Origin of the sequence: Erysipelatoclostridium sp. MSK.23.31 (assembly GCF_019125875.1) — a bacterium.
In the GTDB taxonomy this organism is placed as follows: domain Bacteria; phylum Bacillota_I; class Bacilli_A; order Erysipelotrichales; family Coprobacillaceae; genus Thomasclavelia; species Thomasclavelia ramosa.
Genome location: NZ_JAHOCB010000001.1, coordinates 57,672 through 115,342, shown reverse-complemented (window position 1 = coordinate 115,342; position 57,671 = coordinate 57,672). Strand labels below are relative to the sequence as shown.

General features: G+C 31.2%; 57 protein-coding genes (1 of these 57 only partly in view). 42 read left to right on the top strand and 15 right to left on the bottom strand.

What is annotated here, in order from left to right; translation table 11 throughout:
• The 6 genes from KSU54_RS00565 to KSU54_RS00540 all read left to right on the top strand — a co-directional run.
• A protein-coding gene (locus KSU54_RS00565; protein ID WP_009300698.1) for a carbamoyl phosphate synthase small subunit crosses the window boundary here: on the top strand, positions 1 to 810 show its 3' portion. It extends 261 nt beyond the left edge of the window; the window shows 810 of its 1,071 coding nt (coding positions 262–1,071); its start codon lies beyond the left edge, outside the window; the stop codon is at positions 808 to 810.
• 1 nt (position 811) lies between these two features.
• A complete protein-coding gene (carB, locus tag KSU54_RS00560; RefSeq protein ID WP_003537061.1) occupies positions 812 to 4,009 on the top strand; it encodes a carbamoyl-phosphate synthase large subunit in 3,198 nt (1,065 codons plus the stop codon).
• A 233-nt stretch (positions 4,010 to 4,242) separates the two neighbouring features.
• Positions 4,243 to 4,629 (top strand): hypothetical protein, encoded by a 387-nt coding sequence (locus KSU54_RS00555; protein WP_226814466.1) that lies wholly within the window; start codon positions 4,243 to 4,245, stop codon positions 4,627 to 4,629.
• Between the two features lie 97 nt (positions 4,630 to 4,726).
• The gene (locus KSU54_RS00550; protein ID WP_008793043.1) at positions 4,727 to 4,996 is read left to right on the top strand and encodes a DUF1905 domain-containing protein; all 270 of its coding nucleotides are present in this window, start codon (positions 4,727 to 4,729) and stop codon (positions 4,994 to 4,996) included.
• 27 nt (positions 4,997 to 5,023) lie between these two features.
• On the top strand, positions 5,024 to 6,457 hold the full coding sequence (locus KSU54_RS00545) for a sensor domain-containing diguanylate cyclase (RefSeq protein WP_003537064.1): 1,434 nt from the start codon (positions 5,024 to 5,026) through the stop codon (positions 6,455 to 6,457).
• A gap of 10 nt (positions 6,458 to 6,467) precedes the next feature.
• The gene (locus KSU54_RS00540; RefSeq protein ID WP_003537065.1) at positions 6,468 to 6,932 is read left to right on the top strand and encodes a glyoxalase; all 465 of its coding nucleotides are present in this window, start codon (positions 6,468 to 6,470) and stop codon (positions 6,930 to 6,932) included.
• Positions 6,933 to 6,968: 36 nt separating this feature from the next.
• Here the strand turns inward: KSU54_RS00540 and KSU54_RS00535 are convergent, their stop codons facing one another.
• Positions 6,969 to 7,451, bottom strand: coding sequence for a QueT transporter family protein (locus KSU54_RS00535; protein ID WP_003537067.1), 483 nt, complete (start codon positions 7,449 to 7,451; stop codon positions 6,969 to 6,971).
• Positions 7,452 to 7,696: 245 nt separating this feature from the next.
• Here KSU54_RS00535 and KSU54_RS00530 point away from each other — a divergent pair, with 245 nt between their 5' ends.
• Positions 7,697 to 8,527, top strand: a complete 831-nt coding sequence (locus KSU54_RS00530) for an AraC family transcriptional regulator (RefSeq protein WP_008793040.1) — start codon at positions 7,697 to 7,699, stop codon at positions 8,525 to 8,527.
• A gap of 82 nt (positions 8,528 to 8,609) precedes the next feature.
• Positions 8,610 to 10,193 (top strand): hypothetical protein, encoded by a 1,584-nt coding sequence (locus KSU54_RS00525; RefSeq protein ID WP_003537070.1) that lies wholly within the window; start codon positions 8,610 to 8,612, stop codon positions 10,191 to 10,193.
• A 36-nt stretch (positions 10,194 to 10,229) separates the two neighbouring features.
• Here KSU54_RS00525 and KSU54_RS00520 read toward each other — a convergent pair whose 3' ends face one another.
• The 3 genes from KSU54_RS00520 to KSU54_RS00510 form a co-directional block, all read right to left on the bottom strand.
• Positions 10,230 to 11,000 carry a Cof-type HAD-IIB family hydrolase gene (locus KSU54_RS00520; RefSeq protein WP_040434249.1) on the bottom strand — a complete coding sequence of 257 codons (771 nt, stop codon included), beginning with the start codon at positions 10,998 to 11,000 and terminating at the stop codon, positions 10,230 to 10,232.
• A gap of 90 nt (positions 11,001 to 11,090) precedes the next feature.
• Positions 11,091 to 11,765, bottom strand: a complete 675-nt coding sequence (locus tag KSU54_RS00515; RefSeq protein WP_003537074.1) for a TIGR00266 family protein — start codon at positions 11,763 to 11,765, stop codon at positions 11,091 to 11,093.
• 1 nt (position 11,766) lies between these two features.
• Complete coding sequence (locus KSU54_RS00510; protein ID WP_003537076.1) at positions 11,767 to 12,807, bottom strand: lactonase family protein; 1,041 nt, start codon at positions 12,805 to 12,807, stop codon at positions 11,767 to 11,769.
• 332 nt (positions 12,808 to 13,139) lie between these two features.
• Here KSU54_RS00510 and KSU54_RS00505 point away from each other — a divergent pair, with 332 nt between their 5' ends.
• The 18 genes from KSU54_RS00505 to KSU54_RS00420 all read left to right on the top strand — a co-directional run bounded on the left by KSU54_RS00505 (position 13,140) and on the right by KSU54_RS00420 (position 30,545).
• Entirely contained in the window at positions 13,140 to 13,601 is a 462-nt protein-coding gene (locus KSU54_RS00505) for a TetR-like C-terminal domain-containing protein (protein ID WP_003537078.1), read from the top strand.
• A 409-nt stretch (positions 13,602 to 14,010) separates the two neighbouring features.
• On the top strand, positions 14,011 to 14,502 hold the full coding sequence (locus tag KSU54_RS00500; protein WP_003537080.1) for an Lrp/AsnC family transcriptional regulator: 492 nt from the start codon (positions 14,011 to 14,013) through the stop codon (positions 14,500 to 14,502).
• Positions 14,502 to 15,671, top strand: coding sequence for an aminotransferase class I/II-fold pyridoxal phosphate-dependent enzyme (locus KSU54_RS00495; RefSeq protein WP_003537082.1), 1,170 nt, complete (start codon positions 14,502 to 14,504; stop codon positions 15,669 to 15,671). Before KSU54_RS00500 ends, KSU54_RS00495 begins: the two co-directional genes overlap by 1 nt.
• A gap of 70 nt (positions 15,672 to 15,741) precedes the next feature.
• Positions 15,742 to 16,662, top strand: a complete 921-nt coding sequence (locus KSU54_RS00490) for a LysR family transcriptional regulator (protein WP_003537083.1) — start codon at positions 15,742 to 15,744, stop codon at positions 16,660 to 16,662.
• Positions 16,663 to 16,802: 140 nt separating this feature from the next.
• A complete protein-coding gene (locus tag KSU54_RS00485; protein WP_003537084.1) occupies positions 16,803 to 17,315 on the top strand; it encodes a hypothetical protein in 513 nt (170 codons plus the stop codon).
• A 53-nt stretch (positions 17,316 to 17,368) separates the two neighbouring features.
• Complete coding sequence (locus KSU54_RS00480; protein WP_003537085.1) at positions 17,369 to 17,938, top strand: signal peptidase I; 570 nt, start codon at positions 17,369 to 17,371, stop codon at positions 17,936 to 17,938.
• A gap of 109 nt (positions 17,939 to 18,047) precedes the next feature.
• A complete protein-coding gene (locus KSU54_RS00475; protein ID WP_003537086.1) occupies positions 18,048 to 20,366 on the top strand; it encodes a cation-translocating P-type ATPase in 2,319 nt (772 codons plus the stop codon).
• A gap of 215 nt (positions 20,367 to 20,581) precedes the next feature.
• Positions 20,582 to 21,214, top strand: a complete 633-nt coding sequence (locus KSU54_RS00470; RefSeq protein ID WP_003537087.1) for a hypothetical protein — start codon at positions 20,582 to 20,584, stop codon at positions 21,212 to 21,214.
• Between the two features lie 13 nt (positions 21,215 to 21,227).
• Positions 21,228 to 22,214, top strand: a complete 987-nt coding sequence (locus KSU54_RS00465; protein WP_003537088.1) for a helix-turn-helix transcriptional regulator — start codon at positions 21,228 to 21,230, stop codon at positions 22,212 to 22,214.
• Between the two features lie 131 nt (positions 22,215 to 22,345).
• Positions 22,346 to 23,188 (top strand): phosphate ABC transporter substrate-binding protein, encoded by an 843-nt coding sequence (locus KSU54_RS00460; RefSeq protein ID WP_003537090.1) that lies wholly within the window; start codon positions 22,346 to 22,348, stop codon positions 23,186 to 23,188.
• 9 nt (positions 23,189 to 23,197) lie between these two features.
• The gene (gene pstC / locus KSU54_RS00455; protein WP_117791860.1) at positions 23,198 to 24,130 is read left to right on the top strand and encodes a phosphate ABC transporter permease subunit PstC; all 933 of its coding nucleotides are present in this window, start codon (positions 23,198 to 23,200) and stop codon (positions 24,128 to 24,130) included.
• Positions 24,123 to 24,983 carry a phosphate ABC transporter permease PstA gene (gene pstA, locus KSU54_RS00450; protein ID WP_003537094.1) on the top strand — a complete coding sequence of 287 codons (861 nt, stop codon included), beginning with the start codon at positions 24,123 to 24,125 and terminating at the stop codon, positions 24,981 to 24,983. The genes pstC and pstA overlap by 8 nt, the downstream gene beginning before the upstream one ends.
• Before the next feature lies 1 nt (position 24,984).
• Complete coding sequence (gene pstB / locus KSU54_RS00445) at positions 24,985 to 25,740, top strand: phosphate ABC transporter ATP-binding protein PstB (protein ID WP_003537096.1); 756 nt, start codon at positions 24,985 to 24,987, stop codon at positions 25,738 to 25,740.
• Positions 25,741 to 25,749: 9 nt separating this feature from the next.
• On the top strand, positions 25,750 to 26,409 hold the full coding sequence (gene phoU, locus KSU54_RS00440; protein ID WP_003537098.1) for a phosphate signaling complex protein PhoU: 660 nt from the start codon (positions 25,750 to 25,752) through the stop codon (positions 26,407 to 26,409).
• A gap of 12 nt (positions 26,410 to 26,421) precedes the next feature.
• Positions 26,422 to 27,105 (top strand): response regulator transcription factor, encoded by a 684-nt coding sequence (locus tag KSU54_RS00435; RefSeq protein ID WP_003537100.1) that lies wholly within the window; start codon positions 26,422 to 26,424, stop codon positions 27,103 to 27,105.
• Positions 27,092 to 28,789, top strand: coding sequence for a sensor histidine kinase (locus KSU54_RS00430; protein ID WP_003537102.1), 1,698 nt, complete (start codon positions 27,092 to 27,094; stop codon positions 28,787 to 28,789). The genes KSU54_RS00435 and KSU54_RS00430 overlap by 14 nt, the downstream gene beginning before the upstream one ends.
• Before the next feature lie 87 nt (positions 28,790 to 28,876).
• Positions 28,877 to 29,596 carry a hypothetical protein gene (locus tag KSU54_RS00425; RefSeq protein ID WP_003537103.1) on the top strand — a complete coding sequence of 240 codons (720 nt, stop codon included), beginning with the start codon at positions 28,877 to 28,879 and terminating at the stop codon, positions 29,594 to 29,596.
• Positions 29,597 to 29,648: 52 nt separating this feature from the next.
• Positions 29,649 to 30,545 carry a DegV family protein gene (locus KSU54_RS00420; RefSeq protein WP_003537104.1) on the top strand — a complete coding sequence of 299 codons (897 nt, stop codon included), beginning with the start codon at positions 29,649 to 29,651 and terminating at the stop codon, positions 30,543 to 30,545.
• Positions 30,546 to 30,616: 71 nt separating this feature from the next.
• Here the strand turns inward: KSU54_RS00420 and KSU54_RS00415 are convergent, their stop codons facing one another.
• The 3 genes from KSU54_RS00415 to KSU54_RS00405 form a co-directional block, all read right to left on the bottom strand.
• A complete protein-coding gene (locus KSU54_RS00415) occupies positions 30,617 to 32,704 on the bottom strand; it encodes a sensor histidine kinase (protein ID WP_003537105.1) in 2,088 nt (695 codons plus the stop codon).
• Positions 32,705 to 32,712: 8 nt separating this feature from the next.
• Complete coding sequence (locus KSU54_RS00410; RefSeq protein WP_008790938.1) at positions 32,713 to 33,423, bottom strand: response regulator transcription factor; 711 nt, start codon at positions 33,421 to 33,423, stop codon at positions 32,713 to 32,715.
• A 75-nt stretch (positions 33,424 to 33,498) separates the two neighbouring features.
• Positions 33,499 to 34,176 (bottom strand): TVP38/TMEM64 family protein, encoded by a 678-nt coding sequence (locus tag KSU54_RS00405; protein ID WP_003537109.1) that lies wholly within the window; start codon positions 34,174 to 34,176, stop codon positions 33,499 to 33,501.
• Between the two features lie 183 nt (positions 34,177 to 34,359).
• Here KSU54_RS00405 and KSU54_RS00400 point away from each other — a divergent pair, with 183 nt between their 5' ends.
• From KSU54_RS00400 to KSU54_RS00370, 7 genes are all read left to right on the top strand, one after another.
• A complete protein-coding gene (locus KSU54_RS00400; protein WP_003537111.1) occupies positions 34,360 to 34,719 on the top strand; it encodes an ArsR/SmtB family transcription factor in 360 nt (119 codons plus the stop codon).
• Positions 34,719 to 35,384, top strand: a complete 666-nt coding sequence (locus tag KSU54_RS00395; RefSeq protein ID WP_003537113.1) for a nitroreductase family protein — start codon at positions 34,719 to 34,721, stop codon at positions 35,382 to 35,384. The genes KSU54_RS00400 and KSU54_RS00395 overlap by 1 nt, the downstream gene beginning before the upstream one ends.
• Before the next feature lie 110 nt (positions 35,385 to 35,494).
• Positions 35,495 to 36,814: an FAD-dependent oxidoreductase gene (locus KSU54_RS00390; protein WP_003537115.1), complete on the top strand. Its 1,320-nt coding sequence runs from the start codon at positions 35,495 to 35,497 to the stop codon at positions 36,812 to 36,814.
• Positions 36,815 to 36,838: 24 nt separating this feature from the next.
• Complete coding sequence (gene trxA, locus KSU54_RS00385; protein WP_003537117.1) at positions 36,839 to 37,147, top strand: thioredoxin; 309 nt, start codon at positions 36,839 to 36,841, stop codon at positions 37,145 to 37,147.
• 1 nt (position 37,148) lies between these two features.
• Positions 37,149 to 38,309, top strand: a complete 1,161-nt coding sequence (locus KSU54_RS00380) for a cytochrome c biogenesis protein/redoxin (RefSeq protein ID WP_003537119.1) — start codon at positions 37,149 to 37,151, stop codon at positions 38,307 to 38,309.
• Positions 38,310 to 38,335: 26 nt separating this feature from the next.
• On the top strand, positions 38,336 to 38,767 hold the full coding sequence (locus KSU54_RS00375) for a winged helix-turn-helix transcriptional regulator (RefSeq protein ID WP_003537121.1): 432 nt from the start codon (positions 38,336 to 38,338) through the stop codon (positions 38,765 to 38,767).
• Between the two features lie 109 nt (positions 38,768 to 38,876).
• Entirely contained in the window at positions 38,877 to 41,066 is a 2,190-nt protein-coding gene (locus KSU54_RS00370) for a bifunctional diguanylate cyclase/phosphodiesterase (RefSeq protein WP_029481154.1), read from the top strand.
• A gap of 113 nt (positions 41,067 to 41,179) precedes the next feature.
• Here KSU54_RS00370 and KSU54_RS00365 read toward each other — a convergent pair whose 3' ends face one another.
• The 3 genes from KSU54_RS00365 to KSU54_RS00355 are packed head-to-tail and all read right to left on the bottom strand — an operon-like array spanning position 41,180 to position 44,615.
• Positions 41,180 to 42,214: an aspartate-semialdehyde dehydrogenase gene (locus tag KSU54_RS00365; protein WP_003537130.1), complete on the bottom strand. Its 1,035-nt coding sequence runs from the start codon at positions 42,212 to 42,214 to the stop codon at positions 41,180 to 41,182.
• Between the two features lie 3 nt (positions 42,215 to 42,217).
• Positions 42,218 to 43,459, bottom strand: coding sequence for an aspartate kinase (locus tag KSU54_RS00360; RefSeq protein WP_003537136.1), 1,242 nt, complete (start codon positions 43,457 to 43,459; stop codon positions 42,218 to 42,220).
• A 1-nt stretch (position 43,460) separates the two neighbouring features.
• Positions 43,461 to 44,615, bottom strand: coding sequence for a homoserine dehydrogenase (locus tag KSU54_RS00355; protein WP_003537138.1), 1,155 nt, complete (start codon positions 44,613 to 44,615; stop codon positions 43,461 to 43,463).
• Between the two features lie 329 nt (positions 44,616 to 44,944).
• On the opposite strand from KSU54_RS00355, the gene thrC reads away from it, so the two are divergent.
• Both thrC and thrB read left to right on the top strand, forming a co-directional pair.
• Positions 44,945 to 46,429, top strand: a complete 1,485-nt coding sequence (gene thrC, locus KSU54_RS00350) for a threonine synthase (RefSeq protein ID WP_003537139.1) — start codon at positions 44,945 to 44,947, stop codon at positions 46,427 to 46,429.
• 9 nt (positions 46,430 to 46,438) lie between these two features.
• On the top strand, positions 46,439 to 47,332 hold the full coding sequence (gene thrB / locus KSU54_RS00345) for a homoserine kinase (RefSeq protein ID WP_003537141.1): 894 nt from the start codon (positions 46,439 to 46,441) through the stop codon (positions 47,330 to 47,332).
• A 29-nt stretch (positions 47,333 to 47,361) separates the two neighbouring features.
• Here the strand turns inward: thrB and KSU54_RS00340 are convergent, their stop codons facing one another.
• Together KSU54_RS00340 and KSU54_RS00335 are read right to left on the bottom strand one after the other, a co-directional pair.
• Positions 47,362 to 47,580: a helix-turn-helix domain-containing protein gene (locus KSU54_RS00340; protein WP_008790949.1), complete on the bottom strand. Its 219-nt coding sequence runs from the start codon at positions 47,578 to 47,580 to the stop codon at positions 47,362 to 47,364.
• 91 nt (positions 47,581 to 47,671) lie between these two features.
• Positions 47,672 to 47,902, bottom strand: a complete 231-nt coding sequence (locus KSU54_RS00335) for a helix-turn-helix domain-containing protein (RefSeq protein WP_003537145.1) — start codon at positions 47,900 to 47,902, stop codon at positions 47,672 to 47,674.
• A 137-nt stretch (positions 47,903 to 48,039) separates the two neighbouring features.
• On the opposite strand from KSU54_RS00335, the gene KSU54_RS00330 reads away from it, so the two are divergent.
• The 7 genes from KSU54_RS00330 to KSU54_RS00300 all read left to right on the top strand — a co-directional run bounded on the left by KSU54_RS00330 (position 48,040) and on the right by KSU54_RS00300 (position 54,835).
• The gene (locus KSU54_RS00330) at positions 48,040 to 48,726 is read left to right on the top strand and encodes a tRNA threonylcarbamoyladenosine dehydratase (protein ID WP_117791859.1); all 687 of its coding nucleotides are present in this window, start codon (positions 48,040 to 48,042) and stop codon (positions 48,724 to 48,726) included.
• On the top strand, positions 48,726 to 48,968 hold the full coding sequence (locus KSU54_RS00325) for a hypothetical protein (protein WP_117791858.1): 243 nt from the start codon (positions 48,726 to 48,728) through the stop codon (positions 48,966 to 48,968). The genes KSU54_RS00330 and KSU54_RS00325 overlap by 1 nt, the downstream gene beginning before the upstream one ends.
• Positions 48,968 to 49,708, top strand: coding sequence for an alpha/beta hydrolase (locus KSU54_RS00320; protein ID WP_003537150.1), 741 nt, complete (start codon positions 48,968 to 48,970; stop codon positions 49,706 to 49,708). The genes KSU54_RS00325 and KSU54_RS00320 overlap by 1 nt, the downstream gene beginning before the upstream one ends.
• 311 nt (positions 49,709 to 50,019) lie before the next feature.
• A complete protein-coding gene (locus KSU54_RS00315) occupies positions 50,020 to 52,563 on the top strand; it encodes a family 16 glycosylhydrolase (RefSeq protein ID WP_003537151.1) in 2,544 nt (847 codons plus the stop codon).
• A gap of 266 nt (positions 52,564 to 52,829) precedes the next feature.
• On the top strand, positions 52,830 to 53,267 hold the full coding sequence (rplM, locus tag KSU54_RS00310; protein ID WP_003537152.1) for a 50S ribosomal protein L13: 438 nt from the start codon (positions 52,830 to 52,832) through the stop codon (positions 53,265 to 53,267).
• 17 nt (positions 53,268 to 53,284) lie between these two features.
• The gene (gene rpsI, locus KSU54_RS00305; protein ID WP_003537153.1) at positions 53,285 to 53,677 is read left to right on the top strand and encodes a 30S ribosomal protein S9; all 393 of its coding nucleotides are present in this window, start codon (positions 53,285 to 53,287) and stop codon (positions 53,675 to 53,677) included.
• Positions 53,678 to 53,905: 228 nt separating this feature from the next.
• The gene (locus KSU54_RS00300) at positions 53,906 to 54,835 is read left to right on the top strand and encodes an HNH endonuclease (protein ID WP_040434251.1); all 930 of its coding nucleotides are present in this window, start codon (positions 53,906 to 53,908) and stop codon (positions 54,833 to 54,835) included.
• A gap of 77 nt (positions 54,836 to 54,912) precedes the next feature.
• On the opposite strand, the gene KSU54_RS00295 is transcribed toward KSU54_RS00300, so the two are convergent.
• The 3 genes from KSU54_RS00295 to KSU54_RS00285 all read right to left on the bottom strand — a co-directional run bounded on the left by KSU54_RS00295 (position 54,913) and on the right by KSU54_RS00285 (position 57,528).
• Positions 54,913 to 56,004, bottom strand: coding sequence for a tyrosine-type recombinase/integrase (locus KSU54_RS00295; RefSeq protein WP_003537157.1), 1,092 nt, complete (start codon positions 56,002 to 56,004; stop codon positions 54,913 to 54,915).
• A gap of 110 nt (positions 56,005 to 56,114) precedes the next feature.
• Positions 56,115 to 56,357: a hypothetical protein gene (locus tag KSU54_RS00290; protein ID WP_003537159.1), complete on the bottom strand. Its 243-nt coding sequence runs from the start codon at positions 56,355 to 56,357 to the stop codon at positions 56,115 to 56,117.
• Positions 56,338 to 57,528 (bottom strand): plasmid recombination protein, encoded by a 1,191-nt coding sequence (locus tag KSU54_RS00285; protein ID WP_117791857.1) that lies wholly within the window; start codon positions 57,526 to 57,528, stop codon positions 56,338 to 56,340. The genes KSU54_RS00290 and KSU54_RS00285 overlap by 20 nt, the downstream gene beginning before the upstream one ends.
• Between the last annotated feature and the right edge of the window lie 143 nt (positions 57,529 to 57,671).

The following is a 57,671-nucleotide window of genomic DNA, read 5'->3' as shown; positions in this document are numbered from 1 at the left end:
AGTAATTTTAGAAAAAATATTGATTTAGAGGAATACCTAATCCAACATGATATTCCTGGGATTCAAGGAATTGATACTCGAAATCTAACGAAAATTATTCGTAATATTGGATGTATGAATGGAATGATAACAACAACTAAATATGAAAATCTTGATGAAGTAATGAAACGGATTCATGCTTTCAAAGTAACTGGAGTTGTGGAACAAACTACATGTAAAGAGTCTTATACAATTGGTACTGGAGATAAAAGAGTTGCTTTATTAGATTATGGAGCAAAAGCTAACATTGCTAAAAGTTTAGTGAAACGTGGATGTCAAGTTACAGTCTATCCTGCCAGTACGCCAGCGTCAGTTATTCTAAAAGAAAAGTATGATGGAATCATGCTTTCAAATGGTCCTGGAGATCCTGAGGAAAATGTTCAAATTATTGAAGAAATCAAGCTGCTTGCAAGTAGTCAAACACCGATTTTTGCGATTTGTTTAGGACATCAGTTAATGGCTTTAGCCCATGGTTTCAAAACTGAAAAGATGAAGTATGGCCATCATGGTGCTAATCATCCGGTTAAAGATTTAGAAACTGGTCGAGTATATATTTCTACTCAGAATCATAATTTTGTGATTAAAGAAGATTCAATTGATTCAGCAGTAGCAAAACCATGGTTTATCAATGTAAATGATAAGACAATCGAAGGTGTTACTTATCTTAAAGAAAATATTAAAACAGTACAATTTCACCCTGAAGCATGTGCTGGTCCATTGGATACTGATGCTTTATTTGAAGAATTTATAAAGATGATGGAGGGAAAATAGAATGCCAAAAGATAGTAGAATAAAAAAAGTATTAGTAATTGGTTCGGGACCAATTATTATTGGTCAAGCAGCAGAATTTGATTATGCTGGAACTCAAGCTTGTCGGGCATTAAAAGAAGAAGGGATTGAAGTAGTTTTAATCAACTCTAACCCTGCAACAATCATGACTGATAAGGATATTGCTGATAAGGTTTATATTGAGCCCTTAACCGTACCGGTTGTTAAAAGTTTAATAATTAAAGAACAACCAGACAGTATTTTGCCAACCCTGGGTGGTCAAAATGCTTTGAATATTGCGATGGCATTAGCTGATGAAGGTTTTTTAGAAGAACATAATGTTCAAACGATTGGGACTTCAACTAATACGATTAAATTAGCCGAAGATCGCTTAGAGTTTAAAACCCTAATGGAAAATATTAATGAACCATGTGCAGCCTCATTAGTTGTTAATCATGTTGATGATGCTTTAGAGTTTGCTAAAAAGATTGGTTATCCAGTTGTAGTACGTCCTGCTTATACTTTAGGTGGAACGGGAGGCGGAATCGCTTATGATGAAACAGAATTACATGATATCTGTTCAAATGGATTAAGGTTATCACGAGTTAGTCAATGTTTAATTGAAAGGTGTATTGCCGGATGGAAAGAAATTGAGTATGAAGTAATGCGTGATGGTGCTGGAAACTGCATCACTGTATGCAACATGGAAAATTTAGATCCTGTAGGAGTTCATACTGGTGACAGTATTGTTGTAGCGCCAAGCCAAACTTTATCAGATAAAGAATATCAAATGTTAAGAACCTCTGCTTTAAATATTATTACAGCATTAGATATTCAAGGTGGGTGTAATGTTCAATATGCGCTAAATCCCGATAGTTTTGAATACTGTGTAATTGAAGTAAATCCACGAGTTAGTCGTTCTTCAGCTTTAGCTAGTAAAGCTACTGGTTATCCAATTGCAAAACTAGCAGCAAAGATTGCTTTAGGGTACACATTAGATGAAATCATCAATGCAGTAACAGGGAAAACTTATGCTTCATATGAACCAACATTAGATTATGTCGTATGTAAAATTCCTAAATGGCCATTTGATAAATTTGTTGATGCTTCAAGGGAATTAGGGACTCAAATGAAAGCAACTGGAGAAGTTATGAGCATTTGCAATAATTTTGAAGGTGCGCTAATGAAAGCATTACGTTCACTGGAGCAAAATCTTTACTATTTGCATCTAGATGAACTTGATGGAAAAGATGTTGAATTTCTCCAAAAGAAATTAAAAGATGTTGACGATCAAAGAATTTTTGCGGTAGCAGAAGCATTACGCCAAGGAATTAGTGAAAAAGAAATTCATGATATCACAAAAATTGATTTATGGTTTATCGATAAAATCAAACATTTAGTAGAAGTAGAAAAGGAATTACAAAATAAAGAATTAAGTGGAGAGTTATTGAAAAAAGCTAAACGTTTAGAATTCCCAAATCAAGTAATTGCTAAGTTAACAGGTAAAACTAGTGATGAAGTAAAAAATATGTGCCAAGAAAATAAAATTAACGCAGTGTATAAAGTGGTTGATACATGTGCGGCTGAATTTGATGCAACAACTCCATATTATTATTCAGTCTATGGTGGAGTAAATGAAGTAAATCCAGCTGATGATAAGAAAAAAATAATGGTTTTAGGTTCAGGACCAATCAGAATTGGACAAGGAATTGAATTTGATTATTGCTCAGTTCATTGCGTTTGGGCTTTAAAAGAAGCTGGTTATGATACAATTATTGTAAATAATAATCCTGAAACAGTAAGTACTGACTTTGATATTGCAGATCGCTTATATTTTGAACCATTAACACCAGAGGATGTTGAGAATATTGTTAATATCGAACATCCTGATGGAGCAATTGTTCAATTTGGTGGTCAAACTGCAATCAAACTAACAAAGGCATTAATGGAGATGGGGGTTAAAATTTTAGGAACATCAGCTGACGATGTTGATGCAGCTGAAGACCGTGAAAGATTTGATGAGATTTTAGAAAAATGTGAAATTGATCGTCCTCGTGGTTCAACAGTCTTTACAATTGAGGAGGCTTTAGAAGTTGCTAATCGATTAAAATATCCAGTTTTAGTTCGTCCTTCATATGTTTTAGGGGGAGCAGGAATGGAGATCTGTTTAAATGATGGTGATGTAAAGAAATTTATGAAAATCATTAATCGTCAATATCAAGAACACCCAATTTTAATTGATAAATATTTAGCTGGTAAAGAAGTAGAAGTTGATGCTATTTGTGATGAAAATGGAATACTGATTCCGGGAATTATGGAACATGTTGAACGTGCGGGAGTCCATTCAGGTGATAGTATATCAGTTTATCCAACTCAAAAGATCAAACAGCATATTAAAGATACGATTGTTGAATACACAGGTCGTTTAGCTAAAGCTTTAAATGTCATCGGTTTAATTAATATTCAATTTATTGTATATGAAGACCAAGTATATGTAATTGAAGTAAATCCTCGTTCAAGTAGAACAATTCCATATATTTCTAAAGTAACAGATATTCCGGTGGTAGATGTGGCAACTCATGTTATTATGGGAAAAACAATTAAAGAACAGGGATATGAATATGGCTTAGCACCAGAAAAAGAAACAATTGCGATTAAAATGCCGGTTTTCTCTTTTGAAAAAATTAAGGGAGCTGAGATTAGTCTTGGTCCAGAAATGAAATCAACAGGAGAAGTGCTTGGAATTTCAACTGATTATGATGAGGCAATTTATAAAGCATTTATTGGTTCAGGAATCAATTTACCAAAGAAAAAGAATATTATTTGTACGATTAAAGATTCTGCAAAAGATGAATTTTTACCAATTGCAAAACAATATTATATGTTTGGTTATGATTTATATGCAACCGAAGGAACTTATAATTTCTTAAAAGAAAATGATGTACCAGTTAGTTTAGTGAATCGCATTAGTGCTAAAAGTAACACATTGTTTGATTTAATGTTAACAGATACTGTTGATTTAATCATTGATATTCCCACTCGCAATGATAACTTAAAAGATGGTTTCTTAATTAGAAGATTTGCTGTAGAAGCAGGAATTCCAATCTTTACTTCATTAGATACTGCTCAAGCATTGATTACTAGTTTAGAAAAACGTCATAAAGGGGATACTTCTTTAGTAGATATTACTAAACTAAAATAGTTTAAAACAGACTTAGTGAGATTGCATCATTAAGTCTGTTTTTTGTAAAATATAAACTTTGATAAGTAGTTTCTTGATAAAATTATGGCCAATAACATTATTATTTTGAGTTGTTAATGAAGATAATTAACTTTATGTTTTTTTATATTGAAGTATAATTATTGAAAGAGGTAGATAATATGTATACATATGAAATGCTATATCGGTTGTGTAGCTAAGAATCTAGTGATAGTGTGATTGCACACTATTTATTAATGCATTTAAATTCATTGGAACAGTTGACGATTAAGAAAGTTATTGATGATGTAGGGATCTCTAAGGCTTCTTTACATCGTTTTTTTAGTAAGGATGGCTATGAGAGTTTTAAAGATTTAATTACTATATTAGATGAAGAAGTAAAACAGAAAAAAATGTTTAATATTGATTATCAACAGTATCGTTCCAATATGGCTTGGAGTGCTCTAGAAACTGAGTTTGAAGATCACCAAATTAGAATTCTAATAAAGACAATAAAAAAGCTAAACGAGTTGTTTTTTATGGTAATTCATGGGAGATATCATGTTTTAAAAGACTTAGTTTTTATTTATTTAATCATGGGATCGATATTTAAATTTTTATAATCTTAGAGTTTCTTATAATAAGATTATATCTAGTTAAAAGTAATGAAATTAGATTATTTTCTTGATATGGGTTACAATTACATATGGAAGTGATAAAATGAATATGAAAAGATATGAATTTGATGCTGTAATTAAAAAAGTACCGAATATAGATGGTGCTTATGTTGATTTTCCATACGATGTAAAAAAGGAATTTAATAAAGGACGTGTAAAAGTCATTGCTACATTTGATGGAATCGAATATTTAGGAAGTTTAGTAAAAATGAAAACCCCTAATCATATTATTGGGTTGAGAAAAGATATTCGAAAAATAATTAATAAACAACCAGGAGATATTGTTCACGTAACGATTCAAGAACGTGAATAATAGTAAATAAAACAAGGGGTGAAAAAGATGCTAAAAGTAGAGTCTAAATACACAAAGAAGTACCTATTCGCCATCTTGTTTTTTATTATAATGTCAATTATATGTGTAACTATTTTTTTAACTAATATCAATAGTGGGATTAATGAAAAAGTTCAAGAAATTTTACTTAACGAAGTAATTTCTCATCGCAAAAGTTTGGAAGCGACGATCTCTATACAATATCAAGAATTAGAAGGGATATCTGGGTATATCACTAGCTTAAACACACGTGATATGTCACAATTGATAAATTTTACTAAAGCATTTGTTTCTAAAAATGGATTTGATCGAATTGTTGTGGCGTTTGAAGATGGAATTGGATATCTAAGTGATGGTAGTAGTTATGATATAAGTACTAGAGGATATTATCAAGATACGATGAATGGAGGAGCTAGAAATAGTGAACCAGTAGATTCAGTTATTGATGGTGAGCGTAGGATGGCTTTATCTGTTCCAATTTATAGTCAACATGGTCAAATAATCGGTATGGTAATGGGATCTTATGATGTACGGGCAATTAGTGAAATTGAGTTTTCTAATTTATATAATAACAAGGGTTATACTTATTTAATTGATTATTCTGGTAATTTTTTGATTAATGATCAGAAGCTTCATAATTATCAAGGAAATTTTTATGACTATTGTCAGGAAAGTAATATTTTAAGTAATCAGCAGCTGCAGCAGATAAAAACAGACATTAGTAATTATGTTTCAGGATGTGTTTTGACTAAAGGAGGTAAAGAAACACGTTATTTAGTATATGTTCCTTTAGAGTCAAGTGAGTGGGTAATTTGTTATTCTGTATTAGTCTCTGATGCATTTCAAGATTATCAGTTTATTATGAAATATGAGACATATTTGCTGGGAGCTGTTGCAATGGTTCTAACAGTTACGGTTCTTTATATTTTTATTGTAAATAAAAAAGAGCGTCGTGTTTTGTTAAAAAGAGCTGATTATGATAGTTTGACAGGTTTATATAATCGTCGGAAATTAACAGAGGAAATTAAGAGGTATTTAAAAGCTCAAAGTGAATTTGGATTAGCGATTTTAGATATTGATGATTTTAAGAAAATCAATGATACATATGGTCATCCTATTGGTGATATTATTTTGAAAGAAATTGGACAAATTTTAAGAGATAATCTTGGTGAATATTTGGTCGGACGTTTAGGCGGTGACGAGTTTGTTATCTTAATTGAAAATGTTCAAATTATTAATATTGTTATTCAAAAACTTGAACTGACTTGTAACCAAATTGCTAAAATAAAAATAGAAGAACATCCAGATATTGTTGTCACATGTAGTTGTGGGTTAGCAGTTGCACCAAAGGATGGAGAAACCGTAGCGGAACTATATAAGGCTGCAGACAGTGCCTTATATATTGCTAAATCATTAGGAAAAAATAAATTGGCAAAATTTTAAGGAGAAGAAGATGAGATATACAGGATTTGTAATATCAGTAAAAGACATTAATGCATCAAAAAAATTTTATGAAGAACTATTTGATTTAGAAGTTTATCAGGATTATGGAATAAATATTACGTTTGATTGTGGGTTATCATTGCAGCAAGATTTTGACTGGCTTATTAATATAGAGAAAGAGAAGATTATTGAAAAAGCAAATAATCATGAAATTTGTTTTGAAGAAGAAAATTTTGATGCATTTTTAAAAAGATTATCTGTGTACCCACAAATAGAGTATCTTGATGATGTTATAGAGCATAGCTGGGGTCAACGAGTAGTCCGTTTTTATGACTTGGATAAACATATTATTGAAGTAGGTGAGTCGATGAAGATGGTAATTAACCGTTTTATTGATCGTGGGATGACAACGGAGCAGATTTCAAAAAAAATGGATGTGTCAGTTGCTGATCTTAAAAAACTGCTTAATGATTAAAAAGAATATTAAAGTAATAAAAGACCGTCAATGATCTTATTTTAAATCTAATAAGTTCATTAAACGGTCATTTTTTTCTAATGATTTAAAGACAAGTGCTCCGATAATTAAAACAATTAATTCTCCAACAGCAACATAGATTGCGTTTATTACATATGGAATATTGAAAGCATACCATAATTCAGCCCCAATAATCATTCCTGTTATAATTGCTCCTGCTCCAGCAGCTAAATAGCGATTTTTAATCAAGTACATAGCAATACATACTATAATCGTACTTAAAGTTCCAAAGACAATATCTAACATTCCCATTGGTGAAAATAGATTAGCAATAATGCAACCAATCGTTAAGCCAGGAATATAGCGTCGATTATAAAATGCTAAAAAAACAATTATTTCTGATAGCCTAAATTGGATTTCTGAATATGCGATGGGTGAGATTGCTAAAGTGAGTACAGCATAAACCCCCGCAATCATCGCATTGATTACAACCAGTTTTACTGAAATACCTTTGTTCATATATTATATCCTTTCATAGTATTATTTTCACTTAAATGTCACCTCATTGAAAACATGGATATTATATACGATTTTAAGTAAAAAGACTAGTCTTTCTGTATAGGAATATGAGAATTAAAATATTTTATATAAATAAAACAATATTTAAAATTAAATACTTGCTCTTTTTATCAAAAAGATTAATCCTAATTAATAAAATATGTGATACGATAATAATGATGTATAATTACGAAAGGAAGGTTAACATGTCACATCGTATAGTGGTGCGCAAACACGAAAAAATTGATTATCAGCGCAGTACTTTCTTTACACTTGCCCATACACATTATGATAAAGATTATTATATGGAAAATCATTGGCATAATAGTATTGAAATCACTTATGTAGTAAAGGGCTTAAAGGTTCAACAGATGGAGAATAAAGAAGTTATTGCACCAGCAGGAACTTTGTTATTAGTGAATTCGGGAGTAATTCATGATGTTGATGTAAAGAAGGGATTAGAGGGGATTGTCTTATTGATTGACCGTAATTATATTGACCATGTTTGTCCACAATGTATTGAACGTGGCTTTAGCTTGGAAAAAGAACCATTAGCTAAAAAGAAAATTGTGGATTATTTATTCAAATTAGTAGAAGCCTATGAAAATAATAATAAAGTTAAAGCTAATATTATTGTTTTAGAAATTATTAGTGTTTTGGCTGAACAGTTAATGTTAGAGGGGCATTATATTAAAGAAAAGCATGATGATGAAAGTTATGAATTAGTTATTTCGATTACTGAATATATTGATTATCATTATGCTCAAAAAATTAGTTTAGATGATTTAGCAAGAATGACATGCTATAACAAGACTTATTTATCAAATATTTTTAAGAAAAAGACAGGTATTACTATTTTTGAGTATTTACGTAATGTCAGAATGCAGCATTGTTTATATGAACTAAAACATTCTGATGATACGATTGTAAGTATTGCTTTAAATAACGGATTTGCAAATATTCAAATATTTAATCGTGTATTTAAAGAAGTTTATCAAATGACACCAAAGCAGTATCGTGAAAAGAATAAGAAGTAAAGATTAATGAAGATTAAAACAAATAAACAACAATAATAATAAAATCCGCCATGCTAAGATAAGTGTCAAAGAGGAGGATGTTATGAAAAAGATTAAAAAGTTTTTATCATCGCTAATTGCAATAATGATAGTTGCAACAATGGTTACTTCTAATCTAAGTGCATTAGAGGTAAATAGCTCGTTTGTTCAAAATACGAACACAAGTAATACATATGGTTATGTAAATTATGAAACAGATCAATTTGAAACTTATAGTAAGGTTTCAGGAAGTGCTGGGAATTATACAAGCATTGCTTCAAAAGTTTATAAACCATTATCTGGAGATACTCTAATCGTTGTTTTTCATGGTAATGGAGAAGGTGGTGTTGATGGGGTTAGTAATAACTACTCACAGATAGCTGCTAATCGTTTAGCTGTAACTTATACAACTGATGAACTACAAAGTGCTTTTAAGGGAGCTTATGTATTAGCTTTTCAAGCACCAGATTATTGGTATAATGATTATACGCAACAAGCAAAAACTATTATTGATCAAGCTATAGCAGAATTTGGAATTAAAGAAGTATTTGTTTCTGGATTATCAGCAGGCGGTTTAATGACACAACGGATGTTAGCAAAATATGGTGATTTCTTTGCAGGCGCATTAATGTCATGTGCTGCTATTGCCAAAAATGACCAATATGTTGAAGGTCTAGGTGGAAATTACACTGATTCTACTGAATATTTAGATGCTGGTGATGCTTATACAAGTGGTGATACCTTTAAGAAACCAGTTGATTTCAATCAATATTTAGCTAATTATGACGAATGGCTAGAAAATATTGCCGTAAGCAATGTTCCGATTTTCATGGTACATTGTTATTATGATACAACAATCTATTATGGATGGACTCAATATGCTTATAATATGATTAAATCCTATCGTGATGACAGGGGGCTTGATGGAGATATCTACTGTGGTTTATTTGAGGATGTCAGTTATCCTGATGAAACATATAGCAGCGCTCACTGGTCGTGGATCAAAATGTTGAATGGTGATGTTTATGCTTCAACTAATGCGAGTTTAGATACGATTACATGGTTTAAATCTTTATCAACTTCAACTAATGATTATCAATTAAAAACAGTTACTAATCCTGTAGCTGGAGAAGCAGTAGGTGACAATATTTATGCTTATAACTTAATTGCTACAGTAACTAATAGTGGTGAAAAAATAACGGCTCTTGAAATTGATATGAACGGTAAGAAAGTTGATGCTTCTAAATTAACAACTGAGATGTTTAAAATAACCGGATACAATAGTGATGCTAGTGGTTTGGTTAAAGGTGATGTTCAGTCTTATGGAATTTTTGGAAGCGAAGATGAGCCTGTAGATATTGAGGTGGCTAGAGTATCAGTAAATGAAAAGGGTAATATCATATTAGATTTAGCAACACAGAATGGAGTATTAAATTATACTTCTTTGGCTCGTAATCTTGCGACTAAGATTAGATATAAACTAGCATCAGTAGCTCTACCAATGATTGTTGAGGATAATTCAACAACAAATCCTGATGATAAACAAACAGCTGTTAAAACAGGCGATGATTTAAATGTTTTAGGTGCTGGAAGCTTAATGATTATTTCATTGATGATGGTAGCTGTATCTAAACGAAAATTTGATTAAGAAAAAAGTTCTACATTTTTGTAGAACTTTTTATAACTATTTAAATAAACCTAAGTTAATACAAGCGTTATAAATACCATCATCATCAATACTGTCAGTGACAAAAGTTGCAATGTTTTTAAGATATGCGTCACCTTGTCCCATGCAAATAGAGATAGCAGCATGATTAAACATCTCAACATCATTTAAAGAATCGCCAAAACAAATATATTTATCAAGATTATATTGTTTTAAGATAACTTGAATACCAGTTGCTTTAGTTGCATCAGCATGAGTTATATCACAATATGTAGAGACTCCGGGTAAGATATGTAAACCTTCTAATTGTTTAAATGGCGCATAATCATATCCATTTGGTCCATAGGCAATCATCGCTTCAACTTTTTGGTTTTGATAAATACCTACCGGAGGGATGATAGAGTTAAAAAATTTGCGTGCAGTGTAAACATTTTCATCGGGCTCTTGGGTAATGATTCGATGCTCCATTTTTAAAGCGAGTGGAATATTATTATCTTTAGCAATTTTTATACAACGATGGACTATTTCCGGGGAAATAACCAATTCTTCGACGATTTGAAAATTTTTATTAAGCACAGTTTGACCATTATTACAAACAAAGCCGTCCCAATTAGCAATATCAACAACCCCGGTACGTTTTAATGAATTAACAGCACGACCAGTTGCAATTCCAATTTTATAACCATTCTCTTGTAATTTTTGTAATGCTTTTTTAGTTGATGGAGTAACCTGGTAGTCATGGTTATCCATTAATGTTCCATCAACATCAAAGAAAATCATTGGTTTCATAAGCTCCCCCTTTTCATGCGTATATTTTAGCAAGCATACCTATGAATGTAAACAAAAAAGGAATATGACTAAACATATTCCTTAATTAAATTATTTTCCGCTTGGTAAAAATGGAATTAATCCCGCTGCTACGGCACTGATTGGCATTGATTGAAGAACTACTTTTCCTGGTCCTGTGACAACCGTATTAAAAAAACCTTCACCACCTAACAGTTTATTTTTAACTCCTTTAACGCTTTGAATTTCCATCTTGCATGTAGCATCCATCATAGCTAGATATCCTGTATCAATAACCATTTGTTGACCAGGTAATAAATCGTAAGAAATAGCTGAACCGTCAATTTCTAAAAAGACAGTACCTGTACCGCTGATCTTATTCATAATGAATCCTTCACCACCAAAAATTCCTGTTGCCATTTTTTTATTGAAAAAAACTGACATGTCAATTCCTGAAGTTCCTGCTAGGAATGATGACTTTTGTACAATAATTTCATGATTTGGATTAATTTCAACAGCTTCGATTGACCCTGGAAAAGAAGATGCAAAAGCAATCATGCCGTCTTCTTTAGCATGATAACGATTTTGGAACATTGTTTCTCCACTAAACATTCGACCAAATGCTTTACCAAAACCACCACTTGTTGTTTCCATTTCCATAACGGGATCCATCCAACTCATGGCACCGCTATCAGTAATCATTGATTCTCCTTTTTCTAAGTGACAAATCACTACAGGGAGATTGTCCCCTTTAATCTCGTATTTCATTTTATTTCTCCTTATTTATTGCGATACAAACTGGTGCAGGAATAGCTAAAGTTGAAGCTGTTCTAACTAGTTGTTCGCTTTTTTCATCAAATGTTAATAACTCTAATTCATCATCGTCTTGCGCACCAACAATTAAATATTTATCATCAATAATATTAAAATCACGAGGATTTTTACCAGTATGAACCATATATAGTAATGAAACTTTACCAGTTTCTTGGTTGACTCGATATAGAACGATGCTATCATGACCACGGTTTGAAATGAATAAATGATTTCCTGTCGCACTTAGACGAATAGCGCTAGCGCTAGAAAAACCGTGAAAATGACGAGGCGTTGTATGAATAACTTGAATTAGATTTAAATATTTATCATTATATTTATAAACCATTAAATTATTAGAAATCTCATTTACTAGATAAGCAAAACGACCATCTTTAGAGAAAATCATGTGACGTGGTCCAGAGCCTGGTACCACATTTAAAGTATGTTCAACATCTTCTTCTAATTTTCCATCCTGATAAGTATACATGATTACTTTATCAGCTCCTAAATCAACAGCATAAACAAATTCCTTATCAGGGGTTATTCCAACATAATGGCAGTGTGGTCCAGTTTGTCGTTTTAGTAGATCGGGACCAAGTCCAGTATGGTGGATAGCACAGATTTTTTCTTTAATAAAATTATTTTCTAATAAATATGATGCTGTGGAACCAACATGATAGTTAGCTGCAAAAAGATATCGTGAATTATCGCTAACACATAAATGGGTATAAGAACGTCCATTAGAATTATAATTATTGTTGGGAATAAGTTCTTCTTTGTGAATTGAAAAACTTCCAATTCCACCTCCATTATTAAGTCGACTAGCATTTTTGTAAGCTACGTATAAAATATTATTTTTAGTGATCATGTAAGATGGATAATCATGGGTTACTATATGTTGTACCAGAGATAATTTTTGATTTTCTTCATTAAGATCAATAATGTAAATTCCTTTATTGTCACTTTTACCATAACTAGATACATAGAATGTTTTCATGTTAAAACCTCCTTGTTTTTATTTTATCATAAATTATTAATGAAAGGGTTTTATTATACCATTTTTGCAATAAATTTTTATTCTTAATAAATGTTTTATTAACTACTAACCTTTGAATTTGATTATAAATGGTTGATTATAAAAATAAAAGATATTTAGTAATTTATTTGTGTAGACAATATATATTGTTTGGACTATTATAGTAAATAATTAATGTATTTGTTTATAATTAAAAGTGAAAGTGAGATGGTATAAGTGAAATCATATCAGAAGATAGAAACTGCTGCTAAGGAACTTGTTAAAACAAAAAATTTGAGAATATTACTGTTAAAATGATCTGTCAAATGGCAAATGTTTCGAGAAAAACTTTTTATGCATTATATCATGATAAATATGAAGTGATTGAACGCATTGTTGTTGATAATGTGATTAGTGATTTAAAAGGAATGCTAGAATTGTTAGGAAAGGTGGAATTAAATCAACCGATTATATTAGAAAAGATGTATCAACATTTTTATGACGAAAAAGAGTTTTATGTAAAGGCTATAAATATTGAGGGGAATAATTCTTTAGAACATTGTCTTTTATATTGTTTTGAGGAAATTAACTTAGAGATATTAAAAGATGTAGAAATAAGTTTAGTCGAAAAGGAGTATGCAGCTTACTTTTTTGCTGCTTCACAAGTTATGTTAATAAAGAAATGGTTGATTAATGATTTAGAACTTACACCACGAGAGATGGTGTTAAGTTCTCATAAATGGGCAGTTAAAGCTATGGTTAATAATTATTTTTAAAGAAGGTGACAAATATTAATGATTGTTACTTTTTTAGTTACGCTTAGTCTTACCTGAATTTAGCGATAGAATCTTATTGTTAAGATCACTGAAAACTTAGCTATGGCCGTGACTGGTTTAGAAGAAATTATTGAAGTACCTGATTAAGAAATACCTAACAATAATGGCAAACAAGATATCCAAAATTATTGGGATCTACAAGTGATGGGATTAAGATGGTACCTATATAGATTATGGCAATTAATGTAATTGGGGTGATAGTGGTGAAAAAGAGGAAGAAAAGCTAAATGTTGGAAGTCACTTTGAATAATGGTTTTTAAAGAAAAAAATAATGATTGTAATAGTTCTTCACCTTTACCTCAAACATAAAATGTTATATAATGAGTAAAATAAATTGGAGGAAAGAAATATGGATGAGAACTTATTATTAACATTACTTCATAATAATGCACGTATGGACGTTACGGATCTTGCGATGGCATTAAACGAAACAGAAGATAATGTTGTTGATACCATCAGCCAATTAGAAAAGGATAAAGTTATCTGCGGATATCATACGATTATTAATTGGGATCGTACAAACGTTGATAATGTAATGGCATTAATTCAAATTAATGCAACTCCTGAACGTGAGTATGGTTATGATCGTATTGCTAAAAAGATCTATGCATTCCCAGAAGTAGATACAATGTATTTGCTAAGCGGAAGCTTTGAATTCGTTGCGATTGTTAAAGGACACACAATGCAAGAAGCCGCCCGTTTCGTTGCCTCTAAATTGGCACCATTAGAAGGGGTAACTGGTACTGCAACAATGTTTGTATTAAAGCAATATAAAAATAATGGATTAAGTTTTGATGATGATGACAAAGAAGCTGCAGAAAGATTATTGGTAACTCCATAATGGATTTCAATAAGGTATTAAATGATACAGTAAGAGAAATACCACCTAGTGGTATTCGAAAATTCTTTGATTTAGCTAATCAAATGGAGGGAGTTATATCTTTAGGGGTTGGGGAACCCGATTTTGATACTCCATGGAAAATTAGAGAGGCTGCAATTTATTCAATTGAACAAGGTAAAACCTTTTATACAGCTAATCAAGGTTTAGTAGAACTGAGAAAAGAAATTTGTCGTTATCAAAAAAGAAGATTTGGTTTGGATTATTGTTATGATAAGGAATGTATCGTTACAGTTGGGGGCTCAGAGGCGATTGATCTTGCTTTTCGTGCAATTATCAATCCTGGAGATGAAGTGATTTTATTACAGCCGAGTTATGTCGCATATACTCCAGGAGTTGCTTTAGCAGGTGGAAAGGTAGTAAATATTGAGCTTAAAGAAGACAATGAGTTTAAATTAACACCTGAATTATTAGAAGCTGCTATTACACCTAAAACAAAAGCAATCTTATTAAACTATCCAAGTAATCCAACAGGTGGATTTATGACTCGTGAGGATTATGAAAAGATTGTTTCAATTATAAAAAAGCATGAGATTATTGTAATAACTGATGAAATATATGCCGAATTATCATATGAACAAAAATTTTGTTCAATTGCTGCATTTGATGAAATCAAGGATCAGGTAATTTTAGTCAGCGGATATTCTAAAGCTTATGCAATGACAGGCTGGCGTTTAGGATATGTATTAGCTAATGAAGTTTTGACTAAAGCAATGAATAAAATTCATCAATATGTAATCATGTCAGCACCGACAGGTGCTCAATATGGAGCAATTGAAGCAATGCGTCATTGTGATAATGAAATTGAAGAAATGCGAAAAGCATACATGCTTCGTCGTAATTACATTGTTAAAGCATTTAATGATTTAGGATTACATACATTTACTCCTCAAGGAGCATTTTATGTATTCCCGTGTATTAAATCAACAGGAATGACTTCTGATCAATTTTGTGAAGAATTATTAAAGGATCAATTAGTTGCTTGTGTCCCTGGTACTGCCTTTGGGGAAGCTGGTGAAGGATTTATTAGGGTATCGTATGCTTACTCAATCGAACAAATCAAGGAAGCTACATCAAGAATAAAAAAATTCCTAGATAAATTGAAAAAATAACGTTAATAGCGTTATTTTTTTGTATTTTCATGTGATACAATAGTGATATATAAGTTATTGGAGGGATAGCATGAAAAATGAGCAGTTACGGAATTTTATTAAAGTTGTTGATTGTGGCAGTATCAATAAAGCTGCTGAACAACTTTATGTTTCACAGCCAAGTTTAAGTCGTTCAATTCATTCATTAGAAGAGGAAATGGGGAAAGAATTAGTTATTCGCAGTAATCGGGGAGTTACACTTACGCCAACAGGGAGATTGCTATATTATTACGGGAGCTCAATTTTAGAACAGTTTCAAGTTTTAGAGAAATTAAAGAATTTAAGTGAGGAATCGATTTATAGTAAATTAGCAGTATCAGTCGATTCTATTTTTTTAAGGGATGACCTGATTTTACAATTCTATAATCACATTAAGTCTGCAGATACCGAAATAAAAATGATTGAGACTACGGCAGAAGAAGTTCTAAATAACGTTAGTGATATGACATCTGAAATAGGAATAGTAATTCTAAATAATTATCAGTTGGCAATCTTTAGAAAAATGACAGAATTGAAAGATGTAGAAATGATTGTACTTGGAACAGGACCATTATATGTTCATATAAACGAACAAAATCCGTTAGCTAAGGGCGAAATTATAGATGCTAAAGAATTGGTTAGCAGTACATATATCCATTTGCCTCATGATTTCTTTTCTAATTTAAATTTATCACTAACGATTGACGGCAGTATTCAAATCAGCAGTTTTCATAAAACTATTACGATGAGTAATTATCATGCTATTATCAATATGCTTAATCATACTGATGCTTTTATGTTGGGGCATAAATGGCAAATAGAAGAACTGAAACATTCAAGAATAAAAAGTATGCAGTTTCAAAATTGTAATATAAATAAATCATTCATTATTATTAAGCGTAAAAGAGAAATTTTATCAGATGCTGCTAAAATATTTTTAGAAATTATTAACGATAATTATGCGGATATGTAGATATACACAAAAAGTATAACTAGACCTACCAAGATAAGTATTAACTGCTTTTTGAATTTAGTATTAGAATATAGGTATAGAAACAGGAATGACAAATTCCGACACATATAATATAAAAAATACTAAAGGAGAAAATTATTATGAAAAAGAGTACATTATTAACAATGGCATCAGTTGGTGCCGTAGCTTTAACTTCTGCAATGACCTTTGCGGCATGGGATAATTTATCTGATACTACTACAAGCAATGAAGTGACATTTAAACAAATTAATGTGGAAAAGGCAGCTGATATTGTTCTTACCGAGCCAGTTGCTAGTGATTTAACTAGTTCTTACGTACCTAGTTCAAGTGGGGAAGTAACATTTAATATAACAGGTATAGATGCAGCTGATTTAAGTGGTAAGGAACTAAAATTAGAACCAGTAGTTAAAGCTAATGATACAGCAATTTCAACTGGCTATACTTTAGAAATTTATGATGGAACAGAGGAATCGGCAGAAAAAGTCGCCGGTAATGTTGATAAAAGTCTTACTGGAACTAATACTTACAAAGTAGTAGTTACTGCAACAGATGATAAAGCTGGAACTGATGCGTTAGCAAATAAAAAAGTAACTGTTGAACTAAAAGCAACATTACAAAAGACTACTGTTTAATGCTATCAATAATGGCATTTTTGTCCAAGTATATAATATAGGATGTGAAAGTCATGAAAGAAAAGGTGAGAAAATTTAGCAAGCTGGCATATTGGCTGATATTGGGAATGATATTGATGTATATTGTTGGGATGCAATTTTATGCTCAAGAGATAACTGATTTTATTGGATATCGCTTTTATGCAGTCATGACGGATAGCATGGAACCTAGAATTCCAACGTATTCAATGGTACTTACTAAAACAATTGATGAAAATGAATCTATTGCCCCTGGAGAAATAATTACATTTAAAGTTCAGCGGGGAGAGCAAGAAATAGTGTTGACACATCATTTTAATAAAACACAAGAAGAAAATGGACAATTATATTATCGAACAAATGCCGAGGGTCGAGATGAATTAGATCTATATTATACAAAACGTAGTGATATCATTGGTAAATATGTTTGGCATATACCATTATTAGGAAAGTTTATTATGTTTATTCAAAGCAAATTCAGTTGGATTCTATATTGTGAATTTTTACTGATTTGGCTAATCAATAAAACAATAAAAGCTCACTGGGAAGAAAAGGGAGAGCTTGATGATGAGGTTAAAATACCGCGAAAATTGGATAACGCTTAGTTATCCTTTTTTGTTTTATTTTAGTTAAGGGAATGTTAAGAATTAGTAAAGTGTATATGCTTGCTCAACAAAGTGTAATATAATGATGAGAAATCCGGAGGTGGAATAGATGGAAAAGGAATTACCTATGTATTATAAAGTGGGTTTAAATGATAGTGAAGTCCAGGAAAGAATTGCTAAGGGGCAAGTTAACGGAGTTAGTAAGCCTGTCAGTAAAAGTTATGGGCAGATTATAAAAGATAATGTTTGCACATTATTTAATCTTTTGAATTTTTTAATATTTGTAGCTTTAGTATTTGTTCAGGCTTGGTCAAATTTAGTTTTTATGGCAATTATTGTTACCAACTCAGTTATTGGAATTTGGCAAGAAGTAAAGGCAAAAAAACTAGTAGATCAATTATCAATTTTAACTAAGCCAACAATTATGGTTGTTCGTAACAGCAGACATGTAATTGTCGATATTAATGAAGTTGTTCTAGATGATGTTTTAGTTCTTGAAAGTGGAAATCAAGTATGTAATGATGCAACTGTGATTCATGGAATGATTGAGGCCAATGAGTCACTATTAACTGGGGAATCAGATCCGATTCATAAAAATATAGGTGGGCACCTGCTGTCAGGTAGTAGTGTAGTTTCTGGAAAATGTTATGCAAGGGTTAAAAATGTTGGTGATAGTAATTATGCAACAACTATTGTTAAAGAGGCACAAAAAGTTAAAGAGAAGAATTCTGAATTAATGGATTCAATGAATAAAGTTACAAAAGTTACTACTTTTATGATAATCCCATTGGGAATTATTTTGTTTGTTGAAGCAATGTATTTACGACAAGATACGTTATTTAATGCAGTTGTCTCTTCGGCAGCAGGATTATTAGGAATGTTGCCTAAAGGGTTAGTCTTGTTAACTAGTGTGTCGTTAGCAAATGGAGTGACTCGTTTAGCAAGACGTAAAGTGTTGATTCAAGATTTATATTCATTAGAGACATTATCGCATGTTGATGTTTTGTGTTTAGATAAAACAGGAACAATCACTGATGGAAAAATGAAGGTCGAAAAAACATATACGTTAGAAACAACTCAGAATTTTAAACTCGATGAAGTAATGGGCTCATATATGCGTGCCAGTGATGATAATAATGCAACTTTTCAAGCGATGAATAGCTATTTTGGAGAAAATAATCTTTATGAATATGTTAAAAAGATCCCATTTTCTTCATTACGTAAGTGGAGTGCGATTGAATTTAAAGGTATAGGAACCATCGTCGTAGGAGCAGCAGAAAAAATTATTTCTGGTGAACTGCCTGAAGATATTCATGAATTAATGTTGCAAGGAATGCGTGCGATTGCCATTGGTTATACTGAAAAGACTGTTGATGATAAAGAAGAGTTGCCACGATTACAACCACTAATGGCGATTATTTTATCAGATACAATTAGAAATAATACTAAAGAAACATTAGAATATTTTCATCAAGAAGGAATAGATGCGAAAATTATTTCTGGTGATAATGTAAATACAGTTATGGCAATTGCTAAAAAAGCAGGGGTATTAAATTATGAACGTTGCATTGATATGTCAACGATAAATGATGATGAAATTCAAGAGGTAGTTCGTAATTACACTATTTTTGGTCGGGTAACTCCTAGTCAAAAGAAAATGATTGTCGAAGCTTTAAAAAATGATGGTCATCATGTAGCTATGACAGGTGATGGAGTTAATGACCTGTTAGCGTTAAAAGAAGCTGATTGTTCAATTGCAATTGCTGATGGAAGTGATGCTTCAAAACAAATCTCACAAGTAGTTTTATTAAATTCAGATTTTACATGTTTACCAGATGTTCTTCTCGAAGGACGTAAAGTTGTTAATAATGTTACGCGTGTAGCGGGTGTATTCTTTATCAAAACAATTTATACGATTTTATTATCGTTGTTTTGTGTAATCAGTAATACTGCCTTCCCATTTATTCCGTTACAAATTACATTAATTGATTTATTGATTGAAGCAATGCCATCGTTTATGACGATTTTTGAAGCTGATACTCGTAAAATTACTGGACGTTTTTTGCCTAAAGTATTTAGTAAAGCAGCTGGTAATGCACTAAGTATTGTGATTTTATTCATTGCTATCATGATTTTTGGACCAATGTGGAAAATAAATGATTTAGAACTAGTAACATTAATGTATTTAGTTTTAGGAACTATTTCTATGGCAGCGGTAATACGCTCTTGTTATCCTTTTACAATGTTAAGAATTATTATCTGTACGATGATGGCTGGAGGTTTTTATGGTGCAGTATTATTATTTAGTGGTTTATTACATTTAGCACCGATAACATTAAATTTAGTTTTTATTGGTTTAATTTTATCTATTTTTGGACTATTTATTGAAAGAATTATTCATTTTGTTATTAAGAAAAGACTCGCATAATTGTTAAGGGATTGAAGACTTTTTGCTAATTTAAATAAATATATTTTATTGATAGCTAAGGAAGAACATTTTATCTGAAATGGATTTCCTTAGTTTTTCTTACGACAAATTTTAACAAAATAATTAAAAACCAAAATAACGGTTTTTAATTAGCTTATTTTTGGTATAAAAATTTTTTAAATTACTATAATAGAAGTAGTTAAAGGAGTGATATCATGAAAAAGCAAAGTTATCAAAAAGTTATAGATAAGGATATTATTGAAGTTAAACAGTATTTATTGGATATAAGTGAAGGATATTGGATGCAGGATATCCATGATCTTATTAATATAAGTATGGATGTTAAAATTATTCGCAAAAAATTAATGAGACGTAAGGATTTAGAATTAGCAGTATTTAGTAAGATAAAAAAACTAATTGATCAGGCTCAGGGTTTAAATGAGATGGAAAATCATTTGATCATGATGAATCTTTTATTGGATAAACATTATAGTCCGATGTTGACATATAAATATAAGTTATTAAATTATATTATTGAAAATGGTGGATTTTCAATTGAAACGTATTGTTTATTAAGACATCTAATTAAGTTTACTAATAATAATCTTAATGATTTTATCATGGCTTTGGCTACACGTTTAAACTTTAGTAATGAACGTTATCACTATCTTGCAAGTCATATCTTATTATTAGAAAAGCAATATAAAAAAGTATATAATCATCTTGAATACATTACAATTGATGAAAGACTGGGACGTTATTTACCGGCGTTGTATAACTTTAGTCCCCGATTATACAACAAATATGCTAGAATGATGTATATACCATTAAATTTAGCGATAATGTAGGAGTAAGGAAATTATGGGTGAAAAACTGTATTATGTTTTTAAAATCATTAAGGAAGCTAGGGAGCCGATTAGTGCTAAAGATATTTTAAAGCGTTTGGAAAATTATGAGATTTTTCTAGATATTAAAACGGTATATAGTTTAATAAAAAAACTTAATGATTTTTATTATTGTTTGAGTAATAAGCAGTTAATAAAAACAATTAGAAGAAGGGGTTATATTATTGATGAGGATTTTTTTGAAGATGGACAGCTGCAGCTATTAATTGACAGTGTTTTATTTAATCCCAATCTTGATAAAAAATCAGCGAATGATTTAGTTAATAAATTAGCTTTGATTAGTTCAGTTATTCAAATGGAACGTTTAAATACGGAACATCAAAATGATAATGAATTAACATATGATCTATTATTAAATTTAACTACGGTAATCAAAGCAATTAATAACCACAAAAATATTGCTTTTAAATATATTAGTTATGATATCAAAGATAATGCTCTTCAAGAGGTATACCATACTAATGGTAATCTTAATCCTGAAACATATGTTATTTCCCCATATAAATTGATTCTTAGAAATTCTAATTATTATTTGATTGGTTATTTTGATAAAAGAAAAGATAGTTTAAGTGTTTATCGAATTGATCGAATGCGTATCGTGAGAAATCATAGCAGTAGTTATGAAGATATTCAAGATCGTTTCGATATGGAAAAAGAATTTGAAAATAATGTTAATATGTATGTTAGTAATGAACGAATCGATTTAAAGATTGCTTTTGAATCTAGTGTACTAAGAGAAGTTGTTAATCAGTTTGGACAAGATATTAATGTAAATAAATGCTTTGATGGTCGAATTGAAGCATTTATTAAAGATGTGGCTTTATCAGATGGTTTAATTGGCTGGATAATGATGCTTCAAGATAAGGTTGAAGTTGTTTTTCCTTTAAGTCTAAAAGAGATTGTAAAGACACGAATAAGGGCTATGTTAAGGATATATGAATAGAGAACTTGAGGGTTCTCTTTTTTCTTTACGTAAACTTAACATAATAAATACAATTTATTGATATATCGTAAATTGCAATTTGATTATTATATAGGTGTCTTAAGAAAAGATAAAGAAAGGGATTATTAAATATGAAAAAAGTATTCGGAGTTTTATTAACATTAGTATTATGCTTAGGGCTTACTGGATGTGGGGGATCTGGTGATGATTCTTCTGCAAGTGGAAACGATGTAAGCGGAAATGTTAGCCTTAACGGGTCTACATCTATGGAAAAATTCGTAAATGCTTTAAAAGAAGCGATTACTGAAGAATATCCAAACTTAACATTAGAACCACAATTTACTGGTTCAGGTGCAGGGATTGAAGCTGTTACAAATGGAACTGCTGATATCGGAGATTCTTCAAGAGCTTTAAAAGATGAAGAAAAAGCAAAAGGAATTGAAGAAAATATTGTTGCTATTGATGGTATTGCTGTAGTTACTCATAAAGATAACAAAGTGTCTGATTTAACTACTGATGACTTAAAGAAAATCTATACTGGTGAAATTACAAACTGGAAAGATTTAGGTGGTGATGATCAAGCAATCGTTGTTGTTGGACGTGAAGCTGGTTCAGGAACTCGTGGAGCATTTGAAGAAATTTTAGGAATTGAAGATGCTTGTAAATATGCTCAAGAATTAAACGAAACTGGTGCAGTAATGGCAAAAGTTAGTGAAACAGCAGGAGCAATTGGTTATGTTTCTTTAGATGTTGTTGATGACACAGTTAAATCATTAAAATTAGATGGTGTAAAAGCTTCTGAAAAAACTATTAAAGATGGAAGCTACACTTTACAAAGACCATTCGTAATGGCTACTAAAGGAAAAATCAGTGAACAAAGTAAAGAAGTACAAGCTGTGTTCGATTTTATCAATAGTGAAGCTGGACAAAAAGTTATTGAACAAGTTGGTTTAATAATTCCAGATAAAAAATAGGAGTTAATTATGGAAAAAGATATTTTATCTATTATAAGTAATAGAAAAACAAAATCTTTGGTAGAGAAAACAGCCGCGATAATTTTTCGTGGCTGTGCTGTTATGTCTATCATTGCTGTTGTCTCTATTACAGGTTATATGATTATTTCTGGTACACCAGCTATTTTCAAAGTGGGAATACTAGATATTCTTTTTGGAACTGTTTGGGCGCCAACCGCTGCTGATCCTCAATTTGGAATCCTTTTAATTATACTTACCTCAATTATTGGTGTTTTTTTAGCTATTTGTATTGGGGTACCAATCGGATTGTTTACAGCTATCAATTTAGCTGAATTGGCAAATCCGAAAGTGCGTAAAATTGTTAAATCTGCAATCGAATTACTTGCCGGAATTCCTTCAGTGGTATATGGATTACTAGGAATTTTAATTATTTGTCCGTTTATGTATAGGTTAGAATTATTAATTTTTGCAGGATCAAAGACTCATCAGTTTACTGGTGGGGCAAATCTGATTTCAGCAATTTTAGTTCTTGCGATTATGATTTTACCAACTTTGATCAATATTACTGAAACAGCTTTAAAGGCAGTTCCAGATGATTATCGTAAAAGTTCATTGGCTTTAGGGGCAAGTCAAATGCAAACAATTTTTAAAGTTGTTTTGCCTAGTGCTAAATCAGGGATAGTTTCAGCAATTGTATTAGGAGTAGGGCGTGCAATTGGGGAAGCAATGGCAATTTTATTAGTAGCAGGAAACTCAGTTAATCTGCCTTTACCATTCAATTCAGTTCGTTTTTTAACTACGGGAATTGTTTCTGAAATGGGATATGCCTCAGGGACACACCGTCAAGTTTTATTTACGATTGGATTAGTACTATTTGTTTTCATCATAATTATTAACTTGATCCTAACATTTATTATTAAGAGAGGAGATCAGCATGAATAGTATCTTTGAAAGAAGACATCGCAGCAGCGATAAAATATTAAATTTTTTGATACAGCTTTCTAGTGCCTTGTCAGTGCTGATCTTGGTTGTATGTATTGGATATATTTTATATCGTGGATTACCATACTTTAATTTTTCATATTTAATTAATACTACTAGTATTTTAAAAGGTACGGTAGGGATACTACCAAATATTATTAACACATTATATATTATTGTAATTACTTTATTAATTGCCTGCCCAATTGGGATTGGGGGAGCAATCTATTTAAATGAGTATGCAAAAAATAAGAAATTTGTTAATATTATTTCTTTTACAACTGAAGTATTAGCGGGAATTCCTTCGATTATATATGGTTTATTTGGGATGTTATTTTTTGGAAATTTATTAGGATTTAAATTCTCAATATTAACGGGTTCTTTCACACTTGCAATTATGATCTTACCAATTATTACAAGAAATACTCAGGTAGCTTTAGAAGGGGTACCAAAAAGTTATCGTGAAGCTGCATTGGGTATTGGAGCTACTAAATGGTATATGATTAGAACTGTGTTATTGCCAAGTGCTATGCCAGGAATTTTAACGGGTGTGATCCTAGGAATGGGTAGAATTGTTGCAGAATCAGCGGCGTTATTGTTTACAGCTGGTTCAGTAAGTGTTTTGCCAAAAAATATCTTTACACATTTATCAAGTTCAGGTGCAACACTAACGATTCAATTATATTTGGAGATGGCTAAAGCTAATTATGAATCGGCCTTTGTGATTGCCTTAGTTTTAATTGTTATTGTTTTAGGATTAAATATGTTAGCAAAACTGATTACAAATAAATTTGATGTAAATAGGGTGGATTAGAATGGAAAATAAAATTGAAGCAAAAAATCTAGATCTGTATTATGGTGAAAAGCATGCTTTAAAAAATGTTAGTCTAGATATTAAAACAAATAAAATTACGGCTTTTATCGGGCCTTCCGGTTGTGGTAAATCAACATTTTTAAAGACATTAAATCGCATGAATGATTATGTTAAAGATATTAAGATAACTGGTAGTGTGGTTCTTGATGGTGAAGATATTTATGATAGTCGTGTTGATACAACGGTTTTGAGGAAAAAAGTTGGAATGGTTTTCCAACAGCCAAATCCGTTTCCGATGAGTATTTATGATAATATCGCATATGGACCAAGAATTCATGGAATCAAAAATAAAAAACAGTTAGATAAGATTGTTAAAGATTCATTAGAAGCAGCTGCTTTATATGAAGAGGTAAAAGATCGTTTGCACAGCAGTGCTTTAGGATTATCTGGAGGACAACAGCAACGTTTGTGCATTGCTCGTGCTTTAGCAGTAGAACCTGATGTGATCTTATTAGATGAACCAACAAGTGCATTGGATCCAATTTCAACATTAAAAATTGAAGAATTGTTAATGGAACTTAAAGAAAAGTATACGATTGCAATTGTTACACATAATATGCAGCAAGCGAGTCGTATCGCTGATTATACTGCGTTTTTCTTAGTAGGTGAGATGGTTGAATATGGAAAAACTAAGGATGTTTTTGCAATGCCTAAAGATAAACGTACTGAAGATTATATTACCGGAAGATTTGGATAGGAGAAAAAAATGTTAAGAACAAATTTTGAAAATGATTTAAACAAATTACACGTAGATCTTGATAAGATGTGTCATCTAGTTATTTTAGCAATTGAAAACTGTATTGTGGCATTTAAATCAGGAGATCGTGAATTATGCCGTGATATTTTAGCTGGAGACAAAGTGATTAATGATATGGAAAGAACGATAGAAGCTCGTTGTCTATCGTTAATTTTAAAACAACAGCCTGTAGCTAGTGATTTAAGAAATGTGTCTACAGCTTTAAAAGTCGTTACAGATTTAGAAAGAATTGGTGACCAAGGAGCAGATATTGCAGAAATTTTATTAGATACAGATGTAACCTGCCCTTATAAAATGGTTGAACATATACCTAATATGGCTCATCTTGCTAAAAATATGGTTAAACAATCAATTGAAGCTTTTCATCAGCATGATTTAAAAAAAGCTTCAGAAGTAAAAAAATTGGAAGATGATATGGATGGACTATTTGAAGAAGTTAAGGTAGAATTAATACAAATAGTAAATGAGTCAAAGGAAACGATTGATTTAGCGATTAACTTCCTAATGATTGCTAAATATTTCGAAAGAATTGGTGATCATGCTGTAAATATTTGTGAATGGGTTGAATTTAACCAAACTGGAACAGTTGATAATTATCGTTTGATCTAAGGGGGACTGAACATGGGTGAACGTATATTTGTAGTTGAAGATGATGAAAATATCCGCGAGATAATTAATTTAGCATTAGTAAGCAATGGTTATGAAGTTGTTCAATTTGATAATGCTATCGATGCACTGGCAGAAATTGATAAAAAAGCACCATCATTAGCTATTTTTGATTTAATGTTACCAAAAATGAGCGGAATTGATGCAATCAAGGAAATTCGTGAAACTGATAGTGAATTACCTATCTTAATTTTAAGTGCTAAAGATCGTGAGATAGATAAGGTTAATGGTTTAGATAGCGGTTCTGATGACTATATGACTAAACCGTTTGGGATTCTTGAATTGCAAGCTCGCGTTCGCTCATTATTAAGACGCCATGTTACTAGCGATATTATTAGAACTAAACATCTTACTGTTGACAAGCAAACACGTTTAGTAAAATTAGATGATCAGAAATTAGAATTAACTAATAAAGAGTATCAATTATTGGTCTATTTAATGGATAATAAACATCGTGTAGTTGAACGTGAAGAATTATTAAACGAAATTTGGGGATATGATTTTATTGGTGAATCTCGTGCTTTAGATGTTCATATTCGTGCTTTACGAAGTAAATTAAATGATGATGGCCATAAGTATATTAAGACGATACGTAGTGTTGGATATCGTTTTTATGAGGAAGGTGATGGTAGTGAATAAAACTATTTTTCGCTATTTTCTCACAGTTTTATTAGTCACTCTAGTTTTATCAAGCAGTGTTTCAATGGTTATTTTATCAAGTCAAATGTTGGAAAATACTAAACATGATATGCTTTACGCGGTTAAGTTGGTTGATTATCAATTAGATGAATCACACGATTTAAAAGCACAAGTAGATGCATTGAATCCACTTGCTTACAATGATCAAACTAGATTAACTGTCATTGATACTAATGGTGAAGTATTAGCAGATAGTGGTAGTGAAGAAATTGATGAAAATCATAAAGGTCGTGAAGAAGTTAAACAGGCTCTAAGTGAAGGGGTTGGTTATGCAACCCGTTACTCAAGTACTGTTAAAAGAAATATGCTCTATGTGGCAGTATTTAATAAAGGATATATAGTTCGTCTGGCTTTACCATATAATGGTATTTTTGATAATCTTCCAACTTTGGTTAGACCGCTAGGGGTAGGCGCGATAATGTCGTTAGTCATTGCTTTATTCTTATCGAAACGATTTGCTAATACATTGACAGCACCAATTCAGGATATTACGACACAGGTTACAAAAATGAAGGATTATCGTGAACTAGAATTTGATAGTTATAAATATGATGAGTTTAATATCATTGCTTCAAAATTGGAAGAACAGGCTAAAACAATTCATGATACTATGAAAAAGCTTAAAAGTGAACAAATAAAAATCAATGGGATTCTTGATCAAATGAAAGAGGGCTTTGTCTTATTAGATAGTGATTTAACAGTTTTAATGGTTAATCGTAAAGCTCAAAAATTATATGGTCATACAATCAAGTTAAATTGTTCAATCAAAGACTTTATTTTTGACTTTAAAATTATTAATGCACTTGACCATTTAAGTGATGAACAACAGGTAGTTGAAGTTGAAAAGGAAAAAGAATTCTATAACTGTTATGTCGCTAAGGTTGATTATGGGGTAACTTTGCTGTTTGTAAATATTACTGAGCAGCATAATGCTATGAAGATGCGTCAGGAATTTTTCTCTAATGTTTCTCATGAGTTGAAAACACCAATGACTTCGATTCGTGGATATAGTGAATTATTAGAAACGGGAGTTATCAATGATAAAGATGCTTCAAAAAAAGCATTGGATAAAATTCATGATGAAGTGAATAATATGTCTACTTTAATTAATGATATTTTAATGATATCGAGATTAGAAAATAAAGATGTTGATGTAATCAAGCATCCAGTTCATTTAACACCACTAGTAGATGAGATAATTGATACGATGCAAGTAGAGATTGATAAGAAACATTTACAAGTAGATAAAGAATTAGAAGATATTACATATACATCAAATCATCAGCATATGCATCAGTTATTAAGTAATTTGATTACTAATGCAATTAAGTATAATGTTGATGGTGGTAAAATTATAATTAAGTCATACCAATTTGGTCGTAATATTATCATTGAAGTTAGTGATACTGGACGAGGAATTTCAAAAATTGATCAAGGACGAGTATTTGAACGTTTCTTTAGGTGTGATCAAGGTCGTGATAAAGAAACAGGGGGAACTGGTCTAGGATTAGCGATTGTCAAACATATCGTTCAATATTATCAAGGAAATATTACATTAACAAGTAAATTACATGAAGGAACAACATTTAAAGTAACTTTACCAATGGAAGAAGAAGTTATTTAGTCACAGTTTGATAACTGTGGCTTTTTATTTGTAGATTGAAGTAGTAATAAACTTTTTAAGCGAATTAATTTTTGGTATAATAAGACTATGAAAACAGATACTGAAACACTTAGAAAACGTGGCTTTTTAACAAATACAGAAGCCGAACCCTACTTTTTATATTCAAAAGAGGAGTTATTAGAACTATTAAAAGATAAAACAGCCGTAAATCGTACTGCGGCGTTATTTATTCTTAGAAGCTTTGTTGACATTAATGAACTTGATGAAATCTTACTTAGAATGTTGGTTAAAGAAAAAGCCTTATATACTAAATTAGAAATATGCGATATTTTGACTACCGGAAATGAGTTGACAATAAAAAGAATGATTCCTTATATGGGGACAATTAGAGGTAATCAACATCGGACGATTCCTGAAAAGGTATCAAAGAAAAAAAGCTATCCTTTGCCACGGGATATTATTGCTAGAACTATGGCTAAAATGAATCCTGATTATTTTTCTACGATTTTAGAAATCATTAATTATCCTGAAGATAAAGTGGTTGCAGAAGCAATTGATGCAATTGGCTGGATGGTTTTTTATCATCAAGAATTGGCAACTGCTAAAAATTATCAAACAGTTATTCAATCATTTGAACGTTATCATGATAATGAATTGATGAAATGGAAATTGATCATTTGTTTATCGTCGTTTAATCAAAGTGAGGCTTTTTTAAAACAGCTGGATTTTCAAAATCCAGTTGTCCAAGCTGAAATAGAACGGAGTTTATCGCTGATCAATAAAAGAAAAAGTAAAGTAGTTTATTAAAAGTTAATAATTAGGGGTTATAATTATAGTATTATAGAGAAGAGGAAAAAGAATGTATAAGATTATAACAGATGGATCTTGCGATCTGTCAACCGAACGTGCACAAGAGCTTGATGTGTCAGTAGTACCTTTTTATGTATCAACAGATGGGATTAATCATCAAAAGGAAATTGTTGAATTGGGTATCCGTGATTTCTATCAATTTATGATTGATAACCCCAAAGTATTTCCTAAAACGTCAATGCCGTCGATTCAAGATTATTTAGATGTTTTTGGACCTTTGGCTAAAGATGGTATTGATATTATTTGTATTTGTATTACAACAAAATTTTCGGGATCATATAATTCAGCAATGAATGCTAAAAATATGCTTACTGATGAATTTCCTGATGTGAAAATTGAAGTTATCGATGCTACCGTTAATACGGTATTACAAGGAATGTTAGTAGAAGAAGCGGTTGCATACAAGCAGATGGGTGCAACCTTTGAGGAGACGGTTGCATATATTAACAAAATTAAAATCACTGGAAGGATCTTCTTTACTATTGGTGGTATGGATTATTTAGTTCATGGTGGAAGAGTTGGAAAATTATCAGGAATTGCGGCTGGAGCTTTGGGAATTAAACCTTTGATCTTGCTTAAAGAAGGAGAAATATTTAATAACGGATTAACACGCGGACGAAAAAAATCTAAACAAAAGATAGTTGAACAAATTATTAATTATTTTAAGGAAGATAATTTGGAATTGAGTAAATATCGTTTTTGTATAGGATTTGGTTATGATTATGATGAGGCTGTAGAGTTTAAAACAACATTCCTTGCTGCTTTGAAAGGGTTTGATCCATCATTTAGTGCTGAGGTACCAATTCGGCAAATTGGAGCAACGATCGGTGTTCATACAGGACCACATCCACTAGGTGTTGGTCTACTTGAAAAATTACAAAAGTAAAATGAAAATTCAATTATGATAAAAAGACTTGTAGACCTTATTTGTTAGGATACAAGTCTTTTTGTATGAAATTATTTTTTAAAAGTTACCGATGCTTTGAATAAATCACCATCAACACTAATTTTAAAATTACCTTTTTGCAGTTCAGTGAAACTTTTAGCAATAGCTAAACCGAGGCCACTACCACTAGTATTTCTTGAAGTATCACCTTGAACAAAACGCTCAACTAATTCATCTTCGCTAACTTTTATTTCATCTGCTGATATATTTTTAAAAGTGATTGTAACTTCATCATCACTATTGTCAATATCGATATAAACACGTGTATTTTCTAAAGCGTATTTTCCAATATTCATTAAGAGATTTTCAAAAATACGATATGTTTTTAAACTATCTAATGATAAAATAATTTTTTCATTTGGAAAAGCAGTTTTAAAAATTAGGCTTTTTTCGTTAAATTTATCTATTAATTCAAACTTAGCTTGCTGGATCAATGCAATAATATCGACATCAACAAGGTTGAGTTTTACATCACCACTATTGACTTTACTAACTTCAAAAAGATCATCAATTAAGTTCTTTAATCTAAGTGAATTACGATCTAGTGTATCGAGATATTCTTTTCTTTTTTCATAATCAAGTTGTTCGTCTTTTAACAAATCAATATAAGTAATGATGGAGGTTAATGGTGTTTTTAAGTCGTGAGAGACATTAGAGATTAATTCAGTTTTCATTTTTTGTGATTTTACTTCCTCGCTAACAGCTTTTTCAAAGCCATCTTTAATATTAGAAAATTCAGTACCTAAAGAATTAAACATACCAATATCTTGATTGATTTCAACATCAAAATCACCGTTTGATAAACGTTTAACAGCATCCAATAGAATTTCATAATCATGTTTAAGTTCATCAAATCGTTTTCTTAAAATAATAAATAAAATGGCAGAATATACTAAGGCAAAGAAAATACCAAAGGTAAAGAAACAACAGATTATTGATATAATTAAGCAGTTTGCTAAAACGATTTTAAGAATTGTTTTATTTGTATCATCATTTAAGTCAAATCTACTGGCTTTATAAATTATCTTTCTTAATACATTAAGTAACCAAATACAAACAGTATTTTTTTTAATAGAATTAATAATCCCTTCTTTAAAGAATGATTTTAAATAAAAGACAGAGAACATACATAGGAATAAAAAAGCTGCCCATGATAGTACATTCATCGCTCCAAGGATCAGTTCACTTGATTCACCAAAACCAATCCCTGACAATTTAGTAATGTAATAGCCGTTTATGGTATCGAGAATTAAACCATAAATTACAACGATTATTCCTGCAAATGCCAATGTAATCCCAATTACTAATGGTTCTAATTTGATTTTAGCGGGATATTTAAAGATGTTGATTTCTTTAATTGTTTCATATGGAGCTAATAAGATAAATAAGCCAACAGCAGCTACAGCAATTGCAGCAAATGGCACAATATTTTCAACATTTATAGTTCGATTGTTTTTTTCGCTATACCAGGCAATCGTATCAATTGAATTGCTTACGATTTTATGGGGAACGGCAAAGTAGATAGTTGTATTTACTGGATTATGCAATGTACTATCTTCATCATACTCTTGGAGATATTGAAAATATGTTTGTTTATAATTATTCCAAACTAGTTCATAGTTTTGATTGCCAGCTACTAAACAGCCTAAAGTATCATAGCTAAATTGACCATTTTCATCAAAGTGAATCATTAAATACCATTGATATTTTTCTTTCAATTCTTTATTGTTACGAATGTTTTTTATATCGTCATTAGTATTACCTAAGCTATTATTATTGCCTTCTGCATAGTATTTAATATTTTTCTTTTCAGACATCATTTCACGACAATATAAAATATTATTCCGATAAAATTCATCACTAGCTTCTTCGTTGGCAGTAAGATATTTTGGAATACCTTCTTTTTTGCTGACATTGTCAAGCTGGAAGCTCAGAGCATAGATATTGTCAAAAATATCATAAAGAATTTGATTACTTGAAAAGTTAATACTTTTCCCGTTACTGGTTTCTACAACCTCATAGCAGCTATATATACCAACACTGCTAAGGAGAATAATTACAATTGTTAAAATTGAAAAAATTATTTTTTTTCTGTTCATTTTATCACCTACTGTTTTTCAATTTTATAACCGACACCCCAGACAACTTTTAAATATTGGGGATTACTAGGGTTAATTTCGATTTTTTCTCGCAAATTTCGCACATGAACCATGACTGTTTCTGTGTTGATTGCAGCTTCATGCCAAACATTTTCATAAATTTGTTCGCTTGAAAAAACTCTCCCGGGCTTTTCCATTAGTAATTCGAGAATTTTTAATTCAATTGGAGTGACTTTAACAGCTTTACCGTCAACACTAACTTCTTTGGTATCAAGATCAAGTTCTAGACCACCCACAACATATTTATTTGCTGCTTGATCTTCTTGAATCTTACCGATCATATTTAAATATTTATGATAGCGTCGTAATTGTGAAGAAACACGCGCTAGGAGTTCCATTGGAACAAATGGTTTGGTGACATAATCATCACCACCAATATTTAATCCTGTAATTTTATCAATATCCTCAGATTTAGCGGATAAGAAAATAATTGGGAAATCATAATTTTCCCTTATTTTCATTGTCATTTCAATTCCATCCATTACTGGCATCATAATATCTACGATAGCAAGATGGATATCATATCTTTCCACCATCTCTAAACCAGCTTTCCCGTTATTAGCAATATATACATTATAACCTTGTGATTTTAAGTATATTTCAATGGCTTTGGCAATTTCAATTTCGTCTTCTACCACTAATATATTATCTTGATTCATCCTCATACCCTCTTTCATAATATTAATTATAAAGCCAATCATTAAAGAATAGTAGAAATGATTTCAAAAGATTTTCTAAAGATTTTTTTTCTTGATGTAACGCTTATAGCTAAGAAGGCCAAAAATGGAAATAATTCCAGTAATTACAAAAATAAATATTGTAAAACGATAATTTTGATTTGAGATAGCGTTGCCCCCTATTGTACTTGTAATTACAGATGGGATTCTAGCGATACTAGTAATGAATATAAAACTTGAAAGTTTTAAACGCGTAAAAGGTGCAAGGTATGTTAAAATGTCTTTAGGAGTGCCGGGAATAAAGAAGATGACAAAGAGGATAATTTCAAGATTTTTTTCTTTTTTTAAAAATGAAATTTCATTAAATTTGTTAGTATCATAAAAATGATTAACTAACTTGATGCCATATCTATTAACAATAGCATAGATAACGATAGTACCAATAATAGCACCAAGTAAACAAATTGCCATCCCTTCAATAGTTCCATAACTAAATCCGGCAGCAATCTCGATTATTTCACCTGGTAAAAAAACAAAAATAACTTGGATTGCCATAGCAGCAACAAGAATTAATTTTCCCCAACTACCAAATTCAGTTAACTTTTCTTTCAATTCAATAGGATCATTTAAAAAGTTTTCAAAAAAATGATAAAGAACTAGACACAGAATTGTAATAATTATGAAACCGGTTATTAAAAGCGAAAGGTTTTTTTTATGCTCATTTAGTTTATCCATCTTTTTCACCTCGTTATTAGTATAGACAACGAATCTAAAACATAACTAGCAAAAGTTAAAAAGTGATTCTAAAGAAAACTTAAAGATAATATCTCTATCTTGATTTTCTTTACCGATAAAATAAGTAACAGTTATTATGCTATAATACAAGTGTTTAAATATTTGAACAGGGAGGATGAATCGATGAAAAATACAATTCAAGATAGCGAATCTTTGAGAAAACAATTTTTAGCGAGTCAAAAAGTTTTTAATGCACTTGGTGATGAGACAAGAATGTATTTATTATTGATTATGCTTGAAGGTTCATGTGATGGTAGTCGGGTAATTGATTTGGCTCCCAAAGTAAATCTTTCTAGACCGGCGGTATCTCATCATTTACAAATATTAAAGCAGGCAGGAATTGTTAAGACGCGGAAAGTTAAGACTTGTATTTATTATTATTTAGAACCGCAGCATTGTGAAATTGATAAACTGATTAATTTATTTCAGCATATTAAAGAGATTATGAATAATGTATCAAGGTGTGAAATGGAGGAAGAGTAATGGAACTTTTAGAAGCAGTTCAAAAACGGCATTCAGTCAGAATGTATCAAGATAGAGAAATTCCAGATTCTATAAAAAAAGAATTATTGGATTTTATTAATCAATGTAATCAGACAAGTGGTTTAAATATTCAATTGATTTTGGATGAACCAAAAGCCTTTGATAACTTTATGGCTCATTATGGTAAATTCAGTGGGGTCAAAAATTATTTGGCATTAATTGGAAAAAAGAGTGTGAAACTTGAGGAAATGTGCGGTTATTATGGTGAGAAAATCGTTTTAAAAGCTCAGCAGCTTGGATTGAACAGTTGTTGGGTGGCTTTGACATACAAGAAAGTTAAAAGTGCCTTTGTGATTGACGATGATGAGCGTTTATGTTGCTTGATTACACTTGGTTATGGTATTGATAATGGAGCTACACATAAAATTAAGACGATTGAGCAAGTTAGTGAAGTTACTGGAGATATGCCTAGTTGGTTTGAAACAGGTGTTAAAACTGCTTTATTAGCGCCAACAGCGATGAATCAACAAAAGTTTAAGTTTATCCTTAATGATAATACTGTCAAAGTAAAGCCGGGTCTGGGTTTTTATACAAAGCTAGATTTAGGAATTGTTAAATATCATTTTGAAATTGGAGCTGGAACGAACAACTTTATATGGCAATAAAGCTGGAAAAATCCAGTTTTTTTATTAATTATAACTTTCTTAAATCAAATTACTTGAAAAAATAAAGTTACTATGTTAAAGTGTAAATGTAAGGAACGGAGGAACTGAAAATGAAACAGTATGATGCAATAATAATTGGTTTTGGAAAAGGTGGTAAAACAATTGCTGGTAAGATGGCAAAATTAGGAAAAAGGGTTGCAATAATTGAAAAATCCGCTCAAATGTATGGTGGGACATGTATCAATGAAGGGTGTATTCCTTCAAAATCATTAATCACTCAAGCAGAAAAATATAATTATCATGATGCGATAATTAATAAAGAGGATTTAATTACTAAATTACGTAATAAGAATTATGCAAAATTAGCTGATTTACAAAATGTTGATGTAATTACAGCAACTGCCAAATTTGTGGATGACCACCATGTAGCTATCTGTACCGAAAATGAAGAAGAAATAATTTTTGGTGACCTGATCTTTGTTAATACTGGAGCTACTCCAGTTATGCCTCCAATTAAGGGGCTAGCAACTGCTAACAAAGTATACACAAGTGCTAGTTTGATGAAATTAGAAGAACTGCCAAAAACCTTAGCAATCATTGGCGGTGGATATATTGGTTTAGAATTTGCTAGTATGTATGCACGTTATGGTAGCGAGGTAACAGTATATGAAAGTAATGATCGTTTGATTGCTCGTGAGGATCGGGATATTGCTGAAGAAATTCAAAGAATTTTAGAAAAACAAGGTGTTAAGTTTGTTTTTAATGCTAATATTCAAGCTCTTGCTAATGAAGGCGAAGAAGTTCTAGTTACTTATAATGACCAAGTTTCACAACGCTTCGCCGGGATATTGATGGCTACTGGTCGTAAGGCAAATACAGCTGATTTAAATCTTGATGCTGCAGGTATTGAGGTTAACCAACGAGGTGAAATTGTAGTCAATAAGTATCTGCAAACAACAAAGAAAAATATTTTTGCTCTTGGTGATGTAAAAGGTAGTCTTCAGTTTACTTATATTTCTTTAGATGATTCAAGAATTGTTATGGATTATCTATTTGGTGATAAAAAGCGTTCTACTTTAAATCGTGGTAATATTGCTTATTCGGTATTTATTTCACCAACTTTTTCAAGAATTGGTTTAAGTGAAGTAGAAGCTAAAGCTGCCGGTTATGAAGTGATTGTGACTAAGTTATTAACAGCTGCAGTACCTAAAGCTAATGTTCTAAAAAAACCAGAAGGATTGTTGAAAGCGATCATTGATAAAAAAACTGAGCGAATCTTAGGTTGTGTATTGTTATGTGAACATTCAGAAGAATTAATTAATTTAGTAACTTTAGTGATGAATAATGATTTATCTTACAAGGTCCTAAAGAACCAAATCTTTACACATCCAACAATGGCTGAAGCGTTAAATGATTTGTTTGATTTATAAAATAGAAAAAAGGAGAAAATAAAAATGAGTAATGTATTATATCCAAATAAACAAGAATTTGATGAATTAATCAAAAATGAAAAAGTATTAGTAGATTTTTTTGCAACATGGTGTGGACCATGTAAGATGATTGGTCCTAATATTGAAAAACTAGCGGAAGAAAATGCTGATGCTACAGTGATAAAGATTGATGTTGATAAACATCCAGAAATTGCTGCGGTATATGGGGTTCAAACAATCCCGACACTAATAGCCTTTAAAAAAGGACAGATTGTAAATCAAAAAATTGGATTTATTCCATATCCTGAAATCTTAGCAATGATTACAAGTTAAAATGGCAACACATATAAGTCTTGCATTAGTTTTTGTTGAAGGGTTAGTATCGTTTCTTTCACCCTGTGTTTTACCAATAATTCCTATTTATATGGGCTATTTAGCTGGTAATAGTAACGAAAAAAGAAACTCAAATAAAAAAGTATTATTATTTACAATCAGCTTTATCTTTGGGATACTTTTAGCAATTTTTCTGATGAATGCGTCAATAAATTTATTACAAAGTTTTTTAAAAGAACACATGACTTTATTTGTTCGAATCGGCGGTATTCTTATCGTTTTATTAGGAATTTATCAGTTAGGATTTATCAAAATAAATTTTTTACAACGAACTTTCCGTTTTTCTTTAAAAACAGATAATAAAATGAATGTGATGGTGGCGTTTATCATGGGATTTACATTTAGTTTTGCTTGGACTCCTTGTATTGGGCCAGCGCTGTCATCAATCTTACTTTTAGCAGCTAGTTCAGGTGATTTTTGGTATAGTAATTTTCTAATGATTATTTATGCTTTTGGTTTTACTTTACCATTTCTAGTTTTAGGATTGTTTACAAATAAAGCTTTAAACTGGTTAAATAGCCATCGTGATATAGTTAAATATACAACTAAAATAGGCGCTGTTATTTTGATTATCTTTGGTTTGATGATGTTTAGTGGCAAACTTAATACAATTAGCAATTATATGTCACCTTCACAAGGGCAAGTATCCACTAACCAAGCTGAAAATAGTGATGATTCGGTTAATTATGGCAATGCTTTATTGAATCAAGATGATAAACCGATTAGCTTAGCTGATTATCATGGAAAGGTAGTATTTTTGAATTTTTGGGCAACTTGGTGCCCTCCCTGCCAAAGAGAAATGCCGGAAATTCAAAAACTTTCAGAAAAATATCAAAATAGTGAAGATATAGCTATTCTAACAGTTGTAATGCCAGGAGGTCAGGAAATGGATGCTGCTGGAATTAAAAAGTTTTTAAAAGAAAAAGGCTTTACTATGCCAGTTATATTTGATGATGGTCGTTTAAGCAGTAGCTTTCAGATTACAAGCTTACCAACAACATATATGTTTGATCGTGATGGGAATGTATACGGCTCTGTAGTTGGACAATTATCGAGTGATATGATGGAAAATATTATTGACCGAACGTTAAAAGGCAAGTAAGATATGATTGAACTGAGGTGAATAAAATGAAAAAGCAATATGATCTTTGTTGTAATATCGCTCAAACATTAAATATAATTGGTGATAAATGGACATTATTGATTCTTCATGCGGTAAAAGAAAAAAAACATACTTATAAAGAGATTCATGAGTCATTACCAGGTATCCCTACAAATTTATTATCAAATCGACTTAAGGAGCTCTGTCAAGATGATTTATTACAATGTGAACTATATTCAAAACATCCTCCCCGTTATCGATATAGTTTAACAGCTAAAAGTATTGATCTTGATGATATTTATAATGCTTTGATTATCTGGGGTGATCGCCATTTAGATAAAAGTTATAAATGTATTAGCCATGATGGATGTCAAGGTGAAATCGAGATTGTTTATCGTTGTAAAGAATGTGGTGAAATTATTAATAAGGAAGATTTAAAAATTGCTCCCAAAGAATAATATGGTTATAGTCAAATGAGTTTATTTAACTTATTTAGGCTATGGCCTTTTTATTTTAATGCTTTTCTTTATAGAATTAGCTATAATAGAAGAAAGAGTGGTGAAGATAATGAGAAGTTCAATAATGAAGAAATCAATTATTGTTGCAATAATACTATTAATTCTCTTTGGAACTTTAGCAACTTTGTATATTAATAACTTGTCAGATAATCTGTATAGTGAAACTGACGAGTATTTGAATGATTTAACCAATCAGACAGCTAAAGCAATAAAAAACCGGATCAATGAAAATTTGACCCAATTAACGACGATAAGTTTAATTATTCAACAAGATGGAATTCTTCAAGAGCCATTACTTGATTATCTAAACCAGTTGGCACAAAGGGATGGGGTAAAGCGTTTTGGTATAGCAGATTTACAAGGAAATGTAGTAACCTCTGATCATCAGACTTTTAATATTTCTGATCGAGATTATTTTAAAGATTCATTAAATGGTAAAACTGTAACCTCGAAAAGTATTACTGATTATACGGATGGTGAGGCAATCAATGTTTATTCTGTACCAATATATAAACATAATGAAGTTAGTGGGGTTTTGTTTGCTACTTTTTATACAGATAAGTTATCAAGTATTTTGTCGTCTGCAACTTATAATAATGTTGGCTATGCATTTATTTTTAATGAAAATGGTGATGTTGTTTTAAGTAATAAGAAGACAGATGATTTTAATAATATTGAATCGTTGAATGGCATTGATCTTAATGATATCGATATAAATGGGAAGGGCATAATAAACTTTCGTGATGAAAATAATACTCTTAATTATTTGATTTATGCTAATATTGAAGGTAATGATTGGCTAGTTGCTTCTGTTTTTCCCAAAGAAGCTGTAACTGGGAAGTTTCAAAATTTTATTCAAACAGCTTATCTTACCTGGCTTATAATTGGGGTTGGCAGTGCAGTCGTAGTTGCTTATTTTTATTTTATTCAAGGGAAAAATAAGCTGCAAATTACTAAATTAGCTTATGAAGATGAGATTACTGGTCATTATAATTACTATCGGTTTATTGAATATTGTCAAAATATCAATCATTTATCTAAATATGTTTTAGTAAATTGTGATGTTAAAGGATTTAAATGGTTTAATGAAATATATGGAGAAGAGATTGCTAATAGATTATTAAAACAAATTATTATTTGCATAGATACTCAATGTCAAAATGAAGAATTTTGCTGTCGCCAATCTGCCGATCATTTTGTAATTTTATTGGATAGTGATGACTTTGAACAAATCAAGAATCGTTTATTTGTGTTAGCCAATTATATTAGAGGTGAATTTGCGAAAGAATATAATACCTCACCATATTATTTCCATTTTGGTGTTTATAAAATTCTTGAGGATGATGTTGACATTAATTTGGCTTTCAAGAAGACTCAATATACTAGTAATGATTTAAAACGTTTATCAAAAGATGATGTGAGCTTTTATCAAGAAGAAGTTTTTCAAAAAGAGCTTTATGCATTGCAAATTGAAAAAGAGTTTCAAGATTCGTTAAAAGCTAATCATTTTAAAGCTTACATTCAACCGAAAGTAAATCTTCAAACAGGGAAGGTTTGCTCAGGCGAAATTTTAACACGTTGGCATCATCCTGAGTACAATATTATTTCACCTGGTGATTTTATCCCGGTTTATGAAAAAAACGGAATGTTGGAAGCTCTTGATTTCCATATTTTTAAAAAAGCTTTGGAACAGATCGATTATTGGAACAAGTATTATGGTATTAAGATAAGTATCTCTGTCAATGTTTCAAGAACTTATATTTTTAATGAGGGATATGTGGATAAATTGATTCATCTGGTTAAAGCGTGTAATGTTAATCCCGAACAAGTAGAGATTGAAATCACAGAAACAACAGCACTTAATCATAAAGAAGAGTTAATTAAGATTTTAAATCAATTAAAAAGTTATCATTTTAAAGTAGCATTAGATGATTTTGGAAGCGGATATTCATCCTTGAATATCTTAAAAGATCTTCCTATTGATGTAGTGAAGATTGATCAGGAGTTTTTTAGAACAAATGACTATACACATACTCGCAGTCATATTATTATTGAAGAGATAATCCAATTATGTCATAAGTTAAACCTTGAAGTTGTAGCCGAGGGAGTGGAAACGATTGAACAAAAAGAGTTTCTTGAAGCTCATGATTGTGATTATATTCAAGGGTATTATTATTATCGGCCGATGCTGCTAAAAGAATTTGAAGCATTATTTGTATTGGAAAATATAAATAAATAAATAAAAAGGAACTTTATTCAAGCTATGGTACGCTCCTCCTTAAGTAGATTTTGGTTATTTACCTTATCTACTTAACAAGGGGCATATCACCATCGAATAAAATTCCTTTTTTATTAAATTAAGCCCATTTCAATCATTTTAAGTCCAATATCAACAGAGTTGTAAGCAGCACCTTTCATTAATTGATCGGCAACTACCCATAAACTTAATCCGTTAGGGTTATCTAAATCTTTACGAACACGTCCAACGTGTACTAACTCATCTCCAACAAATAAATTAGCCATTGGATAGATTTGATTTTCAATATCATCATATAATTCAACCCCAGTAGAATTGTTTAGTAGCTCGAATACTTTATCAATATCGATTGGTTTTTTAGTTTCAATATATACTGATTCAGAATGTCCCCGAAGTACAGGAACACGAACACAAGTAGCATTGACCTTGATATCTTTATTGAAGATTTTTTTAGTTTCATTAACCATTTTCATTTCTTCTTTAGAAAAATGATTGTCTAAATCAAATTTATCAACTTGTGGAATGCAATTGAAAGCAATTGGAAAATGTTTTTTATCCCCAGCGCAAGGTAATGTTTTGGCAACAGGTTCTTTACCATCTAAGATTTCTTGAGACTGGCGGTATAATTCTTCCATTCCTGCAACACCTGCTCCTGAAACCGCTTGATAAGTAGAAACGATGATTCTTTCGATATCAAAATATTCATTTAAACGATTTAAAGCACTAACCATTTGGATAGTAGTGCAGTTTGGATTAGCAATAATTCCTTTATGATTTCTTAAAGCTTCTCCGTTTACTTCAGGTACTACTAATGGCACCTCAGGATCCATTCTGAAATGACTAGTATTATCAATATTGACACACCCAGCTTTAACAGCGAATGGCATATATTTTTCAGAAATACTTCCCCCGGCAGACCAAAACGCTACATCGATACCTTCAAAGCTATTTTCTGTTAATTCTTCAACAGTAAATTCATGACCTTCAAATTCAACAACTTTTCCTGCACTACGAGCTGATGCTAATAATTTAATACTTTCAAAAGGAAATTTAAATTGGAAGATACATCTTAACATTTCTCTTCCGACGGCTCCAGTAGCCCCCACGACTGCAACTTTATATTTTTTCATTTTTTATTTACCAACCTTTCCTAAAAACGCTTCATGTAATAAAATTTGTGCTTTTTTAACATCGTCACGATCGATGTAACAAGAAATATTTATTTCTGAGCAAGATGTCATTTCAACATTAATACCATTGCTGCTTAATGTATTATATGCTTTTTGGAACATTCCACGATTATTTTTAATTCCAACCCCAATAACCGATACTTTACCAATGTTACCACGGACAATGATACGATCAGCATTTAACTGTGGTTTTAAATCATTGATAATATCAACGACAGTAGGAACATCAACATCACTAATAACTAGTGAAATATCCATTCTTCCGCCTCCAACTAATGCTTGATTAAATACATTTACATTAACGCCAGCATCAGCAATTTTTTCAAATAAGCTTCCCGCACTATTGTTGGTGGCATCTACTTTAACTAAAGTGATCCGCGCTTCATTTTGTGAACCGGTGATTCCGGAAATAATTAATTGATTTAAATTTTCTTTCATAATGCGCTCATCTCCTATAACATATGTCCCTTTAGTGTCTTCAAATGAAGAACGGGCGTGAATTGCAATATTGTGACTAGCTGCTAATTGAACACAACGGTGATTTAAAACTTTAGCACCATTTTTAGCTAGTTCCAGCATTTCTGCATAACTGATACAATCCAATTTAAGAGCATCAGGAACTAATCTTGGATCAGCAGTGTAGATTCCATTTACATCACTGTATATCTCTACTTCACTAGCATCAATTGCTACCCCAATTGCAACTGCTGATAAATCGCTCCCCCCGCGACCTAAAGTGGTAATTTTACCATGGATAGAATGCCCTTGAAAACCAGGGCAAAATACGACATCAGCGTATTTTAATTTTTCAATAATATCTTTACCTTCAACCTTATTGATCGTTGCGTTATTAAAAGTTGAATCTGTAACAATTCCTAATTCTGAATTAGTGATTGTTGCCGCTCGATAACCGAGAGAAGCAACTTCTCCTTTACAAACTAAAGTTGAAATTGTTTCACCAATACTAGTTAGACGATCAATCTCCTCATCTGTTAACTGCTGGGTATTAACAATTGATAATAGTGTATCAGTAGCATATGGATCATCATAACGACCCATCGCCGAAACAACCGCAACAACTTTATTACCATTATTGATTTCTCTAATAATATTGTTGTACATGGTTGAACGTGATTCACGCGAACGAGTGGAAGTACCACCAAATTTTTGGACAATTATGTTCATTTTATCCCCTCACTTTGAAAATTGTGTATTCTGTATCACCAAGATCTGTAGTTAGATCTGCTAACTCAATTTCATGAGTAATGTAGATGTGATCGTGTTTTTCAGTGAAGTACATTTCATAATCAACATCTAATGGCTTATTTGCTCTAAGATAATACTTAGATTTAGTAATCGGGTAGATGTTTGAGCAGTCTTCATAATCATGATCCCATCTTTCTACTTGGGTAGTTTTAATTATATCACTTACAACTGCAGAAGCGGTAACATAACGACCTGCACCTTTACCGTAGTAAATAACATTTTCAACATAGTCATTATCGATCTCTACTACATTATATGCATCCATGACGTTTGCTACTAGTTCTTTTTTACTAACTAGAGTAGCTGCGACATCAATTCCAATTCCGTTATTAACTTCTTTTGCCTGAGCAATCATCTTAAAACGATATCCCAGTTTTTTAGCATAATCCATATCAACTTTAGTTACATTACGGATTCCACTAGCACTAATTTTATCAAAATCAATATATTTTTTAAATCCATTTTGAGCTAAAATACAAATTTTATGGGCAGCATCGATTCCATCTAAATCCAATGCTGGATTTGCTTCAACATAACCTAGGCCATCGGCAATGGTCAAAGCTTCATCAAAATCTAAATTTTCATTTTCCATCAAAGTTAAAATAAAGTTTGTTGTTCCATTTAATATACCAATGATTTCTTTTGTGTTGTTAGCGACTAAACTTTCTTTTTGGCTGACTAAAACAGGGATTCCGCCACCAACACTAGCTTCGTAGAAAATGTGGACATTTTTTTCTTTTGCTGCCATAAAGATTTCTTTACCATCATGGGCTAATAATGCTTTATTGGCAGTAACAACATGTTTACCATTTCTTATAGCTTCTAAAATAATTGTTTTAGCGACAGTTACTCCACCAATCAATTCAACTACAACATCAATTTCATGATCATTTATAACATCATTAAAGTCTTTTGTGTAAATTACCCCCTCTGGTAGATCAACCTCTTCAAGACCACAACCATATTTAATCATTACTTCATCATTAATGACTTTTTCGAGACGTTTTCTTTCATTAGTTAGGATTTCGATAACTCCATAACCAACAGTACCTAGTCCGATAACACCGATTTTCATCTAATTCCCCCTTATATAATAAAAATAGACCTTTAAAATAAGGTCCCAATATCATTAAATAAATAGCAGAACCAATATATTATTGAGCATGCACAATAATGGAACTAATCGTTGCCATAATTATTGCAAACATGTTCATTGATAACATATCTCGGTCCTCCAATTTCCTAATTTATGACATATTACCACGATTGTATACAATAGTCAATGGTAATCAATAATAATTGAAATAATCAAAGTTATTTTACTTTGATATGTTATAATAAGTATGTATTGACTTATATAAATAAATTGTATACAATAGTTTAAATCACACAGGGGGATGAACAATGGAAAAGAAATATATAAGTACACGAAACCAACAAAAAGAGATTAATTTTTATCAGGCTATCGTCCAAGGAATTGGGGAAGACGGTGGGTTATTAGTGCCGGATTTTGATTTTACAAAGATGGATTTAGATGTTTTATCTAAATTGAATTATGTTGATTTAGCAACTGAAGTATTAAGTACATTTGTACCTGAAGAAGGAAAAGAATTGATTCATGATGCGTGTTTAAATGCGTATGGAAAAGGATTATTTCCAGAAATCGTTGTACCAGTAAAAAAGGCTGGTGATGTTTATGTTGCTGAACTATTCCATGGACAAACGGCAGCATTCAAGGATATGGCATTATCGTTACTACCTTATTTAATGACGTTATCTTTAAAACAATTAAAAGAGGAACGTGAAGTAATGATCTTAGCAGCTACTAGTGGCGATACTGGTAAAGCGGCATTAGAAGGTTTTAAAGATGTTGAGGGAACTTGTATCAAAGTATTCTATCCTTTGGATGGGGTATCTGCGATTCAACAACAACAGATGGTCAGTCAAACAGGAAAGAATGTTAAGGTAGTAGGAATTCACGGTAATTTTGATGATGCTCAAAGTGCGGTAAAAAAAGCTTTTGCATCTGAAGAATTGAAAGTTGCAAGTGATCAACATAATGTTTTCTTATCATCTGCAAATTCAATCAATGTCGGACGTTTGATTCCTCAAATCGTTTACTATTTCCATAGTTATTTTGAATTAGTAAGAAATAACGAAATCAAATTAGGAGATAAGATTAATTTCTGTGTTCCTAGTGGTAATTTTGGTAACTGTTTAGCAGGATATTTTGCTAAAAAAATGGGTTTACCAATTGATAAATTTGTTTGTGCTTCAAATAAAAATAATATTTTAACAGATTTCTTTACTACTGGTAAATATGATGCAAATCGTGAGTTTTATAAAACAAATGCTCCAGCTATGGATATTTTAGTATCTAGTAACTTAGAAAGATTGGTTTGGTTTATGTCTGATGGTGATGGAGAAAAAGTTCGTCAATATATGGATAAATTAAATAGCGAAGGTGTTTATGAAGTAGATGATGCAACTTTTGCTAAAATTAAAGATCAGTTTAAAGCAGGATGTTTAAGTGAAGATGAAATCTTAACTACAATTAAAACATGTTTCAATGAAACTGGATATTTATTAGATACGCATACTGCCATTGGTTATGGTGTTCTAAAACAATATCAGCAGGAGACTGGAGACCATACTAAAACAGTATTATTATCAACTGCATCTCCTTATAAGTTCCCTGAATCAGTTTATCAAGCTATTTATGGGGAAGAACTTGATGTTTATACAGCAATTGATAAATTAAGTGAAAAGACTGGTGTTCCTGTGCCTCAAGCATTAGCAGGAATTAAAGAGCGTGAAGTGTTACATAAAGAAGCGATTGATAAAACTGAGATTATTAGTTTTATCAAATCAGAAATAGAAGCAATGTAGGAGGTTAGCATGAAAGTAAAAGTAAAAGTACCAGCGACAAGTGCTAACTTAGGACCCGGATTTGACGTTGCAGGGTTGGCACTGACTTTATATAATACCTTTACCTTTGAACTGGCTGATCAAGGTTTAAATATTACTGGTTGTCCAGAACAGTTTTGTAATGAAGAAAATATGACCTACCAGGCTTTTAAACAAGCTGCTGAAATTTGTGGCTTAGAATATCAAGGCGTAAATATTGAATGTAGTGGGGATGTTCCTTATACCCGTGGATTGGGTAGTAGTTCTACTTGTATTGTAGCAGGAATCGTTGGGGCTTTTGCTTTTAAAGATAAAGTTGAAGATCGACAAGAAATTCTAGAATTAGCAACTGCAATTGAAGGTCATCCTGATAATGTGGCACCGGCAATTTTTGGAGGCTTGACAGTATCAGTAATGGAAGAAGATAATGTATTAACATTAAATATCCCTGTTAAACATGACTATCGGTTTGTTACATTGATTCCGCCATTTACATTATCAACTGAACAATCAAGATCAGTTTTACCACAGGTTTTGCCAAGAGCTGACGCGATTAAAAACGTATCTCATTTAGCGTTGATGGTTGCTTCATTGATTAATGGATATGATGAGGGGCTAAAATTAGGCTTTAAAGACCGTTTGCATCAACCATATCGTGGTGATTTAATTAAAGGCTTTAATGAAATCATGGGAGTTTTAGAACAAGATGAAAAAGTACTTGGGGCTTATTTGTCGGGGGCTGGTCCAACAATAATGGCTGTTATTCGTGGTGAGGATAAGATGGGTGTAGTTCGGATTAAAGAAGAGCTAGGTGCATTAATTAAAGATTGGCAAGTTGTGAAATTGGAATTAGATAATCGTGGTTACACGGCTGATTATGAATAATAAAAAACGTTTGGAACATCAAACGTTTTTTATTTAGTAAAACTTTTTATATTATCAGTTCTTTCAATTAGATAATCAACGGAGGTATCATAGAGAGTTGCAAGTTTTCCAAGCGTATCAGGCGTCATTTCGTGTTGACCTAGTTCATAGCGGGAGTATGTTTTTTGATCGACATGTAAATATTTGGCTACTTTTTCTTGAGTGTAGCCATATTTAGTTCGAAGCTCTTTTAATCGTTTGTATTGCATCATATCACCGCCTTTTTCAATTATAGATTAGTCTAATTAGGACTAGAAGTTTTTAGACCAAAACGGTCTAAAATAATAAAACGCTAGTTAACTAGCGCCGTTTTTTCTTAGTGTAATCAGTTTTATCATCAGTACGTTCGATCAAGTAATCAACAGTGGTTTCATGAAATGTTGCGAGTTTGGATAAAATCTCTGGATCGATGGTTCTTTCTCCTCGTTCGTAACGAGAATAAGATTTTTGAGAGACATTTAAATATTCTGCTAATTGTTTTTGAGTAAGGTCTTTATCTTCTCTTAAATCGCGAATTCTTTTGTAATACATAAAACCACCACCTAAATTTATTATAGAGTGGACCTTATTGGTCTATGCATAAATGTCCTAAATTGGACTAAGAAAAAATTATTTGCTTATTCTTTATAAAAGAGATAGATTAGTTTATAATAAGCACGAGGTGGAATATGGAACAGTTTGCAAGAATTACAAGGATGGTAGGATCTTCATGGATCGAGTGTCTTCAAAATAAAAAAGTTGCAGTTTTTGGTTTAGGGGGAGTTGGGAGCTATGTAGTTGAGGCTCTTGTTAGAAACGGGATCGGCGAATTAGTTTTGGTTGATCATGATATTATTGATATAACTAATTTGAATCGTCAGTTATATGCGTTGCATTCAACGATTGGGATGAATAAAGTAGATGTTGCTAGAGCACGATGTTTAGATATTAATCCTAATCTAAAGATCACTACCTACCAACAGTTTTATTTACCAGATCAAGGAATGGAAACTATTTTTGAAGATTGTGATTTTGTGGTTGATGCAATTGATACTGTTAAGGCTAAATTGGCGCTAATTGAAAATTGTCAGCACCTTGGAGTTAGAGTCATTTCATCAATGGGAACAGGTAATAAATTAGATCCAAGCCGTTTTGAAATCACAGATATTTATAAAACTAGTGTGTGTCCATTAGCACGAGTAATGCGTCGTGAACTAAAGAATCGGGGCATAAAAAAATGTCCTGTTTTATATTCGACAGAATCTCCGCAAGAAGTTGATGGCAGTACACCAGGTAGTGTGAGTTTTGTTCCTAGTGTAGCTGGTCTGATGATTGCGGGGTATGTAATAAAAGAATTAGTGAAGGAGGAAGAATAATGGAAGGAATTACAGAAATTAATAAGGATGATTACATTGATAATTGTTTAAAAATTGTCAAAGAGATGATTACTGAAGAAGATTTTAGTGATGAAATCTGGCTTGCTTTAACTGGTGAAATTATGGATACATGTTTATTTATTGGTGGTGATTTTGAAGAAGCAAATATTCGTGATATTACAAACCAATACATTAATAATGGTGGAATTAAACGCTTTAAAAAAGCGCACGAGGTGTTGTAATGCAACATTATTGTGAAATTCCTACACCAAAAGGAACGATGAGAGGATTTTTTCATAAGCCGGATTTAGATAGACATCCAGTATGTATAATTTTTCACGGCTTTACCGGTCAAAAGACGGGGACGAAGTTTTGTTATGTTCAATTAGCAAGGATGCTGGAAGCAAAAGGAATAGCTACATTTAGATTTGATTTTTTAGGTAGTGGGGAAAGTGATCTTAATTTTAAAGATATGACTTTTAAAGATGAGTTGGCTTGTGCACGTGTTATTCTAGAGGAAGCATTAAAAATGGAAAACTGTACTGAAATTTATGTTTTAGGACATTCTATGGGCGGTGCAGTTGCTAGTGAATTAGCGAAGTTATATCCACAAGTAATTAGCAAATTAGTATTATGGGCTCCTGCTTTTAATTTACCAGCAGCTTTAGATTATCTTACTGGTAAGGTTGAGCCAAGTTCTAATGGATTATATGATCATGGCGGTTATGAAATCTCTCAGACATTTGTAGATGATATTTTGGCTAGAGATTTTTATGCTGATCTAGATACATATAAAAATGAATTATTAGTAATTCATGGTACAAATGATACAACTGTACCATTTGATATTAGTAAAATATATGTTCCCAAGTTTAATCAACAATTAAAATTTGTACCAATTGAAGGGGCAAACCATAATTATGATACTGTTGAACATATTAAAGAAGTTTTAAAATTATCGTTGGATTTTTTAACAAAGTAAGTAGAGTTATGCTCTACTTTTTTTTGTTAGTTAATTTACTAAAATGAAAGTAAATTAACTATGATTATTTACTAAAATAATATTGACTTTTAGTGATGAAAGAATATATAATGATATTGCGATAGGATTGTTACTATTAGATTAGGCAAGACCTGATTAAAAGAATACGATTAATACACTTTTAGTGTAAGGTATTTTATACCGTGTTTTCGTGTTGTTTTTAGTCAGGTCTTTTGTATTGGGTAAGTGGGACAATAAATACATTAAGTTATAATCTAAATCGCTATTCTATACGAGAAAAGGAGAACATTATGGAGAGAAGATGGAGTTTTAGAAAAGTTTTATCATCTGTAGCAGTTGCAGGAATGTTAACTAGTATGGCAGCAGTACCTACAATTTCACCAGTAAATGCGGCTGTAGATCATCAATATGATCTAGTAGAGATGAAAAAAGATTCAGTTTTGAAAAACGGTAATTTTGATAATGGGGCTACTAACTGGAATATTGCAGGGCAAAATTCTGGTGTTGTTGCTGAAGATGGTGTAACTATTGGTAAATCAGGGAAACTTGGGGCAACTACTGATTTGCATGCTAATGGACATATTTGGCAAGAAGTGACCTTGAAACCAAACACTAAATATACATTAAAAGCAAAAGTTAAGTTTTCAAGCGAAAATTCTGATGATACAATTACCTTGGATGTTAAGACGGGAGGATTAAACGCTCCGAAAACATTTAAGGATAAGCCAATTAGTCCTACCAACGGATGGGAAGAAGTAGAATTAGAATTTACAACATCATCAGAAACAGCATATGTTGTTGGTGTTGCACGTTGGGTAGATGGGAATGCAAGTGACTCACTGAAAAATTCTACTGTTTATTTTGATGATGTAGAACTTATCGGTGGAGACAGCGAAGAAGATTCAAATTATGATATTTTATGGGCTGATGATTTTAATGAATCGCAATTAGATACAAGTGACTGGGGATATGAATTAGGAAGTATTCGTGGTGTTGAACAACAACACTATGTAAAAAGTGACGAAAATGTATTTATGCGTGATGGAAACTTAGTTTTAAAGGCTACTGATCGTGCAAAAGAAGATCAATATAAAAATCCTCGTGGTAATCGTCAAGTAATCTATAATTCTGGAAGTGTGAGAACTCATGGAAAACAAGAATTTTTATACGGAAGAATTGAAATGAGAGCAAAATTACCAAAAGGAAGAGGAGCATTCCCTGCGTTTTGGACATTAGGTGCTGATTTTACACTTGATGGAAAGATTAATGGTAAACAAGGATATGGATGGTCACGTTGCGGTGAAATCGATATCATGGAATTATTAGGTGGTTATGAAGGTGAAGCTCGAAATAAACAAGTATGGGGGACACCACATTTTTATGATAAAAATATCGGTGATCAATGGGATCAAGATACAACTGGTTCTGGGGGAAAAGCATATACAAACCCAAGCGGTGCTGATTTCAATGATGATTATCATGTATTTGGTATCAATTGGTCACCAGATAAAATTGAATGGTACGTCGATGGAGTGATTTATAATACCCTAGATTTAACTAATCCAACTTGGGGTGAATCTGCAAAAAAATGTTTTAATCGTCCACAATATATTCAATTAAACTTAGCTATGGGTGGAAACTGGCCTGGTGATGTAGAAACTAATTTAGCAGGAACTGAATTTGCAATTGATTATGTATATTATGCTCAAAATGAAGAACAAAAAGCTGCAGCAAAAGAATATTACGATGCTGCACCAGAAATTAGTGGGTTAAAAGATGTAACAATGCAAGAAGGAGCAACACCTGATCTATTAGCTGGTGTTACATCTAATCGTAATAGTTTTGTAGATTTTTCAATTGAAAATGAACATATGTTTAAAAATGAAGGTGGGTTAACTAGTGTTGATTTACTTTGTACAGGCAAAGATGATCTAGCTAGTTTAGCAAAATTACCAGTTGGTAAATATAACATTCATTATACTGCTATTCCAAATGATATAGAATATGATGGAAATAGACCAGAACGTGAAAGTGATTATAAATTCACTCGTAAAACGATGACTTTAACAGTTGCTGAACGTACTTTCCCTAGTGATTTTAAATTAAATGGAATCGTTGGTGATAAATTAGCAAATGTAGCATTACCAGAAGGATGGTCTTGGGTTGATCCAGAAACAAAAATTACAGGTACAGCAGATGAATATGATGTAAAATATGTCAATGGTGAATATTCAAAAACAGTAAAAGTTGTAGTTAATGCAGTTGTCGTTGATAAAGAAGGTTTAAAAGCTAGGCTAGCAGAAGCAACAGCTGAAGCAGCTAAGATAGATGTATATAAAGCTGCAACTATTGAAAAATTAAATACAGTAATCGAAGAAGCGACTAAAGTATTAAATGATACAAGTGCTAATAAAGAGGCTGTAGAAGAAGCAATTAGAGCTTTAAATACAGCTATAGCTAATCTTGAAAAATATGTAACAGAAGCAGAATTAGATCAAGTGATTGCTAAAGGTGAAGAATTTTTAGGGAAAACAGATATTTATACTAAAGAGTCACTAGATATATTAAGTACTGCTTTAGCAAAAGTAAGAAGTGCGATAACATCAGGTGACAAAGAAGCAATTGAATCAGCTTATGCTCAATTAACAGAAGCAATTGATAAATTAGTTAAAATTGATGCTCCTACACCTGAAGTGAAACCTGAGGTAAAACCAGAAAATAAACCTAATACAAGTGTTAAAACTGGTGATAATACATATTTAGGTGCAATTATGACATCATTGTTATTATCTGCGGGCGGTTTAGTATTGTTTAAAAAAAGAAAGTATAATTAAAATAGAAAGATAGTGCTATTGATTATTTCTAGCACTGTCTTTTTAAATGAGTTAAATATTAAATAGTAACAGTAATTAATGAATAAAAATAATGATTAAAATGGTGTTTTTATTCTAGAGTTTTTTTAAAAGTCAAAAATAGAAAAATATATGATAATAAGGTAATTTATTTGTAGAAAAATCATTGACATTAAATATAGAAGTATTTATAATGAGAATGTTCTTATGAACTCTAAGTCCCCGGTAAGGATATAGGAGAAAGTAAAATGAGACAAACAACTATGGCTAATGCAGCCACAATCGAAAGAAAATGGTACGTAGTTGATGCAACTGACTTAACTTTAGGTCGTTTGGCATCAGAAGTAGCAACAGTGTTAAGAGGTAAAAATAAACCTACTTACACACCACATGTGGATACTGGTGATTATGTAATCATCGTAAACGCTGATAAAGTAGTAATGACTGGAAAGAAATTAGATACAGTAAATTACTATCGTCACTCTGGATGGTTAGGTGGTTTAAAAGTTAAAACTGCTCGCCAATTCAAAGAACAAAATCCAACTGGTTGGGTTGAAGCAGCGGTAAAAGGTATGTTACCACATAACACATTAGGTAGAAAACAAGGGATGAAATTATTTGTATATGCAGGTAGTGAACATCCACATGCAGCACAAAAACCAGAAGAATTGAAGATTAAAGGGTAAGGGGGAAATACAGAACAATGGCAAATGTACAATATAGAGGAACTGGACGTAGAAAATCTTCTGTAGCTCGTGTTATCCTAACACCAGGTACAGGAAATATCGTAATTAACGATAAACCAGCTAAAGAATACTTACCATCAGACGTTTTATTAATGATTGTTAATCAACCATTAGAATTGACTAACACAACTTCTCAATTTGATGTTAGTGTAAACGTATATGGTGGTGGATACTCTGGACAAGCTGGAGCTATCCGTCATGGTATCTCAAGAGCATTATTACAAGCTGGTACTGATTATAGACCAACTTTAAAAGCAGCTGGATTCCTTACTCGTGATGCACGCGTTAAAGAACGTAAAAAATATGGTCTTAAAAAAGCTCGTCGTGCTCCACAATTCTCAAAACGTTAATTTACACAAATTATTTCACAGTTTTGAACAATTCAAAACTACACAAAGCCCCTTTTTATGGGGCTTTTGTTGTATATGGATGTTTTAAAATTTTTTGGATTTTTAAAGATAAGTAGCACGTAAGAAGCAAGTAATATGCAAAATTAACTAGCACAATTGTCATTTAAGATGCACAAAGTATCAAAATTAATTATAATAAAAGTTATATATAGATGGGAGTGGATTTTTTTGGAATGGATTATTTCAGCTAATCATAATAAATATGATCATGTAAGAGCATTTAAAGAATTACCATATATTGATTGGAAACAAAATGCTAATTATTCTGTAGGAGATAAAGTTTTTATTTATTCTACTAAACCAGTAAGTGCTATTGAGTTTTTAGTTGATGTTATTGAAACTGATATTACCAGTGATAATGTTATAGATGATAAGAATTATTGGGTTGATATGGGGGAATATGAAAAGGGAAGAAAATACTCAAAATATACACGTTTTAAACTTGTTGAACATTTTGACACAAGTCAAATAACGATTGATGAGTTACATAAAAATGGGCTTATAGGAAATATACAAGGACCTAGAAAATTATATGATGAAATGGGAAATCTTTTAGAATTTGGTCAATATATTCATAATTCACTTAGTATATTCAAAAAAGATAAAACACGTGCTAAAATAATGAAGCAGAATGATCAATTAGATGATATGTTGAAAACAGTTATAACTGACATAATCATTAATCCATCAAAAATATATTCATATTCAGATGTTTTAAAACCTAAACCAAAATTAGTAGAAAATAAATTTAATAAAGTATATAAAAGAAATAAAGCAGTAGCTATTAATGCATTAGGGATAGCTAATTTTTCTTGTGAAATTGATAAAAAACATAAAACTTTTAAGCGGAAAAAAGATGGTGTTCCTTATACTGAACCCCATCATTTGATACCAATGGCTTTTCAAGATGAATTTGATTTTTCTATTGATATAGAAGAGAATATAGTATCATTGTGTAGTAATTGTCATAATGAAATTCATTATGGGGAGAATGCAAGAGAATTAATAACAAAGTTATATTATGAAAGAAAGAGTCTGTTAGAAAAAAAGAATATTTATATTTCTTTAATAAAATTACTGTCTTATTATGATTTATAAACAAGAACTCTATTTGATTTATAATAGAGTTCTTTTTATGCAAAATGATTTAAATGTATTTTTAGATTATACTCGTGTTATTTTTTTATAAAAGATGGATAATAAACACTATTAACAGTTTTTACTAATTCTTTTATATCTATATGTGTATATACTTTTTCATTTAATGACATTGCTCCAGCATGACCAATAATCATTTTATTAAATGTTGATGATATATTAGCTTCTGCCATTAGTGATACAAGAGTATGTCTACAACAATGAGGTGTATGATCTAAATTGAATCTGTCTAATAATGGTCTAAAGTAACTATCATAATAGTTTCTATATTTAAAGTGTTTTTGATCTGGAGTATGAAGTAAGTATTCTATTTTTGATGATTGATACCAATTTTTAAAGAATGGTAGTATATAGTCTGAAATAGGAACTTTACGTATGCCATTTTCTGTTTTCGAGTCAATAATTTCAAAATATTGTTCATCTAAATAAATGTTTTCTTTTTTTAAATCTAACATCTCACTTATTCTCACACCTGTATAAATCAACATAAGGATAATTTGATAGTATATATCATCTGATAAATCCCAAAATATATCAATTTGTTCTTTAGTGAAAGGTTTTCTTTCAACTGAATTAGGATTTTTATTACTGTATTTAGCAATGTCTACATACTTTGAATAATCTTTATTGCAAATATCATTTTTCATAGCATATTTATAAAGTTGATTAAATAATATTTTAATATTCTTTAATGTTGGATAGTTTTTTTCACAAGTATCAATAACTTTTTGTAAATCTGAAGTTTTTAATTCTCTAAATGTTCTTTCAAATAATAATGTACATGTATTATATGAAGCACGATAACCATTGATTGTAGATTTAGAAGCATTTTCAAACTTTTCTTTAGACCATTGCTCATAAACTTCTCTAAATGTAGTAGAACTATTATTTAAATCAAAAGGTGCATTATGGTAGTCGGCAAGCATTTGTAATCTTTCTGTCCTTGTTTTTGCATATCCAATGATTCCATACTTTTGTTTTGATTTTCCTGTTTTTTCATTTATTTCATAGCCTGTGGTAATTCTTACCATATATGGTCTTCTTCTACGGGAGGCATTACCCATTTTTATAACGCCTCCATAACTATTTGGTAGTTTAATATTTTTCATGTGAAATCCTCCTACTTTGTATTAATATATTGTTCTATAATTTGTTTTTTTAATTTTGTCTGAAAATCTTTAATTTCTATTGGCTTGGCATGAGGATGGGAATTGAACCATTATATAAGTCTCTTTTGATAATATTGTTCACAATAGCAGTTTAAGATAAATAGTTGATTATGAAAATCTTTGTCTTTTAATAACTGTACATATTCTTTAGGATAATAACTTTTCAAATATTGTATCTTTTCTTTTGCGTAATTACCTAATGGTAATTGATAGTTACATAAAATAGGATAATAAATATCTCCTATTAATTGATATGCTATATGATTCTTTTCATCAACGATTATTTTTTTCATTTTGATTAACCTCTCTTTCCTTTTTTTGATTTAAGATTTCTTGAAATTGTCTATGACCTAGAGCTTTTCGAATTGCAGATAAATCATTTTTTATTTCTCTATTTTCCTTAATGAGTTTATCAATTGTTTCATTAAGTTCATTGACTTGAATTTTTAATTTAAATGTTGATTGATTAAGATATTTTACTTGTTTAGTTAAATCAATACACTTTTTGATAATTTTATTAACATATGATTTGATATTTTGAATAAATGGAATCACTGTATTTTTGTGATAAGTTTTTGAACTTATCATATGGGACGGTTTAGGTATATTCCAAATTTTATCATTTTTAACTTCACTACTTAATTTGTTAAATAATTTTTCATCCTCTTTAATAATTGTGAGTCTGTTCTCAATCTCATTGATTTCTTCTTTTGTAGATGAAATTATATGGTTTAAATGTTGTTTTTGATTTGTTAAATCATTTATTTCATTTTTAAGAGATATAATTTCTTCATTTCTTTTCATTTTTTTAAAATCTAATATATCTAGATGTTGTTCATGTGTACCGAGTTGTTTCCACTTGATCTGATATTTTTTCATTATTTTAGCAAGATATTGTTTTTCTGATAAAATCCATTGATTCCACTCTGTATTTGTTCTTGTACCACCCTTAAATCCTTGATTATTAAGTGCTTGTTTCAATGATACTCGTGTATCTAGTCCTCTTTTACTGTTAGTAATGAATGGAATAAAATCAATATGCAAATGAGGTGTTTCTTCATCCATATGAAGATGAGCAGAATATACATATAGATTTGGATTTCTTTCCTGAAAACTTTTCATATATTCATCAAGAATATTTTTTGCTAACTCTCCATTTTCTGATTTGACATTCATATCATCTTTATTTCCTATTTGAATAATGATTTCATGAAAACTCTTTTCTTGTTTGCTTAATCTTATTTTTTCATAATAATCACCAATTACACGGTCTTTTCTATATTGCTTACTATTATATCTTTGCAATGCTTCATCGAAGAGAAAATGATATGCATCTCGAATGTCTATATAAACATATTCATGATTGTATATTGTACGGGATGCATCTACATTTTTAGTGATAAAATGACGTCTATTATGATTAACGTTTCCTCTACCAATCATTACACTTATTGTACGTTCCATTTGGTTTTACTCCTTAAAATGCCTCGCAGAGCGCAAGCATCTTTTGATATTGTCAAAAGTGCATTTGCGTTACTTTCGACAAAGTAACAAAGGTACCTGACAGAAAGGAAGATTGTAATATTGCAGTATTTAAAGGTTTTGCA

What these genes read in the sequence shown, in the direction of transcription:
- carB (WP_003537061.1), top strand. Translation starts at nt 812, where the DNA reads ATGCCAAAAGATAGTAGAATAAAAAAAGTATTAGTAATTGGTTCGGGA.
- KSU54_RS00550 (WP_008793043.1), top strand. Translation starts at nt 4,727, where the DNA reads ATGAATATGAAAAGATATGAATTTGATGCTGTAATTAAAAAAGTACCG.
- KSU54_RS00545 (WP_003537064.1), top strand. Translation starts at nt 5,024, where the DNA reads ATGCTAAAAGTAGAGTCTAAATACACAAAGAAGTACCTATTCGCCATC.
- KSU54_RS00540 (WP_003537065.1), top strand. Translation starts at nt 6,468, where the DNA reads ATGAGATATACAGGATTTGTAATATCAGTAAAAGACATTAATGCATCA.
- KSU54_RS00535 (WP_003537067.1), bottom strand. Translation starts at nt 7,451, where the DNA reads ATGAACAAAGGTATTTCAGTAAAACTGGTTGTAATCAATGCGATGATT.
- KSU54_RS00530 (WP_008793040.1), top strand. Translation starts at nt 7,697, where the DNA reads ATGTCACATCGTATAGTGGTGCGCAAACACGAAAAAATTGATTATCAG.
- KSU54_RS00525 (WP_003537070.1), top strand. Translation starts at nt 8,610, where the DNA reads ATGAAAAAGATTAAAAAGTTTTTATCATCGCTAATTGCAATAATGATA.
- KSU54_RS00520 (WP_040434249.1), bottom strand. Translation starts at nt 11,000, where the DNA reads ATGAAACCAATGATTTTCTTTGATGTTGATGGAACATTAATGGATAAC.
- KSU54_RS00515 (WP_003537074.1), bottom strand. Translation starts at nt 11,765, where the DNA reads ATGAAATACGAGATTAAAGGGGACAATCTCCCTGTAGTGATTTGTCAC.
- KSU54_RS00510 (WP_003537076.1), bottom strand. Translation starts at nt 12,807, where the DNA reads ATGAAAACATTCTATGTATCTAGTTATGGTAAAAGTGACAATAAAGGA.
- KSU54_RS00505 (WP_003537078.1), top strand. Translation starts at nt 13,140, where the DNA reads ATGATCTGTCAAATGGCAAATGTTTCGAGAAAAACTTTTTATGCATTA.
- KSU54_RS00500 (WP_003537080.1), top strand. Translation starts at nt 14,011, where the DNA reads ATGGATGAGAACTTATTATTAACATTACTTCATAATAATGCACGTATG.
- KSU54_RS00495 (WP_003537082.1), top strand. Translation starts at nt 14,502, where the DNA reads ATGGATTTCAATAAGGTATTAAATGATACAGTAAGAGAAATACCACCT.
- KSU54_RS00490 (WP_003537083.1), top strand. Translation starts at nt 15,742, where the DNA reads ATGAAAAATGAGCAGTTACGGAATTTTATTAAAGTTGTTGATTGTGGC.
- KSU54_RS00485 (WP_003537084.1), top strand. Translation starts at nt 16,803, where the DNA reads ATGAAAAAGAGTACATTATTAACAATGGCATCAGTTGGTGCCGTAGCT.
- KSU54_RS00480 (WP_003537085.1), top strand. Translation starts at nt 17,369, where the DNA reads ATGAAAGAAAAGGTGAGAAAATTTAGCAAGCTGGCATATTGGCTGATA.
- KSU54_RS00475 (WP_003537086.1), top strand. Translation starts at nt 18,048, where the DNA reads ATGGAAAAGGAATTACCTATGTATTATAAAGTGGGTTTAAATGATAGT.
- KSU54_RS00470 (WP_003537087.1), top strand. Translation starts at nt 20,582, where the DNA reads ATGAAAAAGCAAAGTTATCAAAAAGTTATAGATAAGGATATTATTGAA.
- KSU54_RS00465 (WP_003537088.1), top strand. Translation starts at nt 21,228, where the DNA reads ATGGGTGAAAAACTGTATTATGTTTTTAAAATCATTAAGGAAGCTAGG.
- KSU54_RS00460 (WP_003537090.1), top strand. Translation starts at nt 22,346, where the DNA reads ATGAAAAAAGTATTCGGAGTTTTATTAACATTAGTATTATGCTTAGGG.
- pstC (WP_117791860.1), top strand. Translation starts at nt 23,198, where the DNA reads ATGGAAAAAGATATTTTATCTATTATAAGTAATAGAAAAACAAAATCT.
- pstA (WP_003537094.1), top strand. Translation starts at nt 24,123, where the DNA reads ATGAATAGTATCTTTGAAAGAAGACATCGCAGCAGCGATAAAATATTA.
- pstB (WP_003537096.1), top strand. Translation starts at nt 24,985, where the DNA reads ATGGAAAATAAAATTGAAGCAAAAAATCTAGATCTGTATTATGGTGAA.
- phoU (WP_003537098.1), top strand. Translation starts at nt 25,750, where the DNA reads ATGTTAAGAACAAATTTTGAAAATGATTTAAACAAATTACACGTAGAT.
- KSU54_RS00435 (WP_003537100.1), top strand. Translation starts at nt 26,422, where the DNA reads ATGGGTGAACGTATATTTGTAGTTGAAGATGATGAAAATATCCGCGAG.
- KSU54_RS00430 (WP_003537102.1), top strand. Translation starts at nt 27,092, where the DNA reads ATGGTAGTGAATAAAACTATTTTTCGCTATTTTCTCACAGTTTTATTA.
- KSU54_RS00425 (WP_003537103.1), top strand. Translation starts at nt 28,877, where the DNA reads ATGAAAACAGATACTGAAACACTTAGAAAACGTGGCTTTTTAACAAAT.
- KSU54_RS00420 (WP_003537104.1), top strand. Translation starts at nt 29,649, where the DNA reads ATGTATAAGATTATAACAGATGGATCTTGCGATCTGTCAACCGAACGT.
- KSU54_RS00415 (WP_003537105.1), bottom strand. Translation starts at nt 32,704, where the DNA reads ATGAACAGAAAAAAAATAATTTTTTCAATTTTAACAATTGTAATTATT.
- KSU54_RS00410 (WP_008790938.1), bottom strand. Translation starts at nt 33,423, where the DNA reads ATGAATCAAGATAATATATTAGTGGTAGAAGACGAAATTGAAATTGCC.
- KSU54_RS00405 (WP_003537109.1), bottom strand. Translation starts at nt 34,176, where the DNA reads ATGGATAAACTAAATGAGCATAAAAAAAACCTTTCGCTTTTAATAACC.
- KSU54_RS00400 (WP_003537111.1), top strand. Translation starts at nt 34,360, where the DNA reads ATGAAAAATACAATTCAAGATAGCGAATCTTTGAGAAAACAATTTTTA.
- KSU54_RS00395 (WP_003537113.1), top strand. Translation starts at nt 34,719, where the DNA reads ATGGAACTTTTAGAAGCAGTTCAAAAACGGCATTCAGTCAGAATGTAT.
- KSU54_RS00390 (WP_003537115.1), top strand. Translation starts at nt 35,495, where the DNA reads ATGAAACAGTATGATGCAATAATAATTGGTTTTGGAAAAGGTGGTAAA.
- trxA (WP_003537117.1), top strand. Translation starts at nt 36,839, where the DNA reads ATGAGTAATGTATTATATCCAAATAAACAAGAATTTGATGAATTAATC.
- KSU54_RS00380 (WP_003537119.1), top strand. Translation starts at nt 37,149, where the DNA reads ATGGCAACACATATAAGTCTTGCATTAGTTTTTGTTGAAGGGTTAGTA.
- KSU54_RS00375 (WP_003537121.1), top strand. Translation starts at nt 38,336, where the DNA reads ATGAAAAAGCAATATGATCTTTGTTGTAATATCGCTCAAACATTAAAT.
- KSU54_RS00370 (WP_029481154.1), top strand. Translation starts at nt 38,877, where the DNA reads ATGAGAAGTTCAATAATGAAGAAATCAATTATTGTTGCAATAATACTA.
- KSU54_RS00365 (WP_003537130.1), bottom strand. Translation starts at nt 42,214, where the DNA reads ATGAAAAAATATAAAGTTGCAGTCGTGGGGGCTACTGGAGCCGTCGGA.
- KSU54_RS00360 (WP_003537136.1), bottom strand. Translation starts at nt 43,459, where the DNA reads ATGAACATAATTGTCCAAAAATTTGGTGGTACTTCCACTCGTTCGCGT.
- KSU54_RS00355 (WP_003537138.1), bottom strand. Translation starts at nt 44,615, where the DNA reads ATGAAAATCGGTGTTATCGGACTAGGTACTGTTGGTTATGGAGTTATC.
- thrC (WP_003537139.1), top strand. Translation starts at nt 44,945, where the DNA reads ATGGAAAAGAAATATATAAGTACACGAAACCAACAAAAAGAGATTAAT.
- thrB (WP_003537141.1), top strand. Translation starts at nt 46,439, where the DNA reads ATGAAAGTAAAAGTAAAAGTACCAGCGACAAGTGCTAACTTAGGACCC.
- KSU54_RS00340 (WP_008790949.1), bottom strand. Translation starts at nt 47,580, where the DNA reads ATGCAATACAAACGATTAAAAGAGCTTCGAACTAAATATGGCTACACT.
- KSU54_RS00335 (WP_003537145.1), bottom strand. Translation starts at nt 47,902, where the DNA reads ATGTATTACAAAAGAATTCGCGATTTAAGAGAAGATAAAGACCTTACT.
- KSU54_RS00330 (WP_117791859.1), top strand. Translation starts at nt 48,040, where the DNA reads ATGGAACAGTTTGCAAGAATTACAAGGATGGTAGGATCTTCATGGATC.
- KSU54_RS00325 (WP_117791858.1), top strand. Translation starts at nt 48,726, where the DNA reads ATGGAAGGAATTACAGAAATTAATAAGGATGATTACATTGATAATTGT.
- KSU54_RS00320 (WP_003537150.1), top strand. Translation starts at nt 48,968, where the DNA reads ATGCAACATTATTGTGAAATTCCTACACCAAAAGGAACGATGAGAGGA.
- KSU54_RS00315 (WP_003537151.1), top strand. Translation starts at nt 50,020, where the DNA reads ATGGAGAGAAGATGGAGTTTTAGAAAAGTTTTATCATCTGTAGCAGTT.
- rplM (WP_003537152.1), top strand. Translation starts at nt 52,830, where the DNA reads ATGAGACAAACAACTATGGCTAATGCAGCCACAATCGAAAGAAAATGG.
- rpsI (WP_003537153.1), top strand. Translation starts at nt 53,285, where the DNA reads ATGGCAAATGTACAATATAGAGGAACTGGACGTAGAAAATCTTCTGTA.
- KSU54_RS00295 (WP_003537157.1), bottom strand. Translation starts at nt 56,004, where the DNA reads ATGAAAAATATTAAACTACCAAATAGTTATGGAGGCGTTATAAAAATG.
- KSU54_RS00290 (WP_003537159.1), bottom strand. Translation starts at nt 56,357, where the DNA reads ATGAAAAAAATAATCGTTGATGAAAAGAATCATATAGCATATCAATTA.
- KSU54_RS00285 (WP_117791857.1), bottom strand. Translation starts at nt 57,528, where the DNA reads ATGGAACGTACAATAAGTGTAATGATTGGTAGAGGAAACGTTAATCAT.